The sequence below is a fragment of the Flavobacterium sp. ASV13 genome, from assembly GCF_000745775.1.
Classification (GTDB): Bacteria; Bacteroidota; Bacteroidia; order Flavobacteriales; family Flavobacteriaceae; genus Flavobacterium.
The window spans coordinates 461,371-519,041 of sequence record NZ_JQJY01000002.1 but is presented as its reverse complement, the minus strand read 5'-3'; the positions used below and the strand labels follow the sequence as shown (position 1 = coordinate 519,041).

Below are 57,671 nucleotides of genomic sequence, written 5' to 3'. Positions count from 1 at the left end.
AAAATTGAATGTTTTGTAAATGCCGTCGCCAACCCATTCGTAGGTAAAAGTTAAGCCAGTAATAGCGAGAATAAGTACAATCAGCGAAATATAAAACCCTGAAGTATTGTGCCAGTCGTAATTTACGCGGCGCCATCTTGCATTCCATTTAATGGTGAAACTTCTTTTGATGTCGCTTTTTCGTTTTGGCCACCATTGAATTATTCCTGAAATTAATAATAGAATAAAAATAATGGTTGCTCCTCCAATAATATGTTTTCCTATATAATCTGGCAAAAGCAAATACAAGTGAATATATTCGACAATAATGAAAAAATCAGTTTTAGGATTTTCGGTTTTTAAATATTGGCCAGTGTAGGGATTAAAATAAAGATATAAGTTCTCTGTATCTGAATAGGTGTAAACAATAGCCGAACGGTTTTTTCCGTAATAGGCAACCATGCTTGTTTTATTCTTAGGAACAATTTCGTTTGCTTTTTCTTTTAAAACAGAAGGTGGAAGGAAAGGTTTGTTTTGAGGTTCAACCAAACGCCATTCTTTGCGAGTAATATCTTTTATTTCATCATGAAAACAGAAAATACAACCCGTAATGCAAACTATAAAAACAATAAGCCCGGAAATTAATCCGAGCCATTTATGTAGAAAACGTATTTTCGTTTTAAATCCCATTTTTTGATTAAAAGCGTAAAATTATACCCAAAATCAATAGAGGACAAATTATTTGAGCTAATTTTTATGATACGACTTTTTTAGGCTTTAAATGATAGGCTACATATAGTGAAATTGAAGCCAGGAAAATCCAGAAAACATCGATAAAGAAAATCTGAACTTTGTTACGCATGAATGAAGTCCAAAACCAATCTCCAGAAACAATTCCGTTCGTAATTGGAATTAAGAATCCTAAAATGCTTCCTGAAATCAGGCAGAATTTATTGGTAAAAGAATCGTTCTTTTTGATGATGAAAAAGATGGTAAGCAATAACCATCCGCCAAAATAAAGTGTAAATAAATTAGATTGGCTTAATGGATAAAATATTTTGCTTCCAATAAAAGCCAAAGCTGTAATTGGATACATACTCAAACAAATTGCCAGATAAATTCGGACAACTGCTGCATTGAAACGTCTTTTCTTTTCTGGAAGATTATTTTTTTGTCTTGCAACCAACCAAATCATCACTCCCGAAATAATTACAAAGCAAGTTATAATTCCTAAAATAAAGCTGATAATTTTTAACGCATAACCGCCATAATCGCCAAAGTGAATTCGGTACAAAACATTTTTCACTATGTCAAGATAGCTTGTTTGTGCTATAGGATCTTTTCTAGCGATTATTTTTCCGTCAGAAACACGATAATCAATTTTTCCTATTCCTGTAAATTTTTTATGATTCAGCATTTCACCTTCAACCAAAACATGCATATTAACATCGCCATAATTTTGGATATATACGCGTGTAACTTCAAAATCGGTCCAATTGCTTTTTGCTTTTGCTACCAGCTGATTTATGTTAAATGGATTTGCTAATTTCTTTTTTTCAAACTTATAATCAGTGTCTGTATATTCCAGTTCTTTATATAATTTATTTTGATCGCCATTATATAAAACCTTTACAGCTGGAGCAACAATTAAGAGTTTAATCATGAAAAATGCCCCCGTTACAGCATAAACAAACTGAAAAGGCAGACCAATCATTCCTAAAGCTGTATGCGCATCTGTCCACAGTGTTTTTAATTTTTCTTTTGGACGGAAAATATAAAAGTTCGATACAATTTTTTTCCAATGCAATAAAACTCCCGTTATAATGGCAAACAGGAAAAATAAAGCCGTAAATCCAGAAAGATAATATCCGGCCGGATAAGGGATTTGAGCCAGAAAATGCAGACGATACAATAATTCTCCCAAAGAATAAGCTTCTTCATAAGTATAGGATTTATAGCTTTTGTTGTCCAGATAAAAGAAATCTCCAAGACGTTGTTTTTTTGGAGCCAATGAGTCTTTTGTTCCTTCAAGTGAAACAGCAACTCGATTTTCTAATGAAGGTTTAGAAATAGTAATATTTCTTGCGTGCAAAACATATTTTTTGTCAAGATGCTGCAGGGCGTTGTTGTAGTCTAACTGAATTTCTTTTGTTTGTGCTGTAGATTCACTTCTTTCCCAATTGACAATTTCATCTCTAAAAAAAGAAAAAGATCCAGCGAAGAAAATTACAAATAGCACTACGCTGATTACAATTCCGCTGACAGTATGTGTATGAAAATAGATATTATAATGACGGTTGTTCATAGATTAATGCGCCGTTTGATTATAGGTTTGACCCAAGTAGATAAAAAGACAAAAAAGAAGACTTAAAAGAATATAAATGAGCCAGATTTTCCAGCCATTTTTGGCTAAAAAAGCAATTACCATTAATGCTACCCAAAGAATGAATCCGCTGAAAGCCATTGTAATCAATACATCTGCACGATTGAACCAAGTAGCTAAAGCCAGATGAAAAGTGACAGATACAAAGTAACCTCCTAAAATCGCCGCTGTAATTTTGAGAAAACGAGGCAAAAAAGCCGGAGTTAAATATTTTGGATTTGCTGGCATGTAATTAAGGTTTAGTTGTAGTAAAATTCCAAAATCGCAACAAACAGCAATATTGCTAAAAGCGCTTTACTGTTTACTTTTTTTAATGGAGTCAGAATAATGATTAGGCTTCCAACGGTCATCAACTGAATAAAAAACATCAAAGTGCCACAACACAGTGACTTTGCAAAAAGCCACATTGCATAAGCAGTCGCCAATAAAAATAAGCCGGTGATTTTAGTTTGTTTTGGATTTCGCTTCATCCATTTTTCAAAGCCTAAATCATATGATAAAACAGCTCTTTTTGAAGTGTAATAAAGTGTGTAAAAAGCTAAAAAAACGATAAGGCTGGCTAGTGTTATCATGATTAATAGAATTTAAAACACCTTTCTGGTTTAGCAGAAAGGTGTTTTTTATTAATTAGAATCTATAAGAGAAACTTGCTGCTACGCTTCTCATGTTTCTTGGGTGGATTGTAGACCATCCGTCATAAGTATCAACGTTAGCGATATTGTCAAGTTTTAGAGTCAAAACATATTTTTCTGTTCCGTAGAAAATAGAAGAATTTAAAACAGTGTAAGATGGAATTGTAAATTGACCAACAACATTTCTGTTCATGATTAAGTTTTTGTCAGCATAATTTCCTCCAAAACCTAAACCAAAACCGTTTAAGTCTCCTTTTGGAAATTTATAGCTAGCCCAAAAGTTTACTAAGTTTCTTGGTCCAGAGCTTTCAGGTCTATGTCCTACAAAAGATGGATCTCCAGCATTTAAGACAGCATCAACATAGCTGTATCCTGCAACAATGTTTAAGCCATCAATAGGATTTGCAATGAATTCAGCTTCGAAACCTTTGTTTCTTTGTGCTCCATCTTGAAACGCTGTTTGAGTTGTTGCAGTGTAAACGATATAAACCTGATCTTTTACCTGGATATCATAGTAGCTGAACGTAGCGTAAAGTTTGTCTTTAAAGATGTTTAATTTAGTTCCAACTTCAAATTGATTAGCATGTTCTGGTTTAAAGGTTCTTGGACGTCTGCTTCCATCAGATAAAATTTCTGTTACAGGAGCAGAGTTTGCAAAACCATCCATGTAGTTTGCAAAAATCGATACTTTGTCGATAATTGGTTGGTAAACTAATCCGAATTTAGGAGAAAATGCAGTTTGGTTAAAATCATCATCTTTAGTTGATACATCACCAGCAGTCATAAAACGGTCAACACGTAAACTTGCCATTGCAGATAAAGCAGGAGTAAAGTTGATCACATCAGAAAAATAAGCGCTGTAAACTTCTTGTTTTGTTTTAGCATTTGTCATAGTGGCATCAGCTAAAAGCGCATCAGATCCAGCTTTTGTTAATTTTCCGCTATCACCGTTTGTAACATATTTAGCAGGATCAGTAATTCCGAAAAATTCTTCGTTTACTGTTTTTGTGTCAAGGTTTCCAATGTAAATACCTCCATTTGAAACATAACTTGAACCGTTATCAATACCGCCTCTGTTGAAGTAGTCAAGACCAGCAACAATTCTGTTTCTCATACTTCCGATTACGAAATCACCAATGAAGTTTTGTTGAATATCAGTTGTAAGCGTAGTAGAGTTTTGGTAGTTCATATAACGACCTAAAACAATTCCTTCTGTAATTCCTGGATAGTATTGAGTTCCTTCATATAAGTAAGAGTAATAGCCGTCTGATTTTGATGAACCTCTAGATACAACAGTTTGTGATGTCCATTGATCATTGAATTTATACATCATTTGCCCTTGAAGGTTATATGATGGAGTTTTGATTGCCAATTCGTTGCTAGTGTAAGAACGTTTGTTGTCGTAACCTAATTCGTCGATATTGTGAACTCTAAGTGGCGCACCTCTGTCTAAAAACAACATAGTTGGGTTAGTTGCTTCATTGCTCATGAATTCTGTATTAATGAAAAACGAAAGTTTGTCATTTACTTGGTAAGATAATGATGGAGCAAAGAAAAATGATTTTCTGAATCCGGCATCTTGAAAACTGTTTTCAGTATGGTAAGCTGTGTTTAAACGGAAGTTTATTTTGTGTTCTTCATCTAATGGCGTGTTAACATCTACAGTAACTCTGTTTAAGCCGTAGCTTCCAGCAGTATAGTTTACTTCGCCACCAAAGTGATCGTAAGGTTTTTTAGTAGTCATGTTGATTAAACCTCCGTAAGAGATTAAACTACTTCCAAATAAAGTTCCTGATGGTCCTTTAATAACTTCAATTTTGTCAATGTTTGCTGGATCTAAACTTCCGTTTGTTAATCCTGGCAATCCGTTGATCATTGTTGGCTGAACAGCAAATCCTCTTAAAGAGAAATATCCTGCACCATCGCCACCACGTCCAGTTGAAGCCCAAAGCGGTGTCAATCCTGGCGCATTTTTAAGTGCATCATCAATATTTGTAACAACTTGCTCTTTTAAAAGTTCGCTTGTAATTGTAGTGTAAACTTGTGGATTTTCAAGATTTTTAAGTGGTAATCTTGATACCTGCTGTGTTTCTTTACGAGCTAAAGGATTTTTTTTGTTTCCTCCGTTGATTACAATTTCATCTAATTGCTCTGAATTTGAAGTGATTGTGAAATTCTCTATAATTTCATCTCCACTATTAAGAGTAATGCTTTTTTCTTTAGAGGTGAAACCTACAGCAGAAACGCGCAGAACATAATTACCTGGCTTAACGTTTTTGATTTCGTAGTTACCACTACTGTCTGTGTTGGTCCCAATTTTTGTACCTTTTAATACTATCGAAACATTATCTGCAGCTTGATTATTTGCTAAACTGATTTGACCTTTAATAGTTGCTTTTTGTTGCGCCCAAATTGATGTGCCTGAAAGCAAAACAAAACACAAAGTCAAAAGTGAAATTGTAAATTTATATTTCATTTTATTTTATTTTATTTAGAATTGATTTTAATAGCGCAAATTTATGTCTTGATCGCCAACCATACAAGCTATTTTTATTTATTCTAAATAAATTATTTTTTGAGTATTAATTTTTTGAATTATTCAAAAAATTAACATCTTAAGCCAATCTTAAGCTAATATTAAGCAAAAAAAAGCCTGTTCTAATGAAAGAACAGGCTTTTATATTGTCTAAAATTACTTAAAATTACAACTCTAAAGCACGTTTAGCGTCTCCATTCATCAATAATTCTAATGGGTTTTCTAAAGCTTCTTTAACAGCAACCAAGAAACCAACAGACTCACGTCCGTCAATAATTCTGTGATCGTAAGAAAGTGCAACGTACATCATTGGGTGAATTTCAACTTTTCCGTTTACAGCAATCGGACGCTCAATAATATTGTGCATTCCTAAGATACCTGATTGAGGAGGGTTAATGATTGGAGTAGATAACATACTTCCGAAAACACCACCGTTAGTGATTGTGAAAGTTCCTCCAGTCATATCGTCAACTGTAATTTGACCATCACGAGCTCTTAAAGCTAATCTTTTGATTTCAGCTTCAATTCCACGGAAAGTTAATAATTCAGCATTACGAACAACAGGAACCATTAATCCTTTTGGTCCAGAAACTGCGATTGAGATATCAGCAAAGTCATAAGCAACTTTGTAGTCACCATCCATCATTGAGTTAACATCTGGATATAATTCTAAAGCTCTTGTAACCGCTTTTGTAAAGAATGACATGAAACCTAAACCTAAACCACCATGTTTTGCTTTGAAAGCATCTTTGTATTCATTACGAATTTGGTTGATTGGCGTCATGTTTACTTCGTTGAAAGTAGTAAGCATAGCTGTTTCGTTTTTAGCTGAAACTAATCTTTCTGCTACTTTACGACGTAACATAGATAATTTTGTACGCTCAGTTCCACGGCTTCCACCAGTTGGAGTTCCCATAGAAGGTACTGCGTTTACAGCATCATCTTTAGTAATTCTTCCCCCTTTTCCAGTTCCTGAAACTGTTGCTGGAGCAATATTTTTTTCATCTAATATTTTTCTTGCTGCAGGAGATGGAGTTCCAGCTGCATAACTTGGTGCTGCTGCCGGAGCCGGAGCTGCTTTTGGAGCCTCAGCTTTTACTTCTGCTTTCGGTGCCTCAGCTTTTGGAGCTTCTGCTGCTGGTGCAGCTGGAGCGCTTCCTGCTGGTTTTGCAGCATCTGTATCAATTAAACAAACTACAGCACCAACTGCTACTGTATCACCTTCTTCAGCTTTTAGTGTAATTACACCACTCATTTCAGCAGGTAACTCAAGAGTAGCTTTGTCTGAATCAACTTCAGCAATAGCCTGATCTTTCTCTACATAATCTCCGTCTTTTACTAACCAAGTTGCAATTTCAACTTCTTTTATTGATTCCCCTGGTGATGGGACTTTCATTTCTAAAATCATCTTTGTTTTTGTTTAAGGTTGTAGCGTTTAAAGTTTCATGTCAATGATAAACCTGAAACTTTAAACTTGAAACATTTTTTTTATCTGAATAAATTTTTATCGAATACCATTCTAATTGCATCTGCGTGACGGCGTTTTGCACGTGTGTAACTTCCAGATGCAGGTGCAGCATAAGCTTTTAATGAAGCTAATCTCCATTTAACAAGATCAAAGTTCATTAACATAAAGCTGTAAGCTCCCATGTTTTTAGGTTCTTCCTGAGCCCAAACATAATCATCAGCATTTGGATATTTTGCAATGATTTCTTTGATTTGCTCAACTGGGAAAGGGAATAATTGCTCAATACGAACAACAGCAACATCATTTCTTCCGTTGTTTTCTCTTTCAGCAACGATGTCATAATAGAATTTACCAGTAACAAAAACCAAAGTTTTTACTTTCTTTTTATCTACTGTATTATCGTCAATTGTTTCCTGGAAACTTCCGTTTGCTAATTCATCCACAGTTGATACACATCTTGGATCACGTAATAAACTTTTTGGAGAGAAAACCACTAAAGGTTTACGGAAATTCGTTTTCATTTGTCTTCTCAACAAGTGGAAGAAGTTTGCTGGCGTAGTACAGTCAGCAACATACATATTTTGTCTTGCACAAAGTTGTAAGTAACGTTCCATTCTTGCAGAAGAGTGTTCTGCACCTTGTCCTTCATATCCGTGAGGCAATAATAAAACAATACCATTTTGGTTGTTCCATTTGTCTTCACCACATGAAATATATTGGTCAATCATAATTTGAGCTCCGTTAGAGAAATCTCCAAATTGTGCTTCCCAAATCGTTAAGGCTTTCGGGTTTGCTAATGCATATCCGTAATCAAAACCTAAAACTCCGTATTCTGATAAAAGTGAATTGAATACGCCGAATTTTCCTTTTTTGTTTTCGATACCATTCAAAAGAATTACTTCTTCTTCAGAATCTTCAACTTTAACTACCGCGTGACGGTGAGAGAAAGTTCCTCTTTCAACATCCTGACCAGAAATACGAACATCAAATCCTTCTGTTAAAAGCGAACCGTAAGCAAGTGCTTCTGCAGTTCCCCAATCAAGGGTATTATTGTCGTATCCTGTTTTTCTATCCGTAACAATTTTGCTTATTTTACTGATGAATTTTTTATCAGATGGTAAAGTTGAAATTGTATTGATGATAGAATCCAATCCTTTTTTGTCGAAAGTAGTATCAACTTTTTGAAGCATTTGTGTGTCAGTTACCTGAACAAATCCTTCCCATTCGTTTTTCATGAATGGAGTAATAATTGTCAAATCTTTTTTACGAGAAGCTTCTAAGTTTTCCTCTAAAGCAGATTTGTATTCTTTTTCTAAAGCATTTACATAAGAAGCATCGATTACGCCGTCAGAAAGTAATTTCTCTGCGTAGATGTCTCTTGGGTTTTTATGTTTAGCGATGATTTTGTATAAAACTGGTTGCGTGAAACGAGGTTCGTCACCTTCGTTATGACCGTATTTTCTGTATCCTAATAAATCGATAAATACGTCACGTCCAAATTGCATTCTGTAGTCTAATGCAAAAGATACAGCGTGTACAACAGCTTCAGCATCATCAGCATTTACGTGTAATACTGGAGATAAAGTTACTTTAGCAACGTCTGTACAATAAGTTGATGAACGAGCGTCTAAGTAGTTTGTTGTAAAACCAACCTGGTTATTGATTACAATGTGGATTGTTCCTCCAGTTTTGTAACCGTCAAGCTGAGCCATCTGAATGATTTCATATAAAATACCCTGACCTGCGATTGCAGCATCTCCGTGAACGGCGATAGGTAATACTTTAGAGAAATCGTCAGCATAATATTTATCTTGTTTTGCTCTTGTGATTCCTTCAATTACAGCTCCAACCGTTTCTAAGTGAGAAGGGTTTGGTGCTAAATTGATGTTGATGCTTTTTCCTGATCTTGTTTTTTTGTCGGCAGTAAGACCTAAGTGGTATTTTACGTCACCGTCAAAATATTCCTGATCGTAATCTTTTCCGTCAAACTCACCAAAAATATCCTGAGTAGATTTTCCAAAGATGTTTGCCAAAACGTTCAAACGACCACGGTGTGCCATTCCCATTACGAATTGTTCAACACCTTTTTCAGCAGCTTGCTCGATTAAAGCATCTAGAGCCGGGATGATAGATTCTCCACCTTCTAATGAGAAACGTTTTTGTCCAACATATTTAGTATGAAGGAAATTCTCAAAAGAAACAGCTTCGTTTAATTTATTTAAGATTGTTTTCTTTTCTTCTGTAGAGAAATTAGGCTGATTCGTATTTACAGCTAATTTGTCCTGAATCCATTTTACAACGCCAGGATTCCTGATGTACATATACTCAATACCGATATGCTGACAGTAAATAGTTTTTAGACGATTTACGATATCTTGCAAAGATGAAGGTACCATTCCGATTGTCTGCGCAGCATCAAAAACAGTTGAAAGGTCAGCTGCTGATAATCCGAAGTTCTCGATATCTAAAGTTGGAGAAGATTGTCTGCGGTCGCGAACAGGGTTTGTTTTAGTGAACAAATGCCCACGTGTACGGTATCCGTCAATTAATTTAAGAACGTTAAATTCTTTCTTTAGTTTTTCAGAAATCTGACTGTAATCTGTGTTATCGCTAGTCACGTACTCAACGATCGTTTGCACTGGATTTTCGTCGTTATAAGTTGTCATTCCAAAGTCAAAACCTTGAAAAAAACTTCTCCAGCTAGGCTCAACGCTGTCTGGGTTAACTAAATATTGATCGTATAATTGTGCAAAAAACTCGGTATGCGCTGCATTTAAAAATGAAAACCTATCCATAATATTAGTGAATATACTTTTTGTTAAATAGAAACGCAAAAGTACAACAATCACATTTATTTAAATCTTTTTTTTACGTACTTTTACGTAAAAATTTGTTAAAATAAACGTTAACTATGAGTAAAAATCAAAATTCAATCGTTTTCAATTCTTTTTTTGTGATTTTGGCTGTATTATTTTTCAACGTTGGAAATGCACAACAAAATTATGTCATTGACAATAGCAATCATTTTTGGGATAAGGTTCAGTTTGGTGGCGGACTTGGATTGGGTTTTGGTTCAGGTTACACCAATATTTCGGTTATGCCGAGTGCTATTTACAACATCAATCCAATAGTTTCAGTAGGTGCAGGACTGCAGTTTGGCTATTTATATCAAAAAAACTATTATGAATCTTTTGTTTGGGGTGGAAGCGCGATTGTACTCGTAAACCCTATTCCGCAAGTTCAATTATCTGCCGAATTAGAACAGGTAAGGGTAGATACAGATTATGAACAATATTACAACCAGCCAAGTTATTCTGATGCTTATTGGAATACCGCCTTGTATCTCGGAGCAGGTTACAGAACCGGAAATGTGACAATTGGTGGACGTTATGATGTTTTATATAATCCGAATAAAAGCCTTTACGGATCTGGATTTATGCCTTTTGTGAGGGTGTATTTTTAAGTTGCTGAGGTACTGAGATGCTAAGATTCTAAGTTTTTAAATCCTGAAATTTGAAAATATATTTTTTTATACTAGCTGCAATTGTATTTTCGAGTTGTAATGACTCTAAAAGAGCAGAAGCTAATAATGAGAAGGTTGTAAAAAAAGAATTACGACCTTTTTTTGATTCCGATAAAATTGATCATTATTATTTGAATTTTTCGGAGGAAGATTTTACAAAAATTATGATGAAAGAGAAGAATACTCCAAAAGAACTTGAGTTTATAGACTTGTTCGTTCATCATTTTCCAGACACTATTCCAAATGAAAATTTTGAAAAAGTCTTATTATATCACAACTATAAAAAATCAAATTTATCGCTCAAACAACAAAAAGAGATTGAAAACGTGTTTAGCGAAAAAGATTCATTGCAAAATACTTTCGCTGCCTGCGCAGCAGAATATCGGGATATTTTTATTTTTAAGAAGAAGGAAAAGACGATAGGAATTGCAAAGATTTGTTTTACATGCGGTCGTACTCAAATTGTTGGAAGTCCATTGGATACAAGCGGATTTGGGCTTTGGACTGAATTTGATAAATTAAAAAAGATTGTTCATCCCAATGAGAAAAAATATTAGTGCCTTAGCATCTCAGGACCTTAGCGCCTTTATTTATAATAATTCCTAAACCAAACCTTCTGCCATTCTCTTTTTAAAATCAAAAAAGAAACTTGTTCAGCCAGAATTACTAAATCAGAGCCATCAAGTTGTTTGATTTCGTTTTCAGGAACGTCGATTATGTATAAGAGATTTAAATATTCAGCAAATTTGTACTGAATCATTCGGTAGATTTTTTCGTGAAGCTGAATTTTCAATTCTTCCGGCGAAATACTCAAAGGGAAATCGATTCCTTCATTGGCCAAATTAAAATCTTTGTTAATCTGCTCAATTAATTTCAAGTACAAAGATTCCTTTTGGGCTTCTTCAAATAATAATTCTGTGTTTAATGGCGAAACATACATAATTTTCAAAATTAGAAATGGCAATTTTCTGAGTCAATAACAATTTCAATGCGTTTATTTGTTGTTTTTGATTTCCAATAATCAACAATTTTAGTCAGCAAAATATCGCCTCCTGCATAGAAAAAAACAGCTCCCATCGGCGGATTTGATGTCGGAATTAATCCGAAGGTTTTGGGTGCCCATTTCCAGCATTTAAAGTAGGTTCCGGCCAATTCAATAAATATAACACAAAGGGCTATGAAATAATATAAATTTTGCCATTTTTTTCTTTTTAAAAGCAAAAAGAAAAATATCCCAAAAATAAGCGAAAAAATATCTTTTAGAAAGAATCCGACAGCTAAAAATAATGTAGTAAAAGCCGCTGTAAAGCATTTTCTAAATAAATTATCATTTTTAACGGCTAATTGTGTGTGAGCAAAAACATAGCCTGAAGCAAAAACTATAGCGTGTCCAAAAGGAACATATATTGGAATAAATGCGGTTCGGTAATCGTACATTTCGAGCAAAGTGCAGAAAATAAATTCACCCAGATAGGATAAAAATACCATTACAAACATTAGTTTTCTCAAATAAGCATCTGAAGACCAGAAGAAAAAACAAAAATATAATATGGATAAGACGTTTGTAATCTGACGTCCATCAAAATAATGTTCGGTAAAAGATACACTGTCAATTCCTAAAGCCAAAATGGTAAAAAAAGGAAAACAGATTGCAAAAAACAACTGCATTTTTGCATTGTAATTTTTATCATTAAAGAAAAGAACATTTATTAATTGATTCATAAAGTCTTGTATGTTTTAAACTTTACGTCCCATTAAGTTTTCGCCAAATGACCTCAGGATATTTTTCTTTTCAGCATTAATATCCATTTTTTCTAAAGTCTCAAAAGCCTTAAAAGTGTACATTTCTATCGCATCTTGCGTTGCTTTTGAAGCGCCAGATTCGTTAAAAATGGCTTTTGCAGTTTCGATTTTTTCTGAATTTTCATCCAATTGCAAACGGAATAATTTTTCTAATTCGGTTGCTTTTTCAGGAGTTGAAAATTCTAAGGCTTTTAAATATAAATAGGTTTTTTTATTCTCAATAATATCGCCGCCAACTTGTTTTCCAAAAGTTTCAGGATCTCCAAAAGCATCTAAATAATCATCCTGCAATTGGAAAGCTAATCCTAAATTCAATCCGAAATCATAAATCAAATCGCCTTCTTTTTCTGAAGTTTTAGCCACAATTGCGCCCATTTTCATTGCTGCAGCAACTAAAACGGCTGTTTTATATTCAATCATTTTTAGATATTCCGGAATAGTAACATCTGTTCTTTCTTCAAAATCAACATCCCATTGCTGGCCTTCGCAGACTTCAAGCGCGGTTTTGCTGAATAATTTTGCCAAGTCTCTAAAAACTGCTGGCTCATATTGTTCAAAATACTGATAAGCCAGAATTAGCATGGCATCTCCAGACAAAATTCCGGTGTTGATATTCCATTTTTCATGAACGGTTTCTTCTCCTCTTCGCAGGGGAGCGTCATCCATAATATCGTCATGAACAAGTGAAAAATTATGAAAAACTTCAACCGCCATTGCAGCCGGAAGCGCTGTTGTATAATCGGCATCAAAAACTTCTGCAGCCATTAAGGTAAGCACCGGACGCATTCTTTTTCCGCCAAGTCCTAAAATATATTCAATAGGCTCATAAAGATTTTTAGGTTCTTTTTGTATGCTTTGTTTTTTTAGATAACTAATAAAAAAATCTTGGTACTGACTTATATCGTGCATAAAATGAAATTCTGATTTATGAGGCTCAAAGATACAATTCAATTATGAATTATTGCTTTGTAAATACGAAATGCTAAGAAAGATTTAATGATTGCTTTTAAAGGGGTATAAAATGTTTCCTTAAAATAATTATAAAAAAACTTGGAAACTTTTTTGGTATTCAGAGTTTCCTGTATATATTTGCATTCGAATTTGGAAACTAAGAACACTAAAAAAGTTTCCTGAAGATTTTGAGTAATTTATAAACTCAATTAAATCAGATAATTATGAAAACAACATGGACTTTAGATTCTACACAATCAGATGTTTTAATTAAAATGAGACATTCTATAATTGCTTATTTAGGAGGAACTACAAATAAATTTGGAGGTTATGTGAATATTGAAGATAATGAGATTGAAGATGCGTCAGTAGAATTTTCATTTGATATTAATAACAAAAATGAAAGCTTTCAGCAAATTGACACCAACTTGCAGCTTCAGGATTTTTTTGATGTAGATGAACATCCGATTATCAGTTTTAAGTCGACTTCTTTTCAAAAAGTAAATAATAATATTAATTTTTTCAAAGGTGATTTAACGATAAAAGATGTGACCAAAGTTGTAGAACTTGATGCAGAATTTATTGGTGTTAATAATTACAATGGCGAGAAAAAAGTTGCTTTTGAAATTAAAGGAGATATCAAGCGTCAGGATTTTGGATTGGATTACAATTCATTTAATCATAACGGAGGATTAGCGCTTGGAAGAGATATTAAACTTATTGCCAATTTAGAATTCAGCATATAAATCTTACATAATGAATAAATTAATGTAAAATTATTACAAATATAATGGAAACTATTTTTCTGATTTTAGTTTCCTAAGTATATTTGTAATGCAACTTGAAAGTTAAAATGAAAGAGAAAATTATATCAAAAGCTAGTGAGCTGTTTTTGAAACTCGGTTTTAAAAGCGTGACCATGGATGATATTGCCGGAGAAATGTGTATTTCAAAAAAAACGATTTACAAATATTTCTGCAATAAAGAAGTTTTAATTGAGGAGAGCACTTCGATGGTTCATAAGCAGGTACACGAAATCATGGATACCATTATTGCTAAGAATTATAATGCTATTCATGAAAATTTTGAGATTAGAGAAATGTTTCGTGACATGTTTAAAAATAGTATTGATACTTCGCCAATTTATCAGCTTAAAAAACATTATCCAGAGATTTACCAAAATATTCTTTCTATTGAAATAGATCAGTGCACTCAGTGTTTTAGAGATAATATCGATAAAGGAATTCGTGAAGGATTATATCGTGCAGATCTGAATATCGATATTTATGTGAAATTTTACTACACTTTGATCTTTCATATTAATGAAACTACAGTTTCAGAAAGAGAAGCTCAAAAAATAGAGTTGGAAGCTTTGGAATATCATACCAGAGCTATGGCAACAGAAAAAGGAATACAGGAATTGGAAAAACAACTTAAAAAAATCACTGCTTAATCGCCAATATATATAATTTATGAAAAAAATAATTGTAATACTACTGTGCACTCTTGGCTTGTCTGCCAATGCACAAGTCACATTAACCTTGAAAGACGCGCTTGTTTATGCGCTTCAGAATAAAGCTGATGCTAAAAAGGCAAAATTAGAGGTTGAAAATAGTGAGTACAAAATTCAGGAAATACGTTCTAGAGCGTTACCTCAGATTTCTGCAAACGGAAACTTAACTCATAATCCGATAATTCAGACAACCGTTATTGATGGAGCTGGTTTTGGTCAGCCGGGAACTACGATTCAGGCAGCATTTGGCCAAAAATGGACTTCAAACGCAGGACTTTCATTAACTCAGGCGATATTTGATCAATCTGTTTTTACAGGTTTAAGAGCAGCAAAATCTACTCGTGAATTTTATCAAATCAATGATCAATTGACAGAAGAACAAGTTATTGAAAGAGTAGCAAATAACTACTATTCTGTATATGTACAACGTGAAAGATTAAAATTACTAGACAGTACTTATTTTAATACTACAAAAGTTCATGATGTTGTAAAAGGGCAATTTGATAATGGTTTAGCTAAGAAAATAGATTTAGACCGTATTATCGTAAAATTATCAAACATTGATACAGATCGTCAGCAGGTTAAAAATCAAATTGAATTACAGGAAAATGCTTTGAAGTTTTATATGGGTATGCCAATTGAAACTCAAATTATTATCCCAAAAGAAGAATTTGAAGCTGTTCCAGCATCTTTAACTGAAGTTCCAAATGTAGAAAACAGAACAGAATACCTGCTTTTGAAAAAACAAGAAGAGCTTTTAGTATTCAATAAAAAAGCTGTCGAAGCTGGATATTATCCAACACTTTCGTTAACTGCTGGTTACAATTATATTGGTCAAGGTCCACAATTCCCTTGGTTTGCAAAACCTTCAGATGGTGTGTATTGGTCAGATTATGCTGCTATTGGATTAAATTTACACGTACCAATTTTTACAGGATTTGGAACTCGTGCTAAAGTAAGACAAGCCGATATAGAAATTAGATCACTTCAGGAAGATATCAAAGACACTAAACTTTCTCTTGATCTGGATTATAGAAATGCAATGGCGCAAATCGATAACAACATGGTAACCATCCAAAACCAACAAGAAAATATGCGTTTGGCTCGTGAAATTTTGAGCAATACAAAAAACAATTATCTGCAAGGTTTAGCATCTTTAACCGATTTATTGGATGCTGAAAATGCACATCAGGAAGCTCAAAATAATTACACAAGAGCTGTTTTAAATTATAAAATTGCCGAAGTGGCATTAATCAAATCAAAAGGCGAACTAAAAACTCTTATTAAATAACTAATTACAATGAAGAAAACTATTATAACAATCGTAATCATAATCGCAGCTTTGGGTGTGATTGGATATGTTTTAAATAACAATAAGAAAGAAAATAAGGCGAAAACAGATATCGTAGCGGAGAAAAATGCTGCAGTTTCAGTTAAGGTTACTCCAGTTAAAACTGAAGTTGTTTCATTAGACTTCGTTGCTAACGGAAACTTTGCTCCAACTCAGGAATTGACTTTCTCTGCTGAAAAATCTGGAAAAGTAATTAGTGTTTTGGCTAAAGAAGGAGATTACGTAAGAGTAGGTCAGACTTTATTGACAATGAGAGGTGATATCATTAATGTAAATGCGCAACAAGCTCAGGCAGTTTATAATAATGCAAAATCTGATTATGCGAGATATGAAAATGCTTTTAAAACTGGTGGTGTTACAAAACAACAATTAGATCAGGCAAAATTGGCTTTGACAAATGCTCAGTCAAACTTAACTCAGGCAAATATTAATGTTGGTGATACAAAAGTAAAAGCACCAATCAACGGATTTATCAATAAAAAATATATTGAGCCAGGTTCTATCTTAACAGGAATGCCTGCAACTGCATTATTTGATATTGTAAATACTGCAAAATTAAAATTGACAGTTACGGTAAACGAAAATCAAGTAGCAAGCTTGAAATTAGGAGATAATATCAACGTAACAGCAAGTGTTTATCCTGATAAAACTTTCCCAGGAAAAATCACTTTTATCGCTGCAAAAGCTGATGCAAGTTTGAACTTTCCAGTTGAAATTGAAATTACAAATAATTCAAACAACGACTTAAAAGCAGGTATGTACGGAACAGCAAATTTTGCATCTAAACAGCAAAAACAAAGCTTAACAGTCGTTCCTAGAAATGCATTTGTTGGAAGTGTAAGTAGTAACGAAATTTTTGTAGCTGAAAACGGTGTTGCAAAATTGAAAAAAGTTGTTGCTGGAAGAATCTTAGGAGATCAAGTAGAAATTTTAAGCGGATTATCTGACGGAGAAAAGGTAATTACTACAGGTCAAATTAACTTACAAGACGGTAATACAGTAGAAATTATTAAATAATTATTGGCTTTAAGCCCTAAGTAATAAGTTTTAAGCCCTAAAAAAGCCTAAAGCCTATAACTTATAGCCTATAGCATAAAGCAACAAATATGAAATTAGCCGAAATATCCATAAAACGTCCGTCGTTAGTAATTGTATTGTTTACAATTCTGACTCTTGGTGGATTGTTCAGTTACAGCCAATTAGGCTACGAGCTGATCCCAAAATTTGAACAAAACGTTATTACAATTTCTACTATTTATCCTGGAGCTTCTCCAAGTGAGGTAGAAAATACCGTAACTAAAAAAATAGAAGATGCGATTGCGTCTTTGGAGAACGTAAAAAAGATTGACTCAAAGTCGTATGAAAGTTTGTCGATCGTTTCGATTACATTAACATCAAATGCAAAAGTCGATTTCTCTTTGAATGATGCACAGCGAAAAATCAACGCGATTATTAGTGATTTGCCAGATGACGTTAAAACGCCGGCATTGACCAAATTCTCGCTGAGTGATTTACCAATCATGACGCTTGGTGCCAACGGAAAAATGGACGAAGCTGCCTTTTATGACTTAATTGACAAAAAAGTAGCACCTATTTTATCTCGTGTACAAGGTGTGGCGCAGGTAAACATTATTGGTGGTTCTGAGCGTGAAATTCAGGTAAACCTTGATGCTGTAAAAATGCAGGGTTACGGACTTTCTATTCCGCAAGTACAGCAAAATATTTTGACTTCAAACTTAGATTTCCCAACTGGAAATATCCAGACTCGTAATCAAAAAATATTAATTCGTTTAGCGGGTAAATATAAAAGTGTTGAAGAATTAAGAAACTTAGTGGTTTCTTCTCAAAACGGAATTCAGATTCGTTTAAGTGATATTGCCGATGTTCAGGATACACAGAAAATTGCTGAAAAAATATCACGTGTAGACCAAAAAAGTGCAATCGTACTGCAAATCATCAAACAATCAGATGCAAACGCGGTGGCAGTAAGTGAACAATTACTAAAAACAATTGCAACTCTTGAAAAAGATTATAAAGTAAATCAACTTAAATTAGAAGTAGCAAAAGACAGTACAATCTTTACCCTTGAAGCAGCAGATTCTGTTGTTCACGATTTATTGATTGCGGTAATTCTGGTAGCATTTGTAATGTTGTTTTTCCTTCACAGTATTAGAAACTCATTGATTGTAATGGTTTCGATTCCTGCATCGTTAATTGCAACTTTCATCGGAATTTATTTAATGGGATATACTTTGAACTTAATGAGTTTACTTGGTTTATCTCTTGTTGTAGGTATTCTTGTGGATGACGCGATTGTGGTACTGGAGAATATTTACAGGCACATGGAAATGGGTAAAAGCCGAATCCGTGCGTCGTATGATGGAACAGCTGAGATCGGTGGAACCGTAACTTCGATTACATTAGTAATTGTTGTAGTATTCTTGCCTATTGCGATGAGTTCTGGATTGGTTTCTAATATTATTACGCAGTTCTGTGTTACGGTAATTATCTCAACGATGTTATCATTGTTGGCTTCATTTACTATTATTCCTTGGTTGTCTTCTCGTTTCGGGAAATTAGAGCATATTGAAGGAAAGAATTTATTTGGAAGAATCATTCTTGGTTTCGAAAGCTATTTAACACGTTTCACTGACTGGGTTTCTCATTTATTGACTTGGTGTTTAGATCACTATATTAAAACTTTTGTTGTTGTAATTGTACTATTCTTTGCTTCAACCATTGGATTAATGGGCGGAGGTTTCATTGGAGGAGAGTTCTTTGCTTCTTCTGATAGTGGAGAGTTCTTGGTACAAATCGAAATGCCAAAAGATGCTTCGTTAGAACAAACGAACTTCATGACACAAAAAGCAGAAGCTTTCTTAAAAGCACAAGAATATGTTCACAGCCAAATTACAACTGTTGGACAAACTTCTGAAGGTTTTGGAGCATCTCAAGCGACAGCATACAAAGCAGAGATCGACGTAAAAATGATCGAGCAAAAAGATCGTACAGACGATGCTAACGTTTACGCTGCAAAAATTAAACGTAAACTTGAAAAAGTATTAGTTGGAGCAAAAGTAAAAACGGTTCCGGTTGGTATCTTGGGTACTGCTGAAGATGCAACTTTAGGATTAATTGTAACTGGTCCTTCAACAGAAGCTGCTATGGCTTTTGCAAAACAAGCTGAAGCTGAGTTACGCACAATTCCTGGAACAACAGAGATTAAATTAACGGTTGAAGACGGAAACCCTGAAATCAACGTAAAAGTAGATCGTGATAAAATGGCTGCTTTAGGTTTGACATTACAAACTGTTGGTTTGACCATGCAGACAGCTTTTAGTGGTAACACTGACGGTAAATACAGAGCTGGAGAATACGAGTACGATATCAATATCAGATATAATGCTTTTGACAGAAAAAGTATTACTGACGTTAGTAATTTGATTTTCATCAATAATGCAGGTCAGCAAATTAAATTGTCTCAATTTGCAGATATTACTGAAGGTTCTGGACCTAGCCAGTTAGAGCGTAGAGATAAATCTGCATCTGTAACTGTAAAAGGACAAAACGTTGGGGTTCCATCGGGAACAATCGTTCAGCAATGGCAGGTTAAATTAGATAAATTGAAAAAACCAGCTGGAGTAAACTACATTTGGGGTGGTGATCAGGAGAACCAATCTGAAGGATTTGGTACTTTAGGAATCGCTTTATTAGCCGCTATTATTTTGGTTTACCTTGTAATGGTGAGTTTGTATGACAGTTTCGCGCATCCATTCGTAGTATTGTTTGCAATTCCGCTTTCGTTTATTGGGGCGATGTTAGCGCTGGCATTAACAAACAATTCATTAAATATCTTTACCATTTTAGGTATCATCATGTTGATTGGTCTGGTGTGTAAGAACGCGATCATGCTTGTCGATTATACCAACCAAAGAAGAGCTGCAGGAGAATCAATCAGAACGGCATTAATTCAGGCAAACCACGCTCGTTTGCGTCCGATCTTGATGACAACAATTGCGATGGTATTTGGTATGTTCCCAATTGCATTGGCAAAAGGAGCAGGAGCTGAGTGGAAAAACGGTTTAGCTTGGGTAATTATTGGAGGTTTGATTTCTTCTTTATTCCTAACCTTGATTGTAGTTCCTGTAATTTATAATATCATGGAGAAATTAATTCAGAAATTCTCTAAAGGAGAAAAAATCGATTACGAAGCTGAAATGGTGGCTGATTATACGCCAACTGAATTAAGCGAAGACGGTTTTAATCCGAAACATACGCATTAATAGATTTAATTTTTGATTTGTAAATCCCAGGTTCCTTAATTGGAATTTGGGATTTTTTTATTGTTAATTGAAAAATATGTTTATTTGCATGACCTTACTAAAATTATTATGCTACAAAAAGATAAATCTGCGGCGATTGGTTTCATTTTCATAACCATGTTAATTGACATTACCGGATGGGGAATTATTATTCCTGTGATTCCAAAATTAATTGAAGAATTGATTCACGGCGACATTAGTGAAGCGGCTAAAATTGGTGGATGGCTGACTTTTGCGTATGCAATAACACAGTTTGTGTTTGCGCCTGTCATTGGAAATTTAAGCGATAAATTCGGAAGAAGACCCATTATCCTGATTTCCCTTTTCGGATTTTCATTGGATTATATTTTATTGGCTTTTTCACCAACAATTCTATGGCTTTTTATTGGAAGAATAATTGCCGGAGTAACTGGAGCAAGTATTACAACAGCTTCTGCTTATATTGCCGATGTAAGTACAGCCGAAAACAGAGCTAAAAACTTTGGTTTAATTGGAGCGGCTTTCGGATTAGGATTTATTATCGGACCTGTTATTGGTGGTTTGTTAGGTCAATACGGATCGAGAGTTCCTTTTTATGCTGCAGCAGTTTTGTGTATGGTGAATTTCCTTTACGGATTTTTCATTTTGCCTGAATCTCTTAAAAAAGAAAACCGTAGACCTTTCGACTGGAAACGTGCGAATCCTGTTGGAGCAATTTTAGGTTTAAAAAAACATCCGGAATTAATTGGATTGATTTCAGCGATATTTCTTTTGTATGTTGGTTCGCATGCAGTTCAGAGCAATTGGAGTTTTTTCACGATTTACCAATTCAATTGGGATGAAAGAATGATCGGAATTTCTTTAGGAATAATAGGTCTCTTAGTTGGAGTTGTACAAGGCGGATTAATTCGCTTTATTAATCCAAAATTAGGGAACGAAAAAAGCATTTATATTGGTTTAGGATTATACACTATCGGAATGTTATTATTTGCTTTTGCAACAGAAAGCTGGATGATGTTTGTATTCCTGATTCCATATTGTCTTGGTGGAATTGCCGGACCTGCTTTGCAATCTGTAGTGGCAAGTAAAGTATCGCCAAGTGAACAAGGAGAAATTCAGGGAACATTGACAAGTTTAATGAGTGCGTCTTCAATCATTGGTCCGCCAATGATGGCTAATACATTTTACTTTTTTACTCATAGTGATGCTCCTTTTAAATTCGCTGGAGCGCCATTTATTTTAGGCGGTTTCTTAATGTTATTGAGTACTCTTGTTGCTTATTTTTCATTGAAAAAACATTCCGTTCCAAAAGCAGAAATTCATCCTCAGGAAATAGAATAAATAAAAAAGCCTTCATTGTTTAAAATGAAGGCTTTTTTATTGCTTTGAAAAATTATTTTTTAATGAATTTTACGGTCTTCTGTTTATTTTCAGATTTTACTTTTAAGATATAAACTCCGCTAGAAAGGTTTGATAAATCAATTTCCGAATGAAGATCATTGATTTTCTTAAATACAACAGATTTTCCAGAGACATCAATAATTTCTACATCATCAATAACTGAATTGTTTTCAATATTTAAAATATCAATTACCGGATTAGGATAAAATTGGAACGAAGTCAAATTAAAATCAGGTGCCGAAAGTGAACCATTTACTTTAGCTGTTACTGCAAGACGTTCTTTACTCTCAACTCCGTTTATGGTTTGCGAAGCATAATAAGTAGTTCCGTCGACCAAAACAGTTGTTAGAGGTAAAGGAGTTTCAGCTGTTGATTTGCTTGTTTTTCCACTTGAAGAATTTCCAGGAGTGCTATACCATTTAATGTTTTGACCTTCAACAACAAGATCTGCCAAAGTCGATCCTGGTTTGACATCAACAACTAGAGCTTCTTGTTTGTCTTCAGCTAAAGGAGCTGGTGGACTAATAACAAAATTTAGCATTACATAGCATCCATTTGCATCCTGAACAATCGCTGCATATTCTCCAGCTTCTAAATTTGTAAATGTATTATTAGATGAAAACACATTCAAATTAGGAGAAATTGCATATTGAAAATTACCTGTACCACCAGAAGCCGTAATTGTTGCAGTTTGATTCTCAACATTTAAATCTGCAATTATAGGTTGAGGCTGTTCTAATTGTACAGCCACAACTGCTGTACAATCATTATTATCTCTGACAGTTATAATATGAGTGCCTGCATTTACGACAAATGAGTTACTACTTTGAAACGGACCTCCATTTAATGAATAAACAAAAGGGGCACTACCTCCACTAGCATTTGCTGTTATTGTACCGTTTTGTGAACAAGTTACAGGTGATGTAATAGTTGCTATTAATTGAACAGGGGTTATAGGGTCTATAGTAGCAAAAAGCGAAGTAATATTATTTTGAGCATCACGTACTATTATATTATAGCTTCCAGGGATAGCGGTAGTAAACACATTCGAAGCCATATAAGTTGTACCATTATTAAATGAATAAGAATAAGGTGAAGTTCCTCCCGTTGCAGTTACGGTTATAACTCCATTAGTGTTACATGTCAATGGATTTACAATAGCAGTAGCAACAAGTGCTGGTGGTGATATAATGCTAATTCCTTGTTGTAAAAATGTACACCCTAAGGCATCTCTTACTTCCACAACATAAGATCCTGATGCTAAATTTGCAAAAATGTTAGCAGTTTGTGACGGAACTAATACTATTCCATTACTCTTTCTAAGAGAATAAGTATAAGGTTGAACTCCACCCGAAGCATTAACAGCAATTCTTCCGTCGCTATAATTTAAAGATGAAGGATTTACAACGCTGATTGATGCTGATAAACGAGCAGGTTGTAATATTGTTATGCTGGAAACAGTAGTACATCCTGCAGCATCTTTAGCAGTTACATTATATTGTCCTGGGGATAAATTATTAAAAACATTAGATGAAGAAAATACGGTTCCTAAAGAATAAGTATAAGGCGTAGTTCCTCCGCTTGCAGTTGCCGTTATTGTACCATCTTGAGATCCGTTGCAATTAATGTTCGTTTTAGTCAAATTGATTGCTAGTGGAACATATGTTTTTACCTTATAAGAAATCCAACTTGTATTACCAATAGCATCTTTTGCATAAAAAACATAATTAAGACCCGATTTCAAATTTGCAACACCATTGATTGTTGTATAGGTCTGACCTAGATTAAACGAATAAAGATAAGGCGCTACTCCTCCGGATGCGTTAATAGTTAAACTTTCTCCAGGATCTTCACAAGTAATAGGAGTAACATTGCTTATAGTTATGAAAATAGGTGCAGGAAGCACAATTGTAGCATCTACGCTAGCAGACTCGCAACCATTAGCATCTTTAGCAGTTATAGAATAAGTTCCTTCAGGTAATCCTACATAACCTACTGAAGCAGAATAGTCAAATATTAGTTGATTTGTAGTAGCATTTTTAACTTTATAAGTATAAGGAGCGATACCGTTACTTGAACTCATGGTTATTACTCCGTCAAGATGACCGTTAGACGTTTCGTATGTAACGGTAGCAGTTGTTTTTACAGGAGTATATGCTTTTACAATGAAATGTGTTTGCGCTTCATTTCCAATAGCATCTTTCAATAATATGGAGTAATTACCGGGGGTCAAATTAGTTCGTCCGGGATTGTTGCTGCTATAAGTATTACCACCATCATAAGAATAAAGATATGGAGCTACACCTCCTGAAGCGCTTACAGAGAATGAAGCATTTGCGATACAAGATATTGGCGTTTTAACAGCACTTAATAGTATTGGATTATCAAGTGTAATGTTTATATTACTTTTTGTTACCTGGCATCCATTTGCATCAACAACACTAATTGTGTACAAACCGGCAAGCATGCCACTATATCTTTTATAAGGTACATTTTTTCCATACTCAACTCCCGTAATTTGATTTTTTACAGAGTATAAATAAGGTGCAGTTCCTCCTGTAGCATCCAATTGTATTAATGCTCCAACTGCCCCATCATTATTTAGAGTTTTAATATCTGTGATTAATTCTAAAGCATTCGGTTCAGTTACTGTAGTGCTTTTAGTTACAATACAGCCATTAGCATCTCTGACAGAAAAAGTATAAGTTCCTGCTGTTAGAGAAGTAAAATTAGGGTTAGATGAATATGTTGTTCCATCTTTTGAATAGCTGTATGGAGACTTGCCTCCAGTAACACTTAAAGCAACAGATCCAGTATTAGAATTTTTACAATTTACATTTTTGATCGTTGAGTTAATTATTAAATTACTTGGTTGTAAAACATTTGTTGTAAGATTAGAAATACATTTTCGATCATCTTTAATTCTGATTAAATAAGTTCTAGCAGTAAGATTATTAAAAATATTACTGGTTTGATAATTAGTACCATCTAGTGAGTAAGTATATGGCGGAGCTCCTCCGTTTGCAAGAACTTTTATTGAGCCATTTGCAGCTCCAAAACAAGTTGCACTTGTAACTACTGTTGTGGCACTAAGATTATATGGTTTTAAGGTTATTACTGTAGAGGCAATACAATTGAGGTTATCTTTAACATTTATTGTATAAGTACCTGCTTGTTTATAGAAAAGAGGCACGCTTGCGGTATAAGGTTCATTGTTAATTGAATATAGGTATGGACTTTTTCCGCCTGTAACATCGACTCTGAAAGATCCATTGATGCAATCGACTTCTTTTGTAATAGTAGCTGTTGCAACAAGTGGTACAAGAGGATCAACAGTTATGTTTTGCACATTAGAAATACATCCATAATTGTCTTTTACAATTATTGAATAAACTCCTGCCACAGCATTAGAAAAAGTATTATTGCTGGAGTAAGTATTTCCATTATCAAAAGAATATAAATACGGACCTTGTCCTCCAGTTGCAGAAACAGTTATTATACCATTACTAAGACAATCTATTGATTTTGTGAGAACAGCACTAGCAGTTAGCGTAACAACAGGAAGTATTGTAACTGAATTTGAATAAGATAAATCATCTGCATCTTTTACTGTCACAATATAATTGCCGGGATTTAGAGTATTAAAAACATTATTTGTTTGATAAGGTTCGTTATTTATTGAATACGTATACGGAGCTTTTCCTCCAATTGCATTAACACTAATTGTACCATAAGGATTGCTGCATGTAACTTGGGTAATATCAATTGTTGCTGAAAGCGAAGGAATACTATTAATAATAGAAATAGCAGTTTGTGTAGCAATACAACCGTTGGCATCTTTTACCTGAATGTCATATGATCCAGATTTTAAACCGCTAAAAGTATATGAAGCTTGAAAAGAAACAGCTGGCACTCCGCTTGTATCTGTCAATGCGTAAACATATGGAGCAACTCCACCCATCGCAGTAATGATTATCTGACCATCATTATCACCAACAGTTGTTGAATTTTTAACGCTCACAGTTGGTGTTATAGGAGTAGGCTCAGTTATAACTACATAAGAAGAACTTAAACAGCCATTCGCATCTTTTACAGTTACATTATAATAACCAGCAACTAAATTTGTGAAAACATTTGTTGGAAAAAAAGGAGAATTGTCTAATGCGTAAAGAAAAGGTGCTTTTCCACCAGCTGCACTTACAATTATAGTTCCGTCAGTGCCCTGAGAACAGCTTACGTTAGTTTGAGTAAAAGCTAGTATTGGAAAACTTATAGGTGCAATAGTTATACTGTTTGTGGTAGTTACAGCACCATTAGCATCTTTTACAGTAATCGAATAAACTCCCTCAGTTAAATTGCTAAAAACATTAGCCGACTGAAAACTTACTCCATTTATAGAATAAGTATATGGAGCTGTTCCTCCGGCTGCACTAGCAACTATTACTGCATTGCTCATACAATCAAGTTCCTTAGTAATTGTTGCGACAGCATTTAATGGATTTGGATTTTCAATATTGACATTAAATGGGTTTGATTCGCATCCATTTGCATCTCTTAACAATATAGTATGAAGACCTGGAGTTAAATTTGAAAAAATATTTGAAGACTGAAAAACAGCCATATCTAAAGAATATAGATAGGGAGCAATTCCTCCTTGTCCGACAATAGTTATGTTTTGTTTGTCGACATTAATATTGGCAATTAATGGTGTTGGTTGTGTAATATCATATGCAAGTTCTGATTGACAGCCAAGTGCATCTTTTACTTTAATATTGTAAGTTCCAACACTTAAACCATAGAAGGTATTACTAGCAGAAAAAGTACCATTGTTTATAGAATATTGATAAGGTGCTTGTCCTCCAGTCGCACTGATTGTTAAGTTTGACGTACCACCATAACAAAATATTGAAGTACTTGTAGCTGTCACAGCAACCTGAGCAGATTGTTGTATTGTTGCCGATATAACAGGAGAAATACAATCCCCACTATCTTTTACAAGAATAGTATAGTTACCGGCTGGTAAATTAGTAAAAGTACTGTTTGCTTTATAGGTTACTCCTCCATCAATAGAATAGTAAAGCGGTATTTGGCCTCCACTTCCAGAAACGTCTATTGTGCCATTGTTTAGACAACTTGCAGAATTTGTTACTATAGCGCTGCCAGTTACCGGAACAAATGCTTTCAATCCCATAGAAAGATTATTGACAATAGTGTTCTGAGCATCTTTTACAGCTACAGGATAAGTTCCAGCAACTAGATCATTAAAAGTATCACTTGTTTGAAAAGTCTGCGCCCCATCTATTGAATATAAATAGGGAGTTTGTCCTCCGTAGCCAATAACACGAAGTGCACCATTACCTCTGCAGTCTACTTGTTTAACAATCATTGCTCCCGAACTTAAAGGTTGTTCTGCAGCCGCAAGTTTAACCGAAAGTGTAAAACTGCATCCTTGAGCGTCTTTTATTACTACTGGATATGTGCCATCAACAACATCCAAGAAAACATTACTTTCTTGAAAATTAATTCCATCTAAAGAATATTGATAAGGTGCCATACCACCATTAGTAGTCATTACTATATTTTGACCAAACGTACTTGAAGTAGCAGTTAAGGCAGTTGGTTCTGTAATTGTGTACGGAAGTATTTTTACACAACCTGCAGCGTCAGTAACTTTAATAGTGTAATTTCCAGATACAAGACCTGCAAATACATTGCTATTTGTGCTCGCTCCTCCATTTATAGCATATTGATAAGGAGCTTGTCCTGCTGACACATTAATTGTTAAAGAAGCTGTTCCTCCATAACATAATACAGGTGTATTAGTGGCTACAAAATCAACAGGAACAGGTGCAACAAGTGTTACTGTGTTTGAATATGAAATCGTATTTGTTGCATCTTTTACTGTTACAATATAATTTCCGGCAGGCAAATCATTGAAAATATTTGCTGTAGAATATGGGCCTCCGTTTAGAGAATAGGTATATGGAGCCTGACCTCCCGCTTGATAAGCAATTAATACACCATTACTCATGCAATCTATCATTTTTACAATTGTCAAATTTGAAGTTAATGCATAGTTTACAGTTGTGCTTACTAACGCTATGCAGCTATTAGCATCTCTTACTCTAATATTATAAGATCCAGGAGATACATTTGCGAAAAAACTAGCGGATTGAAAACTGATTCCATCTAAAGAATATTGATATGGCGCAGTACCGCCAGTAGCAGTAATAATAACATTTTGACGATCAACCAGAGCTGTTGCTACTAAAGTAGAAGGCTCAGTAATGGTATAATTAATTGAAGTTTTACACCCATATGCTGCATTATCTAAAACACTTATAGTATAAAAACCAGCAGGCATAATAGGATAATAATCTTGATTTGTAAACGGACTGCCATTTATAGAATAGGAATATGAACCGCTTCCACCAGAAGCATTTATTGATAGTGTTCCAGTGTCACCTTTACATAAAATTGGTTTATTTGAAGCACTAACATTTGTAGATGGAAACGTAGTCAGATTAAAATAATTGGAAGTAATAGTACCATTATTATCAATTCTTCCATAAATTTTTATTGTTCCTGCAGGTCCATGATAAGTTGCTGGATTAGCAATTGCATTTGTATTATTTAATGCATCAGCCTCACTTAAAAAATAAGTTACAGTGGTTTCGGCTGGATCCAGATTGCTTATAAAATCTGCTTTTAGTGTATTTAAATCAAAAGACTCGCTTGGACAAATCGTAATTGAAGTTACTTGAGCATAAAAAAAGTTGGAAAACAATAAAAGAAAACAAAGTAGAGTTTTTTTCATAGTATTAAATTTGTTAAAATGGCTCACCAAATATAATACAATAAATATTGTTAAAATTGCGGTTTCCCGTAAAGGCGTAAAAAATTTGAACCTAAAGTAAAACGCTTATTTTAAATACAAATAATGGTTAAAATAATCAATTATTGCTTTTCCTTCTAATAAAACATCAGCGCCAATAATGCCATGAACTGGTTTTGCCTTATGTGATTCCAATGCTTCATTTACATGCGAAAGATCAAAAATAACAATACTGAAATCTTTGCTTTTCCAACTTCCCAACTGCAATTTATTTTCAGATGATATTTGAGTTTTCATTCCCGTTCCGCCCGCGCCCGAAGCCTTGGTTTTTGATTTTTTTGCTGTTAATTCAAAACGTTCTATACTTTCAAAACCAACGCAGGAATTTGAAGCTCCGGTGTCTAAAATAAAATTTCCCGAAATGCCATTGATTTTGGCTTTTATGCCAAGATGCTGGGTTTTGGTAAGTTTGAATTTTATTTTCTTGTAATTCTCTTTTTTGAGGTATTCGTGAAGATTTTCCATTTTTTAGTCCGATTGAATATCAAAAATAAACCAATTACAGCCAATAAACTAACAATATAATAGATATAATTTACTGATTTTTCTTCTGCCGAAAGCGAACCGTAATACACAAAAGAACTCCAATAATAAGGTGATTTCTTGGCATTCGGAATTGATTTGTCGTTTAAATATTCCAGTTTTGCATTTGAATTGGCTTCAAAATAAGAAACATTATTTTTAATGTTTTTATAAAAGTCAGCCATAAAAACCGAAGTCGTAAAATCATTTACTTTCCATAAAGAAAACAATAAATTTTGCGCGCCGGCAAACTGAAAACCTCTTGCAACGCTCATTGCGCCTTCTGCTTTATATAGTTTTCCAATTCCGGTTTCGCAGGCGCTTAAAACCACTAAATCCGGATTAATGTGCAGATTATACAATTCAGAATACAAAATTTCCTGATCATAAAATTTGATGCTTGCCGGAGTTTCAATATCACCAGAAGAAGCGTGTGTACTCAAATGTAAAATAGAATAATTTGGAGCATTATTTTTGAAATTAGAAAATGTTGCATCCGAATTTTCTAAATATTTTCCTTTGAAATTGCTTCTGATTGCTTCTAATTCTTTCTTAGAATAACTCAATTCAAAAGCAGTTTTTTCGAAAACCGGAAAAACCCCTAAAACCGTTTTTTCTGATTTTGAAACGAGTTTTGAATTCAGATAAATATTCGCTGAAATATTGTAGGCAATCTTAAAATCATTCAGTAAATAATGCATTTTTGCAAAATTTGTTGTGTTGGATATTTGCGTAATCAAAGCTTCAAAAGGCATAAAATTCAAAATCCCATCTGGAACAATGATGAGGTTTTTATAGTTTACATTTGAAGGTAATTTTAATAAATCATAAGCGCTTTTTCCGTAATAATTATATCCGACAATGTCATTTGTAATGGCATCTGCAGTCCTGAAATAATCGATAAATTTTAAAATTCTTGGAATTGCATTATCAGTAACATCAAAATGATTTAAGCTTATTTGGTTATTTTGAACGGTGAAATAATAGAGATGTTCAGCACCCATAAAATAATAAACCATTGTTGCGTTGTCTTTTTCTAATTTTGAAAATAATGCCTTTAAATCTAAATTCTCTGGAATCGAATTTGGATTTTCAGATTGAATTTTCTTTAGCGAAAGCATCAATTCATTTTGCTTTTTTATTGCCGAATTAATAGTTGAAATGTTGGCCAAATTACCTTTTTGCTGTTCTTTTAAAATGGAATTATTAGCATTTTGAAATTCCTTTAAAAGCTGTTTTTCTTTTGCAGAAGCCATTTTAATATTTGAAAGATGGCTCTTCAAAATTCCCGATTTTGTTTTTTCTGCCAATTGAAATGCTTCTTCTAAATATTCAATTTTATTTTCTTTTTTAAACAATTGATCATAAATAAACAGACATTTTTCAGTTCGATTTCTGGCACGGATTTGTGAAATGATTTTAGAGTTTTCATAGACTAATCCGCTCATCAATAAGTTTTCAATATGAAAAGAAAGTTTATAACCTTCAAGTGCTTTTTTAAGTTGATTTTGATTTGCAAAGATTGACGCTTGCAAGTCCAAAATATCCATTAAAACGGTTTCGGCATATAATTCATTTTTAGCGGGAAGAATGTTTTTTGCAACATAATTCGGAACTAAGATTTTAAAAGCCTCAGCAGTTTGCTTGGTACTTTCGGCGTATTTTTTTTCATCAAAAAGCAATAATGCTTTTTCGTAATACAGTTTTGCAATTTTTCTTGGCTGCTGATTTGGGATTTCCAAAAAGAGTTCAGTTGCTTTTTCTAAATAAGAATCGGCGATTTTAAAACGATGTGTTTGCCGACATACATTTGCAAGATTTCGATAAGAATTCGACAAGTTCTCGATATGATTTTTGTCGTTTTCCAAATATGTAACGGCTAACTTAAATGTATTTTCAGCTTTCTTATAAAGCTCCTGTGTCATCAAATCTCCTTTAAAACCTAAGAGATAATTATTGCCTAAATTATTCAGCAAAATTCCTTTCTCTGAATTTGATAATTTCTCTGTTTTTAAAGTGTTTTCCAGAAGCTCAATGGCTTCAATGACTCTACCCGTATTTTGATAAACATTTGATAAATTTAAAATTGCTGCAAACTTTTGCCTTTGCGCATCGGGATAATTTTTAGAAGTATTTACAATAAAAAAATACTGTTTTATGGTGTTTTCGGCATTGTCATAATCGCCCAAAACGGTATATAAATTGCCAAGCGGTTTTAAACAGAATTCAATTATATCGTAATTTGAAAATTTGTTTTTTTGATAAACCTGCCAGGCTTTTTCGTAACTTGAAATGGCTTTTTGAGTTTGTCCAAATTGGTTTTCATAGTAGGCTTTATTGCAATTTAAAACAACAATTGCCAGTAATTCGTCTTTGGTTTTTGGTTTCGGATTTCTCCAAAAATCATTTTCTATATTTTCTAAATTTTGCAACGCTTTCGCGGAAGGATGAGCAACAAAAACATCAACAGCATTATATATTTTATCTTCCTGATTTTGCCCAAAAATAGTTAGGCTCAGGAAAAAGAAAATTAAGCTATATAAGCGATGTAAGTTCATATTAAAAGCTGTGTATCTCTGCAGTGTAATCTTAAAACTTCCAAATTCCGTAAAGCTGAATATAATTGAAATTTTGTTCAAAATTAATTACATAACGCGCACCTAAACTCGGACCAATTCTGGCAAAACCTGCTGTTAAATCAAACAATAATCCGGTTTTAAAATCGGTAAAAGAGTTTTTGATTGTGTTTGACGTTGTTTTGGAATCAATTAAAAAATTTCCTTTGTCACCTTCGTAAAGATCAACTTGTATATTCTGATTTTGCTCCGAAGAAACATTTACATTGAATTGAACTCCGGCTCCAATTCCAATGTAATTATTAATATTATACCGAATCAAAACAGGAATTTCCCAATTAATATTTTTGTTTTCTGTTGACGTTGTTGTTCGTTGTAATTGTCGTACTCCGTTGGGGTTTGTCAAAAATTCTTCTTCGACTTTAACTTCGCTATTGTACTGATTCAAAGCGTTCAACCATTCAGCCTGCCAGTAAAAACGATATGATTTAAACGGAGAAATTGTAGCTCCCACAAAATAACTTGTCGATTTATCCAAATCAGGATAAATATTGTAACCTGCTTTTGCGCCAATCGAAATTCCAGGCAAGAATCGGGTAGTGGCATAATTGGTAATTATGGGTTCGTTTTTATCAAAAATAATCGCGGTTCGGCTTTTGGTTTTTACTTTATGAAAATCTTCAGTAAACTTCATCGAATATTTTACAAAACCTTTTGTAGAATCTTTTTCCTGAACATTTTTCTGTTCGCTTCCCGGCAAATAAATGTTTTTGAAAGTGAAAATAATCTGTTTTTGTTTGATGATGGTGTCCAGACAGCTAACAGTTGGTTCTTCGCCTTTTGGGCAAATCGGACATTCAGGATACATGCTTTCAATCTGAAAAGTCTTTTTGTCGAACATATCCGGAACATCAGTTTCTAAACGAATTTTTCGTGCCGGACCTTCGCCATTATTCTGAAAACGGGTTTTAAAATTTACTCGTTTAAAACGTACCAATCTGTAATTTATAAAACTTCCGTTCGATCCCATTTTATTCGGATCGTGAGAAGTTACAATTTCCATTTCAAGGTTTTTAATTTTATGGTTTTTATAACTTCGATTCGGAACAAAAATTCCACGCATCGTAATCGTCGCGCTGGTATCCTTAATCATTTCCGGAGTAGTTTTAAATGTATAAAAAACATTGCGTGTTTCACCCGGATTAGCGTCATCAAATTCTAAAATCGAAACATTATGATACGTTTTATTGGCGTCTAATAAAGATGCGTCTAAATCTTCTTCAGTAGTTGTATCTCGATACTTTTTACGTTTGATTGTATTTTCGGCGGAAGCCAAATAATTTTTAGAATCATCAATATCGTCAACTGAAGCTACGAGATTTTCTTTTACTTCGCGCTCATTCGCATAAGTTCTAAAATCACTTAATTCGAAATTATTGTTTTTGAATTGTTTCTCATTATAAAACAAATACAGTTTTCCGTTTGCAACATAATTCTCCAGATTTTGATAACTTACTACAACTATCATTTCCTGATCTGGAATAGGATCACAATTCTTAATTATTGCAAAACCGTTTTGATCAGCAATTGACGCAATGTCTTTATAATTGGTGTCGTTAATATCATTTACAGCCACTTTTTTAGGACGCGTTGCCGGAGGTTTTCCATTGTCATAATTGTTGGTTACTGCAAGGCGTGTGGTGTAAGTTCCTTTGTTTTTATAGACATGTTTAGGTTCTGCTTCTTTACTGTAATGGCCGTCGCCGAGTTCCCACAAATAAGAATAACTGGGTTTTGGCGCACCCGCAATCGGAATTAAAGGCGGTGTTTCAGGCTTGAAATTTACAGCATTTCCGTTTTGGATAAAACCAATATTGGCTCGTCGGGTTATGGTGTCTTTTACTTTGGTTTGACCTATTGAGAGAATAGAGAAGAGAATAAAGAAAATAGACAGTTGTGGTTTCATAACTAGATAGTTTTGGGTCTTAAAATCTTCAGAATCAATTTTAAAACAGGATTAAATGTAAAAAAAAGTGATGAGCAAATCACCACTTTTTCTTAAAAAAGCATTTCTAAGTTATTGGATCGCATTAATTGCAGCTACCAATTGCGCTTCTGTACCGACTATTGTTTCGGCAAGAGTAAAAGTGTAAATATCGTTGGCAGCAACAGTTACAGCTTTGATCGCATATCGCCATTGACCATTGTCTTCGGTAACAAAAATCACGTGGCATTTTAGACCAATCGGGATTTGGCCATAATGTTCGCTGAATAATCCTGCAGCGGTATAAGTATCTAATTTTGCAAGTGCATTGTTTCCTTCGCCGTCATACGACAAATAAATTGCACTGTTGTTGTTGTCGTAACCTTCTGGAGCATCGGCAAGAATTGTCGTTTTTGGGCGTGGATCGCTATAAAAACGGTCAACGTTTGTCCATCCAAAGTTTCCAAAAGTTACATAATAATTGTTTCCTTCACCTTGAACGCCGCCTTTTCCGTTAGCTCCGTCAGCGCCGGCTTTTGCTTCTCTCCAGGCTAATTCTCCAGCATCGTTAATTACGCCGGTCCATAAAGTCATTGCATTGTCTAAGCCATCAGTTAATGTAGTCGGAACAATCATACTCATCGAACAAGAAGTCTGAAGTTCAACACCGCCCTGAGTTGCTTTGATGAAGAATTCTCCGCCAGAAATTAAAAGGTTTTTCTTTCCGTCAGCTGTAATTCCCATTGTTGGTTTGTTGGTAATCAACATGTTTCCTTTGTCAAAAAGCTCGATATATTCAATGTCGATTTGTCCTGTTACAGCATTTCCGTTTTTGGTTAAACAGTTTCCGTTGATGTTTAGTTTAACTCCTTTTGCCGAAGTTATTGTTATCATTCCGCTTCCGGCTGTTGCAGTAAATTTTTGTGTATTTCCCTTAACTCCTTTTTCGCTGATGCTTTTAAAAGCGGCCGAAGTTGGCGGTGTAATTTTAATATCATCTCCGTCACTGTTGTCGCAGCTTACGAAAGAGAAAGAGATTAACAATAAAAATAATAGACTGATAGTTTTAAATTTTGTGTTCATGATTTCTAGTTTTTAAAAATCTGTCTTGAGTGTTTCAAGTGGTTTTCAGATTTTGGTTGTTATTTACATTCTTATATCAATTTGGGTTTGATATTGTTACCCTTGTTTTCAAAATATTTTTTCAGGCTTATATAACACTATATCAATTCGGTTTAAAATTTGTTACCCCTGTTTTTTATTTAGGCCGATAAACATTTGTCTTCAAAAAGATTTCCATCTTCATCAACAGCCAGCAGAATGTTTTGCTTCCGCGAAAGCGAAACAATTAAATACAGCCAGACAATTGCCCAAAGTCCGAATGTGATACAGGTTAAAAAGAGATGAAAAGAATGTTTGATGGCTTTTTTTTCTTTGGATAAAACAACATACGGCAGTTTTTCATTATGTTCGACAACAACAAAACCGTTTCGTTTTTTGGCCGAAATCATTTCGTAAAACTGATCCAGACTTTTTTCTTTAGTAAATTGATACGTTTCCATTCCTTTTAATTTTTTTTAGTTTAAAAGAGTATTACAGGTTTATATCAATTTGATTTTGTAATTGTTACCCTGTATTTTGAAATTATTTGAGATTCTTTTTTAACTTTAACTAATCAAAAGTTTTTTTATGGAGAAAATTAAAATACATCATGACCAAATGTATATTGACGGACTTGCAGCAAATGATTCGGTGATTATTGAATCTATTTATAAAAAGTTCGTTCCTAAAGTGGTTTTTTTCGTTCTGAATAATTCAGGCGATAGAGATCAGGCACAGGATATTGTTCAGGAAGTCATGATATTGCTTTACAATCAGGCGAAAGCTGGCACTTTAAAATTAACATGCCCTTTTGATGCCTACTTTTTTCTGTTATGTAAAAGAAAGTGGCTTAACGAATTCAAAAAAATTTCGAACAAAGGGGTAACAATTCATGAAGATGTGGTATCTATAAATGAATCTGCACTTGAATTAATAGCTCAAACTGAGGAATTTGATGAAAAACAGCAACTTTTTGACACCATGTTTCAAAAATTAGGAGACAAATGCCAAGAACTGCTGAAGCTGAGTTTTTCTGTTAAATCAATGGAAGAAGTTGCCGAAAAGCTAAATGTAACTTACGGATATGTACGCAAAAAAAAATCGTTATGTATTGGTCAGTTAACACAGTGGATTCAGGAAGCAAAAAATTTTAATTCTCTAAAAAAATAATTAGTCATGAACGAAGAACGCTACATATTATTCGACCAATATCTGGAAGGCGAACTGACTATCGATCAAAAAAATGATTTTGAAAAACAATTGGCCGAAGACGCTCAATTTGCTTCGGAATTTGAAACTTTCAAATCAGTGCAGCTTCAATTGCAGAATAAATTTGGTTTTGAAGAAGAAAGAGAAGCATTCAAAGAAAATCTGAATCAGATTGCTGAAGAATATTTCAATAAAAAACCAAAAGTCATTGGTCTTAAACCTTGGTATCTTGCCGTTGCAGCTTCAGTTGCAGTTTTGTTCGGACTGTTCTTTTTTAATTACAATCAATATCCGGCTTTCGCCGATTATAATCATCCGGAACAAGCTTCTTTTGCTGAAAGAGGAAGCGAAGATGGTCCTTTAAAAAATGCTGAAAAAGAATTTAATGCTAAAAGATATTCATTAGCAATTCCGCATTTTGAAGAAGTTTTAGCAAAAGGAAAAACACCAGAAATTCAATTTTATTATGGCGTTTCTCTTTTAGAAGAAAGCCATTATTTAAAAGCCGAAGCCGTTTTTGATGAATTGAAAGCAGGAAATTCGGTATATAAAGAAAAAGCGACTTGGTATCTTGCACTATCAAAATTGAAACAGCGAGATTATGAAGGATGCAAAAAAATATTGCAGACCATTTCAGAGGATTATGAAGATTATGACGAAGTTCAATTGCTTTTGGATGAATTAGATTAATAAAAAAAAACTGCTTTTACGTAAAGCCGTAACCGAATTTGGAATTTTAGTTCTAAATTCGGTTTTCTTTTTTAAAGAAAGTTCCCAAAACAATCTAAATCTTAACCTGTTTAATTGATGCAAAAAATTACATTATTATTTCTTGTTTTATTTTCTCAAACCATTTTCAGCTCGGCAAAAATCACCGAAACTGAAAAATTGGTCGCAACCTGCAAAGTTTGGGGTTTCTTAAAATATTATCATCCAGAAGTTGCGGGAGGAAAAACGAATTGGGATAATCAGCTTTTAGAAAAACTTCCTAAAATAGAAAAAGCACAAACTAAAGAAGAGTTTTCATTGATTCTCGAAAACTGGATTGACGAACTTGGTCCGGTAAAAGAAATTGCACCAATTCCTGTTTCAAAAGACATTAAATTCTTTGATAAAAACTTCGATTTAAGTTGGATAAACAGCAATAAATTGTTTTCAAAAAAGCTTTCGAAGAAATTAAGATTTATAGAAGAAAATAGATTTCAAGGAGAACAATTCTACGTTTATGGTGGAGAACATGTTGGAAATGTTTATCTGCAAAATGAAAGCTATGAGCATCCAGATTTTACCAATAAGAATTCAAAACTGAGAATGATATTTATGTATTGGAATTTAGTAGAATATTTTTTTCCGAATAAATATTTAATGGATCAGAAATGGGATTTAACTTTAGAAAAAATAATACCTCTTGCGATTCAGTCTCAGAATTACAATGATTTTTATATGACAATGAGAAAATTAGTTTCTAAAATTGATGACAGTCATACAGAGTTTTATTTATATCCTTCGTCTTTATCAGTTAGTAAACAGAAGTTGTTTTTTCCTGCGAAAGGAAAAATTATTGAAGAGAAATTAGTCATTACAGAAATTTTGGGAGATAGTCTCGCTCAAGCAGATGATATAAAAATTGGGACAATAATTACTAAAATTAATGATAAAACAATTGGGGAGATTATAGCAGAAAACAGAGATTTGATTTGTGCATCAAATGAATCTTCATATTTAGATAAATTGGCTGAGAAGATTTTAAGTGGGTATTCAGAAACTGTGAAAGTTGAGTTTTTTAAAGATGACAATTACATAACTAAAACCATGACATGGTTTGATTATCATGAATCGCATCGAAATGAATTTAAAAAAGGCGCTCAGAAAAAGAAAGAAAAGTTTAATCTTTTGGATAATAATATTGGCTATGTTAACATGGGAGTCATTAAGCCGAGACATATTCCGACGATGATAGAAACCTTAAAAAACACAAAAGCAATTGTTTTTGATATGCGAAATTATCCAAACGGAACTTTTGGTGAAATATCACAATTTTTAAATTCTCAGGAAAAAGAATTTGCCATTTATACACGTCCGTATTATGAGTATCCAGGCAGATTTATTTGGGATGGAGAAACAAAAAGCGGTTCTGATAATAAAGATCATTATAAAGGAAAAGTAATTGTTTTGCTAAACGAGAAGTCAGTAAGCCAATCTGAATGGACAGCAATGTGTTTTCAAACAGCAGGAAATACTACAATTATTGGAAGTCAGACCGCCGGAGCAGATGGAAATGTGAGCCAATTTGATTTTAAAGGTTTTCATACCTTATTCTCAGGAATTGGAGTTTATTATCCTGATGGAAGAGAAACCCAAAGAATTGGAATTGTGCCTGATATTGAAGTAAAACCTACCATAAAAGGAATTCAGGAAGGAAAAGATGAGGTTTTAGACCGCGCTTTGGCATTTATTGAAACCGGAAAATAAACATTAATCGTAACCTAAATCACAATGCAAAAGATTACTCTGTTTTTTCTTGTTTTATTTTCTCAAACCATTTTCAGCGCAACAAAAATCACCGAAACGGAAAAGTTGGTAGCAACCTGCAAAGTTTGGGGATTCTTAAAATATTATCATCCAAAGGTTGCAAGCGGACAATTGGATTGGGACAAACAGCTTTTAGAGAAATTACCAAAAATTGAAAAAGCCGAAACAAAAGAAGATTTTTCACTAATTATAGAAAACTGGATCGATGAACTTGGCCCGATAAAAGAAGTTGCTCCAATTGTGGCTTCAAAAGAGGTCGATTATTTTGATAAAAATTTCGATTTAAGTTGGTTTAACAACAGTCAAGTATTTTCTAAAAAACTTTCGCAGAAATTAAAATTTATAGAACAAAATAGATTTCAAGGAGATCAATTTTATGTTTATGGTTCAGAACATGTTGGCAATGTTGGAATGCGAAATGAAAGTTTTGATCATCCCAATTTTACCGATAAGAATTCAAAACTTCGAATGGTATTTATGTTCTGGAATTTGGTAGAATATTTTTTTCCGTATAAATATCTGATGGATCAAAAATGGGATACAACTTTAGAAAATATAATTCCTCTTGCAATTCAAGCTGAAAATCAGGCTGATTTTTACAAGGTTATGAAAAAGTTGGCTTGTAAAACCGATGACAGTCACACAGAGGTTTATACTTATCCTTCAGCTTCTTCTACAGCAAATTCTAAACCTTCAAATTATTTTCCTGCTACTGGAAAGATAATCGATGAAAAACTGGTTGTGACAGAAATTTTAGCGGATAGTTTAGCACAAGCAGATGACATAAAAGTAGGCGATGTAATTACAAAAGTAAATGGCGAAACGGTAAAAGAGTTTATTGCAAAGTATAGAGATCTTACTAGTGCCTCGAACGAAGCTAAATTTTTAGATAAGATTGCTCCCGGAATGTTAGTAAGCAAATCAGATACTATTAAAGTGGAATTTTTGAAAAATGGAAAATATATCACTAAAACAATGATATGGCATGATTATCATGATTCACACCGAAATGAATTTAAAAAAGGAGCCAGAAAAAAGAAGGAAAAATTTAAGTTGTTAGATAACAATATCGGCTATGTTGATATGGGAATTTTAACTGGCAAAAATGTTCCTGATATGATTGAAAAGCTAAAAGATACTAAAGCTATTGTTTTCGATCTTCGAAATTATCCAAAAGGAACTATCGAAGATATTGCGAAATTTATAAGTCCTAAAGAAAATAAATTTGCGATTTATACCGTTCCAGATCTAAATTATCCGGGAAGATTTAAATGGAACAATGAAGGAACTTCATGCGGTATTGAAAACAAGGATCATTATAAGGGAAAAGTAATTGTTTTAGTCAACGAAGAAACCCAAAGTCACGCAGAATGGACTGCAATGGCTTTTCAAAGTATGGGTAATGCTACTATAATAGGAAGTCAAACTTCAGGCGCAGATGGAAATATTTCGGTATTTGATTTCAAAGGATTTCGCACATTGTTTTCAGGAATTGGCGTTTATTATCCAGACAAAGGAGAAACACAAAGAATAGGAATTGTACCTAATATTGAAATAAAACCAACTATAAAAGGAATTCAGGAAGGAAGAGATGAAGTTTTAGATCGCGCTTTGTTTTTTATCGAAGCGGGAGACTTGAAGACGGGAGCAACTACAAATCCAAAAGTAAATTTGAAGGAAATTCCGAGTCTAAAAAACTAAAAAAAATAGTATTGGGGGTAAAAGCTTTTGGCAAAGGTTAAAAACTTTTACAAAGGTTTTTCAATTTTGTCATCCTGAGTGAAGCAGAAGAACAAATAAGTAATTAGAAAAGATTTGGGGATCTTTTTTAGTGGACTTCTACTTCGCTCAGCTTGACAAAAATGTTAATAAAATCCGTTTTAATCAGCGCTTTTGCAAAAGCTAAACCCGTTAAATCCTTGTGTCATCCCACATGGAATTGCTATTCTTTTAATATTGTCGTAATTTTGACAGCTTTAAAAAATTAGACAATTGAATTCGACACTCATTATTACCGATACACATACACATTTATATTCAGAAGAATTTGATCAGGATCGTGACGCAATGATTCAGCGCGCCATAGATGCAGGAATTACACGTTTTTTTATTCCTGCAATCGATGCTGCTGCAACACAGTCTATGTACGATTTGGAGAAAAACTATCCAGAAAATATCTTTTTAATGATGGGACTTCATCCTACATATGTAAAAGACAATTATCTGGACGAATTGCAGCACGTTGAAACTGAATTATCAAAAAGAAAATTCTATGCCGTTGGTGAAATCGGAATTGATTTGTATTGGGATAAAACACATTTGAAAGAGCAGCAAATTGCTTTTAAAAGACAAATTCAGTTAGCAAAACAATACAAACTTCCTATTGTAATTCACTGTAGAGAAGCCTTCGACGAAATCTTTGATGTTCTTGAGGAAGAAAAATCTGATGATTTATTTGGGATTTTTCATTGTTTTTCCGGAACTTTAGAGCAAGCGGAACGCGCGATTTCTTACAATATGAAGTTGGGAATCGGTGGAGTTGTCACTTTTAAGAACGGAAAAATCGACCAGTTTTTAAGCCAAATTGATTTAAAACATATCGTATTAGAGACAGATTCGCCGTATTTAGCGCCAATTCCGTATAGAGGAAAACGAAATGAAAGTAGTTATTTAGTCAATGTTATTGCCAAATTAAGCGATATTTATGGAGTTTCTGCCGAAGAAATTGCAGTAATTACGACTCAAAATTCAAAAGACGTTTTTGGGATTTAACCCACGCCTTACAAAACTTTAATTTTTTTTTTGTTCTTTTGCCCACTTAAACCCAAATAAATAATGCAGAGATTTGATGCCATTCGACCGTTTTATGATTCCGAAATAAATGAAGCCCTTCATGATGTTGTAAATCATCCTATGATGAAAACCATGATGAACTTTACTTTTCCGGAAGTAGAAGATGAGGTTTGGAAGGATCAATTAAGAAAAACACATTCTATTCGTGATTTTCAATGCAATTTTATTTACAATACAATCCAAAAGGTTTTAGAAAAAAGCTCTGAAGGTTTAACGACTTCAGGTTTTGAAAAATTGGAACCAAATACTTCTTATCTATTTATCTCGAATCACAGAGATATTCTTTTGGATACTACTTTACTAAATGTTTGCTTGTTCGAACATGGTTTGGTAATGACCGCTTCGGCAATTGGAGATAATTTAGTAAAGAAAGCTTTCTTAGCAACTTTAGCAAAATTAAACAGAAACTTTTTAGTTTTAAGAGGATTAACGCCTCGTGAAATGTTGCAAAGTTCTAAATTGCTTTCGGAATATATGGGACAGTTATTGCTTCGCGAAAATCGTTCGGTTTGGATTGCTCAAAGAGAAGGAAGAACAAAAGACGGAAATGACGAAACCAATCCAGGTGTTTTGAAAATGATCGGAATGGGGTCTGATGAAGAAAACTTAATGGATTATTTTAAGAAATTAAAAATCGTTCCGGTTTCTATTTCTTATGAATATGATCCGACAGATGTTTTGAAAATGCCGCAATTAATGGCAGAAGCAAACAACGAAGTTTACGTAAAAGATAAAAATGAAGATTTCATGACCATTTTGAGTGGTATCATGGGAACTAAAAAAAGAATACATATTTCTGTTGGTGATGTTTTAGATACAGAAATCGATCAGATTGTGGTCGAGAATGACAATGCAAACAAGCAAGTTCAGGCTTTGGCGCAAACTATTGATGATGTTATTTTGAAAAACTATCAATTATGGCCAACTAATTTTATTGCTTACGATATTTTAAACGAAACAGACAAATTTGCTCACAAATACAAAGAGAACGAAAAACAGCTTTTTGAACGTCGTTTAGAAATGAGAATCGGAAGCGATAATCCTGTGACAAGACAAGGATTTTTAGCGATGTATGCGAATCCTGTTGTCAATAAATTAAAATACCAAGATGTCATCTAAAGCTAAAATACTATTGATTTATACCGGAGGAACCATCGGTATGAGCAAAGATTTTGAAACTGGAGCGCTAAAAGCATTCAATTTTGGTAAATTAATTCAGAAAATTCCAGAAATTAAACAATTGGATTGCGAAATCGAATCGATTTCATTCGAACATCCAATTGACTCTTCGAATATGAATCCTCAAATGTGGACAAAAATTGCCACAATGATTGAGGAAAATTATGCTTCTTTCGACGGTTTTGTTGTTCTTCATGGATCAGATACAATGTCGTATTCGGCTTCGGCATTGAGTTTTATGCTGGAGAATTTAGCCAAACCAGTTGTGTTTACAGGTTCGCAATTGCCAATTGGAGATTTGCGTACCGATGCAAAAGAAAACCTGATTACAGCAATTCAGATAGCATCTCTTTTAGAGAATGGAAAACCGGTTATCACAGAAGTGTGTTTGTATTTTGAATACAAATTATACCGAGGTAATCGAACGTCTAAAGTAAATGCAGAACATTTCAGAGCTTTTACAGCGCCAAATTATCCTGAATTGGTAGAATCTGGAGTGCATTTAAAATTAAACAAACATTTATTTCTTCCAGTAAATAAAGATGCAAAACTGATCGTTCATAAAAACTTAGACAATCATGTTGCCATCATCAAAATGTTCCCGGGAATGAGCGAAATCGTTTTGGCTTCAATTTTGTCAACTCAAGGTTTACGCGGAATTGTTTTGGAAACTTACGGTTCAGGGAATGCACCGACTGAAGATTGGTTTTTAAATTTAATTGAAAAAGCGATCAAATCTGGAATGCATATCGTAAACGTAACACAATGTTCAGGCGGAAGCGTGAATATGGGACAATACGAAACCAGTACAGCCTTGAAATCTTTAGGAGTAATTTCGGGGAAAGACATTACTACAGAAGCCGCAATTACAAAATTGATGTATTTGCTTGGACATAATATTCCACAAAACGAGTTTAAAGATATTTTTGAGACTGCGCTTCGCGGAGAAATTTCGTAGAAAAAAATTCTAATTAAAAATCCCAGATTCAAAATTTCGATTTTTAGAATCTGGGATTTTTTAATTTTAATCTTTAGAATTTCTGTAAGGAACCGGACAAGTTTCTAAATCTTCAGAAGTAGTGTGTTTTTTATAATACACATAAACAATCACCGAAACAATACATATTATTCCCTGAATAGCAACCGTATTTCTTGTTCCTATAATGTGAGAAACGTAACCGATAATTAAACTTCCCACAGGAATCATTCCCTGATAAGCCATTAAATAATAACTGATACTTCTGGAACGCATATTTACAGAACTCTGTGTCTGAACATAAATGTTTATAGATGAGGTTTGCGCCATCATTCCTACGCCGCTCAGAGCCATACAAATAAGCGCTATAGTCAAACTATTTGAGTAGGCAAGTATAATAATGCTAAAGCCTAATAATAAACTCGCTGCGATCATTATTTTGTTCATATTGTCGGCTTTTTTAAGGTTAGCCAAATATATTGCTGATACAATTGAACCGATTCCGGCAGCGCTTTCAAACCAACTGAAGGTTTGTGCATTTCCGCTAAAAATATCTTTCGCAAAAACTGGCATCAAAGTATTGAATGAAATAACGAACAAACTACTACACATTAGCATTAAAAGCATTCTTGCCATTTCGGTTTCTTTTTTTACATAATCTAAACCTTCAAGAAAATCATCAAGCATTTTAAATTTATCTTCAGCTTTGATGTGCGGTGTGATTCTCATCATTAAAAGAGAAACTAAAACCGGAATATAGCTCAGGAAATTTCCAATAAAACAAATGTCTTCACCATAATTGTGCAAAATAATTCCAGCAAGCGCAGGACCTGCAATTCGGGCAAAATTGTTCAAAGTTGAGTTTAATGCGACGGCGTTTGGCAAATCTTCTTTATCGTCGACGATATCTATCATCATAGTTTGTCTGCAGGTCATGTCGAATGCATTTATGATTCCCTGAAAAAGACTTAATGCCAAAATAAAATTGATGTTGTAGATTTTTAGATAAAGCAATAAAGCCAAAGCCCCAGCCTGAAGCATGGCTAATGACTGCAATAAAATCATGGCTTTGTGTCGGTCATATCTTCCGATAACACTTCCAGCCAATGGTGCAAGAAATAAAGACGGAATCATGCTTAAAAATGTAGCCAAACCTAATAAAAATACGGAACCGGTTATACTATAAACCATCCAGCTGACAGCAGTTTTCTGCAACCAGGTTCCGACAATTGAAACGGATTGTCCGTAAAAGAAGAGCTTGAAGTTTCTAGATTTTAATGCTTTAAACATGATTTGTAATATTTAATACAAAGGTCGGGATTATGATTACATTAGAAAAATTAATAATTTTACTGATAATAAGTATTTAAACTTATCAATATGGAATTATATCAACTTGAATATTTTATTAAAACGGCTGAAGTATTGCATTTTACAAAAGCAGCCGAATTGTGTTTTGTAACGCAATCTGGCCTTTCGCAACAAATTAAAAAACTGGAAGAAGAGCTTGGTTTGCCTTTGTTTAAGCGAATTGGCAAAAAAGTGCAGTTGACAGAAGCGGGTTCTGTTTTTTTGATTCACGCCAAAAAAGTAGTCGAAAATGTAGAAAACGGAAAACAAGCAATCGAAGATTTAAATGAAATGATTGGAGGTGAACTGCGAATAGGCGTTACGTATATTTTTGGTTTATTGATTCTTCCGGTTGTCAATGCATTTGCTAAAAAATATCAGAATCTGAAAATTGTTGTTGAATATGGAACAACTGAAGCTTTAGAACAAAAACTTCTTGATAACCAGCTAGACGTCGTTTTGGTTATTTCATCGCATGAAATTGAGCTACCCATTCAGAAAATCCCTTTGTTTACCTCTCATATGGTTTTGGCGGTTTCGAGAACACATGTTTTAGCCGTTTTAGATAAAATAGCTTTTAAAAAGATAGAAGAAATTCCGCTGGTTTTGCCCGGAAAAGGCTCGAATTCAAGAGAATTTGTTGAAGAATTATTTCAAAAATTCAACATGAAACCTAAAATCTCAATAGAGTTGCATTCGATACACGCATTATTACAAATGGTAGAAAACAGTGATTGGGCGACAATTGTTGCAGAAATGGCGCTAAAAGGCTGGGATCAGCTAAAGGCGATACAAATTACAGGAGTGGCGACCAAAAGAGAAGCTTTTATGCTGACAATAGGCGGTTATCAAAAAAAAGCCGTAAAGTTGTTTATGGAAGAATTTAGAAAAAGCATTTAAGTTGCAGATTTTGTTTTTAAAAACCATTTTTTTTTGTGTTCTTTGCAGACCAACAAAGAAAGGTGTCCGAGTGGTTGAAGGAGCTAGCCTGGAAAGCTAGTATATGGGTAACTGTATCGAGGGTTCGAATCCCTTCCTTTCTGCTGAATTTCAAGTTAAAACCTGTAGATTAATTTTTACAGGTTTTTTAATGTCTAAACCTTAACGTAAATTGTAAATGAAAAAAATCTTCTTACTGGTAATTTTAGGAGTAAATTTAAATTTAAGCGCACAAAATGCGACCGCTGAAAAATCGATTTTTGGAGTACAGACAGGTTTTATTGGTCTTTGGGCTAACAATGAAAGCCGACTTGTAAATAACTTTGTATTAAGAAGCGAAATTGGAATTGAGCATGATATTGCAGTAGGAGATCAGTATGATGGAGCAGGTTTTATTTTTCAACCTGTGCTGACTTTAGAGCCGAAGTTGTATTACAATTTGAGTAAAAGAAGACGTACTGGGAAAAATATATCAAAAAACAGCGGTAATTACGTATCATTAAAAACAAGTTATCACCCTGATTGGTTTGTGTTGAATTTGGATGATAATATCACAAAAACAGCTGATTTAGCCATTGTTCCAACGTGGGGATTCAGACGTGTGGTTGGTGAACATTTTACTTACGAAGGAGGAGCAGGTCTTGGTTACCGAATCGTTTTCCTAAAATCGAATTATTATAACGGATATGCAACAAATGCAGATGGTAATTCGACAAACAGAAATCAATACACACCTTATTTTCATATAAGATTAGGATATACTTTTTAAAATAAAAAACCTCTTGCGATTTTTGCAGGAGGTTTTTTTATAGTACCGGAATATAAATATCAAACTTGGCGCCATGGTTTAATTTGCCTGTTGCCGTAATGATTCCTTGATGGTTTTCTACAATCTTCTTTGCTATAGTAAGACCAATTCCAGTTCCCTTATATTCTGCTCTGCTATGAAGTTGCTGAAACATTTCGAAAACACGACTTTCAAATTGCTGTTCAAACCCGATACCATTATCGCTGATTGTTATATGACAGTAATCAGATGATGACGGAAGATTCTTTGTTTTTTGTTTGGTATAAATGCTTTCTATTGTAATACGAGGTATTTCTCCTTGTTTTGAAAACTTGAGAGAGTTACTTATCAAATTGCATATAAGTTGATGAAATTGTGATGGTATTATATAGGCACTGCAATTTCCGGATACTTTTACAATGGCTTTTTTTAGATCGATTTCTTCACTTAAATCTTCTATTACTTTATTTATAACTTCATTAATACTAACGTTTTCAAATTTCTTTTCGGTTACATTTGTGCGCGAGTACGTTAATAGATCATTTATAAGTCCTTGCATATGAGAGGCGGCCACTTCGATACGTTCTAAATAGAATTTCCCCTTTTCAGTTAAATTTTGGTGCTCATCTGTATTTATTCTGTCTGTAAAAACCTGGATTTTTCGTAAAGGCTCTTGTAAATGATGACTTGAAATGTAGGTAAAAGCTTCAAGTTCATTATTTGTCAATATTAATTCAGTTGCTCGTTTTTCTTTTTCTTTATTTTGAAAAGTAAGTTCGGCATTGGCAATAACCAATTCTGCGGCACGTTTTTCTTTTTCCTGATTTTGATAGGCCAGTTCAGTATTGGCAATAACAAGTTCGGCAGCGCGTTTTTCTTTTTCTTTGTTTTGGTATGCAAGTTCAGTGTTTGCTATAACTAATTCTGCGGCGCGATTCTCTTTCTCTTTATTTTGGTAAGCTAATTCGATATTAGCAATAATTAGTTCTGCGGCACGTTTTTTCCGCTCTTCTATTTGCTGGGAAAGTTTTTTATTGACGAACAATAATTCGTCATTATGATTTGCTTTATTTTTTTCTGGAAGAGCAAAACCATCAGTAGGAATATTTTTTTTTTCGCTCATGTTTTCTATTGCATTTACTCAAATATAACCTAACTAAATTTAAAGTGTTTGTTTTAAATGTTATAAGTGTATTTATAATAAAAAAACTAGCGTTATTACTGAAAACGGAAACTTATTTATTATTAAGTTTTTTCTTTCTTTTTATGATTGAGAATTTTATTTTTAAGTGCTGAAAAATTTAGTTGTTTTTGATTTTATTCTTTTGCAACTGGTTTCAGCCAGACTACATTTTGTTCTGATTTGTGATTTCGACCAATAATATCTTTGTACAATTCTGGTCTTCTAGCTTTTATATAGCGATTTCCTCCAGCCTGAATGCATTTTTCCGGAGTAAGTACAGCCGTTGCGAAAGAATCGTCAAAAGTTCTGCATTCGGCTAAAATATCTCCAAAAGGATCAATAATCATAGAGCAGCCGTTTTTTAATTGGTCATCGTCCATTCCTATAGGATTTGAAAATATCGCATAAACTGCATTGTCGTAAGCTCTTGCCGGAAGCCATTTCATTAACCAATCGCGGCCTTTCATTCCGTCAAATTCTAATCGTAAAGAAGTTGGATCTGTTTCGCGGTTTTCCCAAAGTTGAGGTGCAACAAAACCAGCGCCAGGTCGGGTAGAAGGAGTACACATGGTTACGTGAGGCATAAAAATAATATCGGCTCCTAAAAGTTTTGTAGCACGTACATTTTCTATGATATTATTATCGTAACAAATTAGAATGCCACATTTCCAGCCTTCAATTTCAAAAATACAATAACGATCTCCAGGCGTTAAATACGGATTTATAAAAGGGTGTAATTTTCGGTATTTGGCAACTAAACCATTTTTATCCACACAAACATAAGCTTTGAATAGATTGTCATTTTTATCTTTTTCGAAGAGCCCGGCTAATATTACAATGTTATTATTTTTAGCAATTTCGACCAATTTTAGAATGCTTTCTCCACTCGGAATTAGTTCTGCCAAGTCCAACATTTGATCTTTTGATAAATTTCTTGCAAATGTATATCCGGTTATAGAACATTCATGAAATGAAATCACATCGCAGCCTTCCTGAGATGCCTTTTGAGAAAGTTTTTCTATTACAGATAAATTATAGTTTTTGTCACCGCTTTTGTTTTCGAATTGGGCTGTGGCTATTTTTAGATTTTTCATATTGCATGCTATTAATTTCAGTCAAAAATAGCATCGGCAATATTTTAAAAATTGTACAAAACCGACATTTTAGAATGTTATACGGAAAATCTTTTTATAAGGTTATTGGTTAATTTTCCGGTGTATAAGTATTCTTTCGGAGTTATTCCGGTATGTTTTTTAAATTCTTTTATTAAATGTGATTGATCTGAAAATCCGGCATCGTAACAAATTGTTGTTAGATTAGTATTGTCAGGTTTGTCTTTTAATAATTTTAGGAAGTGATGCAGTCTTACAACATTACCAAATTTCTTTGGATTTAATCCGATGCATTCTTTGAATTTTCTTTCAAGATGTCTTCCAGTATAACCTGTGTATTGAACCAATTGGTTTATAGAAAAATGACCTTTATTTGCGATGATAAAATTTAATGAATTATCTATTATAAACTGATTTAAAATCGGTTTTGCAGTAATCATTGATGTAAAAAAATGATTTAAAAGTTCAATTCGCAATTGATTGTTTTGTTGAGATAATTTTTCCTGAAGTACAGTAATTTTTTGGTCAAATACATCTTCAACAGGAATAATAGCATCGTGAAATTCATTGGCAGGAATTCCTAATAATTGATGGATTCCGTTGGGTTGAAAGACAACAATGATTAACGTTATTTCATTCTCAGAATAAAGATCTTTAAAACCATTTAGCTGTCCGTATAAAAAAGAAGTTGGTAGATAATCTTTTGCATTAAATTTATTAATTCCAGAAATCAGCTTGCTTTTTACGGAGAATACAAGGCCGGTATTACCATCAGAAAATAAACGAAATTTTTGCACAGCAGTTTCTGTATTATCTAAAAACAGATAATGTTTGATGTAAGGCGATAACTCTTTTGGAGGTGAAACTTGCATGAATTTAATCTATTCTAAGGCTAATCTGTTTTTGCTAAAGTAGGTATATTTTTCTTGAAAAAACAAAAAAATCTAGTCTAGCCCCGATAGAAGCGGTATCCTTTTATGGTCTCGTTTCTTTAACGAGACCATAAAAGATATAGCGGATAGCGGGACTAAACGTGTTTTGAAAACTGATTTTTCTGCTCCTAAAGATATAAATGCTAATCCTGCAAAACCATTTTGACTTTCGGCAGCATTCGCTCTACAAACATTTTATAAGCTTGTTCTGAAGGATGAAGACCATCTGAAGCCACTAAGCTTGGATTGTTAAGACCTTGTCTTGTAATATCAGTAATTGAAATAAATGCAACATTTTTTGTGATACAATAACGCTCCGCAAAAGAATTATAATTATTTAATTCGTTTGAAATTTTCATTCGGTTCTCATCCGTATAATTCTTCGTAAAGGGCGTATAGGCGTAATCTGGAATTGAAAGAACAATTACATTTTTATTGTCGCCTTTTGCAAGCGCTATTGCTTTGTTGAGTAATTGCGGAAATTCTTTTTCATAAACCGAGAAATCCTGATGTTGATATTGATTATTTACACCGATTAAAAGTGTAACCAAATCATAATTGGAATCGGGATTTTGAGTGTTTATTGCCGAAATTAAATCACTTGTTGACCAACCGGTTTGAGCAATAATTTTTAATGAAAAAGCAGTTTCGGGATAAATTGTTTGTAATTTGGTTTTGAGCTGTTCAGGATATCGGCAAGTTTCACAAACGCTTTGGCCAATAGTATAACTGTCCCCTAAAGCAAGATACTTTATAGATGATGAAATTGGCGTAGTTGGAACTTCTGTCGTTGGCGGAGTTGTTGCCGGCGGAACAGTGGTATTCTCTGAATCTGATTGATCAGCGCTGCAACTCACAAATATCGAGAAGATGACAATAACTATTTGTTTGAAATGCAGTTTCATAATTTGGATAAATTAGGTTTGTAAACATCTTAAACAAATAGTTACGTTAAATATTTGAATTCGGTTTTAGACCATTTCAGCTTTTAAAAGAATTTCTTCCTCAATGGCATTCCAAAGTCCGATTCGTTTTTCTAAGGCTAAAATGGAAACTTCTTCGACTTCTTTCCATTTTTGAGCATCGTCTTCGCACAATTCTGTAATCATTTGCATTGCCATTGGTCCGTGTTCGTCGGCATCAAGTTCAATATGTCTTTCGAAATAATAAAGCAATTTTGCTAAATCAACTTCTGGAAGATTTTTTTGAAAGTTTTTCAGGATTTCAGTAAACATACTCGGAATCAAATCTTCTCTTCCAAAAGTAAATGCTGCAGCGATTTGGTGTGGTTTTCCTTCTTCAATTACTCTAAAAGTAAAGTCTAAGAAAGCTTTTACATCAGGATGAAGCGAACTTTGTTTGATAGCAACAAAAATATTGTGAAGCGAATGTACTTCGGCTAAAAATTTATTGATTCCGGTTGTATCAGAGCCACAGTCTTCCATTGCTTCAAGATACATTTCGTAATGGCTTTGTCTTCTTCCGTCAATCGTTAAATCGGTTTCTTCTGCAAGAACAATTTCGTTGATTAAATATCTTGTTTCAGGGTTTTTAGTGGCGAACCAAGGTGTTGTTGTGCACGTAAGTTTGGCTTGTAAAGCTTTTAGCAATGACATAAAATCCCAAACAGCAAAAACATGATTTTCTAAAAAACTGTGCAAGTCATCAATATTTTGAATTTTGCCGTATAAAGAGTGGTTTAAAAGCTGGTCTTTTTGAGGTTGAATGCTATTGTTTATAGTTTCAATATTCATTTATGTAAATTTTGCTGCAAAGATAAAAAGCTTCTCGATTAAGAGAAGCTTTTTAAATTGATTTTGTATATACTTTAATAATTGTTTATGATTTAAATGCTGGAATTCCAGTTACATCCATTCCGGTAATCAATAAATGTATGTCGTGAGTTCCTTCGTAAGTGATTACGCTTTCAAGGTTCATCATGTGACGCATAATTGAATATTCACCTGTAATTCCCATTCCGCCTAGCATTTGTCTTGCTTCACGTGCGATTTCAATTGCCATATTAACATTATTACGTTTTGCCATTGAAATTTGAGCCGTTGTTGCTTTTCCTTCGTTTCTCAAAACACCTAAACGCCAAGTTAATAACTGTGCTTTTGTGATTTCGGTAATCATTTCGGCCAATTTTTTCTGTTGTAATTGTGTTCCTCCAATTGGTTTTCCAAACTGGATTCTTTCTTTAGCATAGCGTAAAGCTGTATCATAACAATCCATTGCTGCACCGATTGCTCCCCACGCAATTCCGTAACGAGCTGAATCTAAACAGCCAAGCGGTGCGCCTAATCCAGATTTATTTGGTAAAAGATTCTCTTTTGGAACTTTTACATTATCAAAAATTAATTCTCCCGTAGATGATGCACGAAGCGACCATTTGTTATGCGTTTCAGGAGTTGTAAAACCTTCCATACCGCGTTCAACAATTAAACCGTGAATTCTTCCTTCTTCATTTTTTGCCCAAACCACAGCAATATCTGCAAATGGAGCATTTGAAATCCACATTTTGGCACCATTTAAAAGATAATGATCTCCCATATCTTTAAAATTGGTAATCATACTTCCAGGATCAGAACCATGATCTGGCTCAGTTAAACCAAAACATCCCATGAATTCTCCGGTTGCCAGTTTTGGCAAATATTTCATGCGTTGTTCTTCGTTTCCGTATTTCCAAATTGGATACATTACTAAAGATGATTGTACTGATGAGGTTGATCGAACTCCAGAATCACCTCTTTCGATTTCCTGCATAATCAAACCGTATGAAATTTGGTCTAAACCAGCACCGCCATATTCAACTGGAATATAAGGCCCGAAACCTCCAATTTCTCCAAGTCCTTTAATAATCTGTTTTGGAAATTCTGCTCTTTGTGCATACTCCTCAATAATAGGAGAAACTTCTCTTTTAACCCACGCGCGTGCCGACTCACGAACTAGTTTATGTTCGTCAGTTAACAAATCGTCAAGGTTGTAGTAATCTGGTGCTTGAAATAAATCTGGTTTCATTTTTGATATGTTTTACAAAAACAAATTTACGCAATAAAAATATAACAAAACAAAGCTAAATTGTTATATTTTTTTAATTTTGTTGTAAAATTAACAAGACTATGGCAAATAAATTTTAGTATATTGAAAATATATGCGTTATTTTTGGAATCCAAAAACAAATTAATGAGGCTAATCATCTCTTTTTTATTTTTTCTTGTTCTTAATACGAGTTTTGCCCAACAAACTCAAATTAGCGAACAGGAATACTTAGTCCTACAAGACAAAATTCGATTCAGTTTTAATGACAATGTCGATCGAGGTCTTGCATATACTAGAGAATTGATGAAATCAAACGATAATAAGCACCTGGCATTTGCTAATGGTGCAGCTTGTTATTTGTACCAAATGAAGGGCAATATTCCTAAGTCTGACGAAAGTTATAAAAAAGCATTTCAGTATTTAGACAAAATGCCTGAATCTCCAGAAAAAACCAAACTCACAGCTTATCTTTATAATTTTCGAGGATTGACCGAATGGAAAAGAGGCAATTTAAGTGCTGCAATTGAAAATTATCAAAAAGGTATCAAGTTCTCTATTAAAGTTGAAGACGTTATTCAAATTGTTAAATTCAAAAGCAATATTGCAATTGTTAATGAACAGGTTGGAAATTATCAATTATCTATTAAAAATTTAAGGCAAAACAACGATTTCATTGATAAAAATGAAAGGGTTTACGCAAGGGATCAGTTTCAAAATAGTAAAAGCAACATTAATTTGGATTTAGGTGGCTCTTACGAGGGCTATTTTATGAAAAATCAAGATAAAAAGTATTTGCTTGACTCGGCTGAGTATTTTTATAAAAAAGCCGTTACTTATTCTCAAAATTTCACTAGTAATAAAATTGCCGCTAAAATGAGTTTAGGGAATATTTACCTAATGAAAAGTGACAATAAAAATGCTGAAAAAATCTATTATGATATTTTGTTTTTAGCAAAGCAAAATAATTCGGAAAGCTTTTATCATACTGCTAATTATAATTTAGGAGACTTGTATTTTTATATGGGAAAATACGAGAAGGCTTTAGTTTGCTTAAAAAAAGTAGATTCTATTTCGTTGAAAAATAACACTTTGGATGAAAGTTTTTTGAAATCAAATTACCTTCAGGCTAAGATCTACAGCGCACTCAACAAACCAGAAGAAGCTTATAAACATTCTAAAATTTACTTGAATGCTTATGAAAAATCTCAGACAAAATTTAGAGACGAAGCTCAAGAAGTAAATTATAAATTAGGTGTAGAAGATTTGAGCGCGGAAATGCTTACTATTCAGGAAAAATATAAATACGATGTTTTAATAAGTAAAGCACTAAAAGTGTTTTATGTACTTCTTGTTTTAGGAATTGTATTTTTTCTGATAAAAAACATTCGAGACAAGAATAAGGCACATAAAAAAATGAATGCTTTAATTGAGGAGTTTAAAGCTAATTTGGAGAAAAAAGAAAATCCTCCAATTTTAGTAGAAGCTACTGAAAACTTAGAGACTGAGGAAATTCAGCTTAAAAAGGAAAATGCTAATTTAAGTATCGACGAAGCCAAGGAAAATAAAATTGTCGAAAAATTATTGGCACTTGAAAATAAACTCGAATATCTTAATGCCGATTTTACGTTGCCTTATGTGGCTAAGAAAATCAAAACCAATACAACTTATTTGTCCTATGTAGTGAATAAACGATTTGGTAAATCATTTGGAGAATATTCAAATGAGCTTAAAATTAATTATGTAATCAATGAAATGATTACCAATCATATGTACCGCAAATATTCTACACAAGCTATTGCCGAAAGTGTTGGTTTTAAAAATGCAGTTTCATTTGCAAAATCATTCCGTAAACGAACAGGCGTTTCTCCAGCTCAGTTTGCAAGTAATATTTAGAAATACTATTTTGCTGGAAAAAAATAATTAATGTTATTTCCTGATTCTAAAAAAAAATACAGCTAAACTGGATATTTTAGTTTAGCTGTAAATATTTTATTTCGTTATAAAAAATGGTTTTATCCATTTCCTGTTGATCCTTTTCCCGGTTCGTTTTTGACATCTGTTTCACCATCTCCTCCGCGAACGGCTTTTTGTTGATTTGAAGATAATTTTAAAGTTTCAAAATCTTCAATTTTCATTTTTGTATTCTTCATGATATTTTTAATTTTTAAGTATAAATTGATTTTTAAAAAGTATTATCCGTTTCCTCCTTTTCCATCTTTTCCTGGTTCATGTGGAGGGTAATCTTCACCATCACCGCCGTGAACTAATTTTTGCTCATTTTTTGATAATTTTTCGGCTTCAAAATCTTCGAATTTTAATGTCTTATTTGCCATGATTTTACTTATTAGGATTATTGATATTCAAAGCTAGATAAAAAGGAAAACGCTTTGTCGAGATTTGGGTTTTGACAATTTTAGAACAAAAAAAATCGTTGTAAATATTTGATTTTCAATAAATTATAAGTTTATCTATGACTGGTATAATTTATAAATTGTATGTAGTATAATTGATAAAATGTCTACCAAAGGTCACTTTTTCTCGATAAAAACCACAATATTTGTACTGTAATTATGATTTAAAGCAATCGAAAACGATGTTAAAACTAGTCCAAAAATTTCTACAAATAAATAGATACTCAGACATCAAAAATGAGTTCAAGGATTTGTTTTTGTCTCATCCTAATTATCCAAGTTTATTTGCGATAACAGATTCGTTAGATTTATTATCGATAGAAAATGCAGCCATCAGAGTTCCGAAAGAACAAATAGTAGATTTGCCTTCAAATTTTTTAGCTTATTTTAAAGAAGAACTTGCATTAGTAGAAAAGGCTAAAAATTATGTTCGTATAACTACAATTAAAAAAGGAGCACAAAAAATAGCGTATGAAAAATTCCTTTTAGACTGGAATGGAGTAATTGTAGCTATTGAACCTAATAATGTTATAGCAAGAGATAGTTTAAAAGTAGAATTGAGCTGGTTGAAGTATTGTCTTCCGTTCGTATTCGTAATCGGATTGTCGTTGTTCTATAATTCATATGATGCTTTTAGCGTGTTTTTCCTAACAACATCAACATTAGGATTTATTGTGAGTGTTTTTATTGCACAGGAAAAATTGGGCTTTAAAAACGGCATTATATCAAAATTTTGCAGTTTAAGTTCAAATTCATCCTGCAACTCTGTAATTAATTCTAGTGAAGGAACAGAAAACAAGGTATTTAATTTCTCTGATTTGCCACTAATGTTCTTTACATCAAGTTTAATAGCAATATTAATTCAGCCTTTAAATTCAGCGATTTTCGTTGGTTTTTTAAGCTTGCTTGCAATACCAATTATAGTATCGTCTATTTGGATTCAAAAATTTGAACTTCAAAAATGGTGCGTAATGTGTTTAGTAGTTTCATTTTTGATTTTTATGCAGAGTTTTATCTGGTTTTCATCAGATTTATTCACTTTGAGTTTCAGTTTCGAAAGTATTTTTCCATTTGTTTTCTCTTTGGCACTCCTTATACCAATCTGGTTGGCAGTGAAACCAATGATTAAAAATGTTTTAAATAGCGAAAATTCACTAAAAGAACTGAAAAAATTCAAAAGAAATTATTCGCTATTAAACTTCCTGGCTAAAAAAGTGCCTTATCCAGATGGATTGGAAGAGCTAAGAGGTTTGAATTTTGGAAGCCGAAGCGCGGCAATCAAATTATCAATAATCATAAGTCCAAGTTGCGGACATTGTCATAAAACATTTCACGAAGCATTTGATCTAGTTTTAAGATTTCCAGATAAAATTTATCTGAATGTATTGTTCAATATTAATCCGGAAAACACTGAAAATCCATATAAAATAATTGTCGAAAGAATTTTGACAATCAACAGAGCAACACCTGGAAAAACAGTTGAAGCGATTTCAGATTGGCATATTAAAAAAATGAGTCTTAAAAAATGGCTTAAAAAATGGCATGTTGAACCTGTCAGCATTTTAATAAGTCAAGAAATCAACAAACAGTACGAGTGGTGTTCTAAAAATAATTTTAATTATACCCCAGTCAAAATTGTAAACGAAAAATTGTTTCCAAACGAATATGAACTGAGCGAACTAAAATACTTCTTGAACGATTTTGCTGAAGAAGTTGAAGTTTTGGAAAAAATAGCTTAGCGGCACCCATAAATTCCTGCGCAGGGATAGACATAAGCTTCAAGTGTCTTAAAATGATTGAAGGCCTATAATCAAGAAACAAAAACCACAAATGATGTTAGAAAAATTTTTAAAAAAAGAGGGTACTAAAAAATTATCGAAAGAGGAACAAAAAAATATTGCAGGCGGAACCTACCCTGAAGTTGGAATGTGTTGGGATGCTGTGAGAGGATATTATAAATGCCCATGAAAATAAACAGTGCGGAGAAGTTTAAAAGCTTCTCTGCATTTCACAAGAATGAAAGAATAAAAATAAGTTGTTGTTTTGAATAAATGTAGGAAAACTAAAAATTGAAGATTATGCTAAAGAATATTTTAAATCTAGAAGGAACACAGGAAATAACTGCCAGTGAACAAAAATTGATTCTTGGCAATTATGCAAAAGAGAATGTGTCTAAGTGTAACGCATGGGATTATGTGTCAGCAATGTCATATGAAGACTGTACAGACTATTTTGCGTTAGAAATGA

Annotated in this window: 46 protein-coding genes, 1 tRNA gene and 1 pseudogene (2 of these 48 only partly in view); 23 read left to right on the top strand and 25 right to left on the bottom strand. The window is 33.5% G+C overall.

The genetic code is table 11. From position 1 onward, the window contains the following. The 7 genes from GQ47_RS06000 to GQ47_RS05970 form a co-directional block, all read right to left on the bottom strand. Positions 1–669, bottom strand: partial view of a PepSY-associated TM helix domain-containing protein gene (locus GQ47_RS06000; protein ID WP_035646205.1) — the 5' portion only. Its footprint begins 441 nt before the window's first position; the window shows 669 of its 1,110 coding nt (coding positions 1–669); its start codon is at positions 667–669; the stop codon falls past the left edge of the window. A gap of 64 nt (positions 670–733) precedes the next feature. Continuing rightward, positions 734–2,284, bottom strand: coding sequence for a PepSY-associated TM helix domain-containing protein (locus tag GQ47_RS05995; protein ID WP_035646201.1), 1,551 nt, complete (start codon positions 2,282–2,284; stop codon positions 734–736). Positions 2,285–2,287: 3 nt separating this feature from the next. Further along, on the bottom strand, positions 2,288–2,590 hold the full coding sequence (locus GQ47_RS05990; protein ID WP_035646198.1) for a hypothetical protein: 303 nt from the start codon (positions 2,588–2,590) through the stop codon (positions 2,288–2,290). A gap of 11 nt (positions 2,591–2,601) precedes the next feature. Then, positions 2,602–2,934 (bottom strand): hypothetical protein, encoded by a 333-nt coding sequence (locus GQ47_RS05985; RefSeq protein ID WP_035646195.1) that lies wholly within the window; start codon positions 2,932–2,934, stop codon positions 2,602–2,604. Positions 2,935–2,989: 55 nt separating this feature from the next. Continuing rightward, entirely contained in the window at positions 2,990–5,470 is a 2,481-nt protein-coding gene (locus tag GQ47_RS05980; RefSeq protein ID WP_035646193.1) for a TonB-dependent receptor, read from the bottom strand. Positions 5,471–5,696: 226 nt separating this feature from the next. Continuing rightward, positions 5,697–6,938 carry a 2-oxoglutarate dehydrogenase complex dihydrolipoyllysine-residue succinyltransferase gene (gene odhB / locus GQ47_RS05975; protein ID WP_035646192.1) on the bottom strand — a complete coding sequence of 414 codons (1,242 nt, stop codon included), beginning with the start codon at positions 6,936–6,938 and terminating at the stop codon, positions 5,697–5,699. A gap of 80 nt (positions 6,939–7,018) precedes the next feature. Continuing rightward, a complete protein-coding gene (locus GQ47_RS05970; RefSeq protein ID WP_035646191.1) occupies positions 7,019–9,793 on the bottom strand; it encodes a 2-oxoglutarate dehydrogenase E1 component in 2,775 nt (924 codons plus the stop codon). A gap of 116 nt (positions 9,794–9,909) precedes the next feature. Between GQ47_RS05970 and GQ47_RS05965 the strand changes: the two genes are divergently transcribed. Both GQ47_RS05965 and GQ47_RS05960 read left to right on the top strand, forming a co-directional pair. Continuing rightward, positions 9,910–10,461, top strand: coding sequence for a hypothetical protein (locus GQ47_RS05965; RefSeq protein WP_035646188.1), 552 nt, complete (start codon positions 9,910–9,912; stop codon positions 10,459–10,461). 50 nt (positions 10,462–10,511) lie between these two features. Continuing rightward, entirely contained in the window at positions 10,512–11,078 is a 567-nt protein-coding gene (locus GQ47_RS05960; RefSeq protein WP_035646185.1) for a hypothetical protein, read from the top strand. A gap of 29 nt (positions 11,079–11,107) precedes the next feature. On the opposite strand, the gene GQ47_RS05955 is transcribed toward GQ47_RS05960, so the two are convergent. The 3 genes from GQ47_RS05955 to GQ47_RS05945 are packed head-to-tail and all read right to left on the bottom strand — an operon-like array spanning position 11,108 to position 13,233. Further along, positions 11,108–11,461, bottom strand: a complete 354-nt coding sequence (locus tag GQ47_RS05955; protein ID WP_035646182.1) for a hypothetical protein — start codon at positions 11,459–11,461, stop codon at positions 11,108–11,110. A gap of 11 nt (positions 11,462–11,472) precedes the next feature. Then, a complete protein-coding gene (locus GQ47_RS05950; protein ID WP_035646180.1) occupies positions 11,473–12,243 on the bottom strand; it encodes a hypothetical protein in 771 nt (256 codons plus the stop codon). Between the two features lie 15 nt (positions 12,244–12,258). After that, complete coding sequence (locus tag GQ47_RS05945; RefSeq protein ID WP_035646178.1) at positions 12,259–13,233, bottom strand: polyprenyl synthetase family protein; 975 nt, start codon at positions 13,231–13,233, stop codon at positions 12,259–12,261. 266 nt (positions 13,234–13,499) lie between these two features. On the opposite strand from GQ47_RS05945, the gene GQ47_RS05940 reads away from it, so the two are divergent. The 6 genes from GQ47_RS05940 (at position 13,500) to GQ47_RS05915 (ending at position 21,781) form a co-directional block, all read left to right on the top strand. Beyond that, positions 13,500–14,021: a YceI family protein gene (locus GQ47_RS05940; RefSeq protein ID WP_035646176.1), complete on the top strand. Its 522-nt coding sequence runs from the start codon at positions 13,500–13,502 to the stop codon at positions 14,019–14,021. Between the two features lie 107 nt (positions 14,022–14,128). Beyond that, complete coding sequence (locus GQ47_RS05935; protein ID WP_035646174.1) at positions 14,129–14,728, top strand: TetR/AcrR family transcriptional regulator; 600 nt, start codon at positions 14,129–14,131, stop codon at positions 14,726–14,728. 19 nt (positions 14,729–14,747) lie between these two features. Continuing rightward, entirely contained in the window at positions 14,748–16,079 is a 1,332-nt protein-coding gene (locus GQ47_RS05930) for a TolC family protein (RefSeq protein ID WP_051951383.1), read from the top strand. Between the two features lie 9 nt (positions 16,080–16,088). Next, a complete protein-coding gene (locus tag GQ47_RS05925; protein WP_035646171.1) occupies positions 16,089–17,156 on the top strand; it encodes an efflux RND transporter periplasmic adaptor subunit in 1,068 nt (355 codons plus the stop codon). Positions 17,157–17,245: 89 nt separating this feature from the next. Continuing rightward, a complete protein-coding gene (locus tag GQ47_RS05920; protein ID WP_035646169.1) occupies positions 17,246–20,422 on the top strand; it encodes an efflux RND transporter permease subunit in 3,177 nt (1,058 codons plus the stop codon). A 108-nt stretch (positions 20,423–20,530) separates the two neighbouring features. Continuing rightward, a complete protein-coding gene (locus GQ47_RS05915; protein WP_035646857.1) occupies positions 20,531–21,781 on the top strand; it encodes a TCR/Tet family MFS transporter in 1,251 nt (416 codons plus the stop codon). A gap of 52 nt (positions 21,782–21,833) precedes the next feature. On the opposite strand, the gene GQ47_RS05910 is transcribed toward GQ47_RS05915, so the two are convergent. From GQ47_RS05910 to GQ47_RS05885, 6 genes are all read right to left on the bottom strand, one after another. Further along, on the bottom strand, positions 21,834–28,658 hold the full coding sequence (locus tag GQ47_RS05910; protein WP_035646167.1) for a T9SS type A sorting domain-containing protein: 6,825 nt from the start codon (positions 28,656–28,658) through the stop codon (positions 21,834–21,836). A 105-nt stretch (positions 28,659–28,763) separates the two neighbouring features. Next, positions 28,764–29,201 (bottom strand): retropepsin-like aspartic protease, encoded by a 438-nt coding sequence (locus GQ47_RS05905; protein WP_035646164.1) that lies wholly within the window; start codon positions 29,199–29,201, stop codon positions 28,764–28,766. Beyond that, positions 29,153–31,816 (bottom strand): CHAT domain-containing protein, encoded by a 2,664-nt coding sequence (locus tag GQ47_RS05900; protein WP_035646854.1) that lies wholly within the window; start codon positions 31,814–31,816, stop codon positions 29,153–29,155. Before GQ47_RS05900 ends, GQ47_RS05905 begins: the two co-directional genes overlap by 49 nt. A 31-nt stretch (positions 31,817–31,847) precedes the next feature. Then, positions 31,848–33,800 (bottom strand): PKD domain-containing protein, encoded by a 1,953-nt coding sequence (locus GQ47_RS05895; protein ID WP_035646161.1) that lies wholly within the window; start codon positions 33,798–33,800, stop codon positions 31,848–31,850. Between the two features lie 111 nt (positions 33,801–33,911). After that, complete coding sequence (locus GQ47_RS05890) at positions 33,912–34,901, bottom strand: hypothetical protein (RefSeq protein ID WP_035646158.1); 990 nt, start codon at positions 34,899–34,901, stop codon at positions 33,912–33,914. 179 nt (positions 34,902–35,080) lie between these two features. Continuing rightward, entirely contained in the window at positions 35,081–35,380 is a 300-nt protein-coding gene (locus GQ47_RS05885; RefSeq protein ID WP_035646156.1) for a hypothetical protein, read from the bottom strand. Between the two features lie 127 nt (positions 35,381–35,507). Between GQ47_RS05885 and GQ47_RS05880 the strand changes: the two genes are divergently transcribed. The 7 genes from GQ47_RS05880 (at position 35,508) to GQ47_RS05850 (ending at position 43,650) form a co-directional block, all read left to right on the top strand. Next, on the top strand, positions 35,508–36,089 hold the full coding sequence (locus GQ47_RS05880) for an RNA polymerase sigma factor (protein WP_035646154.1): 582 nt from the start codon (positions 35,508–35,510) through the stop codon (positions 36,087–36,089). Positions 36,090–36,095: 6 nt separating this feature from the next. Further along, positions 36,096–36,818: a hypothetical protein gene (locus GQ47_RS05875; RefSeq protein ID WP_035646152.1), complete on the top strand. Its 723-nt coding sequence runs from the start codon at positions 36,096–36,098 to the stop codon at positions 36,816–36,818. A gap of 117 nt (positions 36,819–36,935) precedes the next feature. Next, the gene (locus GQ47_RS05870) at positions 36,936–38,600 is read left to right on the top strand and encodes a S41 family peptidase (protein ID WP_035646150.1); all 1,665 of its coding nucleotides are present in this window, start codon (positions 36,936–36,938) and stop codon (positions 38,598–38,600) included. A gap of 24 nt (positions 38,601–38,624) precedes the next feature. Continuing rightward, entirely contained in the window at positions 38,625–40,361 is a 1,737-nt protein-coding gene (locus tag GQ47_RS05865; RefSeq protein WP_081909320.1) for a S41 family peptidase, read from the top strand. Positions 40,362–40,652: 291 nt separating this feature from the next. Continuing rightward, positions 40,653–41,432, top strand: a complete 780-nt coding sequence (locus tag GQ47_RS05860; protein ID WP_035646147.1) for a TatD family hydrolase — start codon at positions 40,653–40,655, stop codon at positions 41,430–41,432. 63 nt (positions 41,433–41,495) lie between these two features. Next, positions 41,496–42,632, top strand: coding sequence for a 1-acyl-sn-glycerol-3-phosphate acyltransferase (locus GQ47_RS05855; RefSeq protein WP_035646145.1), 1,137 nt, complete (start codon positions 41,496–41,498; stop codon positions 42,630–42,632). Then, complete coding sequence (locus GQ47_RS05850; protein WP_035646142.1) at positions 42,622–43,650, top strand: asparaginase; 1,029 nt, start codon at positions 42,622–42,624, stop codon at positions 43,648–43,650. The genes GQ47_RS05855 and GQ47_RS05850 overlap by 11 nt, the downstream gene beginning before the upstream one ends. 66 nt (positions 43,651–43,716) lie before the next feature. On the opposite strand, the gene GQ47_RS05845 is transcribed toward GQ47_RS05850, so the two are convergent. Continuing rightward, the gene (locus GQ47_RS05845; RefSeq protein WP_035646139.1) at positions 43,717–44,958 is read right to left on the bottom strand and encodes an MFS transporter; all 1,242 of its coding nucleotides are present in this window, start codon (positions 44,956–44,958) and stop codon (positions 43,717–43,719) included. Between the two features lie 90 nt (positions 44,959–45,048). Here GQ47_RS05845 and GQ47_RS05840 point away from each other — a divergent pair, with 90 nt between their 5' ends. The 3 genes from GQ47_RS05840 (at position 45,049) to GQ47_RS05830 (ending at position 46,726) form a co-directional block, all read left to right on the top strand. Beyond that, positions 45,049–45,918 (top strand): LysR substrate-binding domain-containing protein, encoded by an 870-nt coding sequence (locus GQ47_RS05840; RefSeq protein ID WP_035646137.1) that lies wholly within the window; start codon positions 45,049–45,051, stop codon positions 45,916–45,918. A 56-nt stretch (positions 45,919–45,974) separates the two neighbouring features. Further along, positions 45,975–46,061: transfer RNA gene (locus GQ47_RS05835), tRNA-Ser, on the top strand. Positions 46,062–46,135: 74 nt separating this feature from the next. Beyond that, a complete protein-coding gene (locus tag GQ47_RS05830) occupies positions 46,136–46,726 on the top strand; it encodes a hypothetical protein (RefSeq protein ID WP_035646135.1) in 591 nt (196 codons plus the stop codon). A gap of 37 nt (positions 46,727–46,763) precedes the next feature. On the opposite strand, the gene GQ47_RS05825 is transcribed toward GQ47_RS05830, so the two are convergent. From GQ47_RS05825 to GQ47_RS05800, 6 genes are all read right to left on the bottom strand, one after another. Then, positions 46,764–47,867: a sensor histidine kinase gene (locus tag GQ47_RS05825; protein ID WP_051951381.1), complete on the bottom strand. Its 1,104-nt coding sequence runs from the start codon at positions 47,865–47,867 to the stop codon at positions 46,764–46,766. Between the two features lie 194 nt (positions 47,868–48,061). Next, positions 48,062–49,021 (bottom strand): nitrilase family protein, encoded by a 960-nt coding sequence (locus tag GQ47_RS05820; protein WP_035646133.1) that lies wholly within the window; start codon positions 49,019–49,021, stop codon positions 48,062–48,064. A 77-nt stretch (positions 49,022–49,098) separates the two neighbouring features. Beyond that, entirely contained in the window at positions 49,099–49,911 is an 813-nt protein-coding gene (locus tag GQ47_RS05815; protein ID WP_035646131.1) for an AraC family transcriptional regulator, read from the bottom strand. A gap of 203 nt (positions 49,912–50,114) precedes the next feature. Continuing rightward, entirely contained in the window at positions 50,115–50,876 is a 762-nt protein-coding gene (locus GQ47_RS05810; protein ID WP_035646128.1) for an SGNH/GDSL hydrolase family protein, read from the bottom strand. 66 nt (positions 50,877–50,942) lie between these two features. Continuing rightward, entirely contained in the window at positions 50,943–51,725 is a 783-nt protein-coding gene (locus GQ47_RS05805) for a DUF3050 domain-containing protein (RefSeq protein WP_035646125.1), read from the bottom strand. 85 nt (positions 51,726–51,810) lie between these two features. Next, on the bottom strand, positions 51,811–52,992 hold the full coding sequence (locus tag GQ47_RS05800) for an acyl-CoA dehydrogenase family protein (protein WP_035646122.1): 1,182 nt from the start codon (positions 52,990–52,992) through the stop codon (positions 51,811–51,813). 165 nt (positions 52,993–53,157) lie between these two features. On the opposite strand from GQ47_RS05800, the pseudogene GQ47_RS23850 reads away from it, so the two are divergent. Together GQ47_RS23850 and GQ47_RS23845 are read left to right on the top strand one after the other, a co-directional pair. After that, positions 53,158–54,078, top strand: a pseudogene (locus GQ47_RS23850) (tetratricopeptide repeat protein); the annotation flags it as partial. A gap of 570 nt (positions 54,079–54,648) precedes the next feature. Beyond that, positions 54,649–54,906: a helix-turn-helix domain-containing protein gene (locus GQ47_RS23845; protein ID WP_371199621.1), complete on the top strand. Its 258-nt coding sequence runs from the start codon at positions 54,649–54,651 to the stop codon at positions 54,904–54,906. A 119-nt stretch (positions 54,907–55,025) separates the two neighbouring features. On the opposite strand, the gene GQ47_RS23420 is transcribed toward GQ47_RS23845, so the two are convergent. Together GQ47_RS23420 and GQ47_RS23415 are read right to left on the bottom strand one after the other, a co-directional pair. Then, on the bottom strand, positions 55,026–55,163 hold the full coding sequence (locus tag GQ47_RS23420; protein WP_152560996.1) for an rSAM-modified peptide: 138 nt from the start codon (positions 55,161–55,163) through the stop codon (positions 55,026–55,028). Between the two features lie 42 nt (positions 55,164–55,205). Next, complete coding sequence (locus tag GQ47_RS23415; protein WP_152560995.1) at positions 55,206–55,346, bottom strand: rSAM-modified peptide; 141 nt, start codon at positions 55,344–55,346, stop codon at positions 55,206–55,208. Between the two features lie 260 nt (positions 55,347–55,606). On the opposite strand from GQ47_RS23415, the gene GQ47_RS05790 reads away from it, so the two are divergent. From GQ47_RS05790 to GQ47_RS05785, 3 genes are all read left to right on the top strand, one after another. Further along, entirely contained in the window at positions 55,607–57,163 is a 1,557-nt protein-coding gene (locus GQ47_RS05790; protein WP_035646117.1) for a vitamin K epoxide reductase family protein, read from the top strand. 91 nt (positions 57,164–57,254) lie between these two features. Then, on the top strand, positions 57,255–57,392 hold the full coding sequence (locus GQ47_RS23585) for a hypothetical protein (RefSeq protein WP_193745209.1): 138 nt from the start codon (positions 57,255–57,257) through the stop codon (positions 57,390–57,392). A gap of 110 nt (positions 57,393–57,502) precedes the next feature. Next, a protein-coding gene (locus GQ47_RS05785) for a hypothetical protein (RefSeq protein WP_035646115.1) crosses the window boundary here: on the top strand, positions 57,503–57,671 show its 5' portion. Its footprint extends 29 nt past the window's final position; the window shows 169 of its 198 coding nt (coding positions 1–169); the start codon lies at positions 57,503–57,505; its stop codon lies off the right edge, out of view.

Excerpts from the sequence above, each read along its gene's own strand:
- GQ47_RS05995 (WP_035646201.1), bottom strand. The coding sequence starts at position 2,284 with ATGAACAACCGTCATTATAATATCTATTTTCATACACATACTGTCAGC.
- GQ47_RS05990 (WP_035646198.1), bottom strand. The coding sequence starts at position 2,590 with ATGCCAGCAAATCCAAAATATTTAACTCCGGCTTTTTTGCCTCGTTTT.
- GQ47_RS05985 (WP_035646195.1), bottom strand. The coding sequence starts at position 2,934 with ATGATAACACTAGCCAGCCTTATCGTTTTTTTAGCTTTTTACACACTT.
- GQ47_RS05980 (WP_035646193.1), bottom strand. The coding sequence starts at position 5,470 with ATGAAATATAAATTTACAATTTCACTTTTGACTTTGTGTTTTGTTTTG.
- odhB (WP_035646192.1), bottom strand. The coding sequence starts at position 6,938 with ATGATTTTAGAAATGAAAGTCCCATCACCAGGGGAATCAATAAAAGAA.
- GQ47_RS05970 (WP_035646191.1), bottom strand. The coding sequence starts at position 9,793 with ATGGATAGGTTTTCATTTTTAAATGCAGCGCATACCGAGTTTTTTGCA.
- GQ47_RS05965 (WP_035646188.1), top strand. The coding sequence starts at position 9,910 with ATGAGTAAAAATCAAAATTCAATCGTTTTCAATTCTTTTTTTGTGATT.
- GQ47_RS05955 (WP_035646182.1), bottom strand. The coding sequence starts at position 11,461 with ATGTATGTTTCGCCATTAAACACAGAATTATTATTTGAAGAAGCCCAA.
- GQ47_RS05950 (WP_035646180.1), bottom strand. The coding sequence starts at position 12,243 with ATGAATCAATTAATAAATGTTCTTTTCTTTAATGATAAAAATTACAAT.
- GQ47_RS05945 (WP_035646178.1), bottom strand. The coding sequence starts at position 13,233 with ATGCACGATATAAGTCAGTACCAAGATTTTTTTATTAGTTATCTAAAA.
- GQ47_RS05940 (WP_035646176.1), top strand. The coding sequence starts at position 13,500 with ATGAAAACAACATGGACTTTAGATTCTACACAATCAGATGTTTTAATT.
- GQ47_RS05935 (WP_035646174.1), top strand. The coding sequence starts at position 14,129 with ATGAAAGAGAAAATTATATCAAAAGCTAGTGAGCTGTTTTTGAAACTC.
- GQ47_RS05930 (WP_051951383.1), top strand. The coding sequence starts at position 14,748 with ATGAAAAAAATAATTGTAATACTACTGTGCACTCTTGGCTTGTCTGCC.
- GQ47_RS05925 (WP_035646171.1), top strand. The coding sequence starts at position 16,089 with ATGAAGAAAACTATTATAACAATCGTAATCATAATCGCAGCTTTGGGT.
- GQ47_RS05920 (WP_035646169.1), top strand. The coding sequence starts at position 17,246 with ATGAAATTAGCCGAAATATCCATAAAACGTCCGTCGTTAGTAATTGTA.
- GQ47_RS05915 (WP_035646857.1), top strand. The coding sequence starts at position 20,531 with ATGCTACAAAAAGATAAATCTGCGGCGATTGGTTTCATTTTCATAACC.
- GQ47_RS05910 (WP_035646167.1), bottom strand. The coding sequence starts at position 28,658 with ATGAAAAAAACTCTACTTTGTTTTCTTTTATTGTTTTCCAACTTTTTT.
- GQ47_RS05905 (WP_035646164.1), bottom strand. The coding sequence starts at position 29,201 with ATGGAAAATCTTCACGAATACCTCAAAAAAGAGAATTACAAGAAAATA.
- GQ47_RS05900 (WP_035646854.1), bottom strand. The coding sequence starts at position 31,816 with ATGAACTTACATCGCTTATATAGCTTAATTTTCTTTTTCCTGAGCCTA.
- GQ47_RS05895 (WP_035646161.1), bottom strand. The coding sequence starts at position 33,800 with ATGAAACCACAACTGTCTATTTTCTTTATTCTCTTCTCTATTCTCTCA.
- GQ47_RS05890 (WP_035646158.1), bottom strand. The coding sequence starts at position 34,901 with ATGAACACAAAATTTAAAACTATCAGTCTATTATTTTTATTGTTAATC.
- GQ47_RS05885 (WP_035646156.1), bottom strand. The coding sequence starts at position 35,380 with ATGGAAACGTATCAATTTACTAAAGAAAAAAGTCTGGATCAGTTTTAC.
- GQ47_RS05880 (WP_035646154.1), top strand. The coding sequence starts at position 35,508 with ATGGAGAAAATTAAAATACATCATGACCAAATGTATATTGACGGACTT.
- GQ47_RS05875 (WP_035646152.1), top strand. The coding sequence starts at position 36,096 with ATGAACGAAGAACGCTACATATTATTCGACCAATATCTGGAAGGCGAA.
- GQ47_RS05870 (WP_035646150.1), top strand. The coding sequence starts at position 36,936 with ATGCAAAAAATTACATTATTATTTCTTGTTTTATTTTCTCAAACCATT.
- GQ47_RS05865 (WP_081909320.1), top strand. The coding sequence starts at position 38,625 with ATGCAAAAGATTACTCTGTTTTTTCTTGTTTTATTTTCTCAAACCATT.
- GQ47_RS05855 (WP_035646145.1), top strand. The coding sequence starts at position 41,496 with ATGCAGAGATTTGATGCCATTCGACCGTTTTATGATTCCGAAATAAAT.
- GQ47_RS05850 (WP_035646142.1), top strand. The coding sequence starts at position 42,622 with ATGTCATCTAAAGCTAAAATACTATTGATTTATACCGGAGGAACCATC.
- GQ47_RS05845 (WP_035646139.1), bottom strand. The coding sequence starts at position 44,958 with ATGTTTAAAGCATTAAAATCTAGAAACTTCAAGCTCTTCTTTTACGGA.
- GQ47_RS05840 (WP_035646137.1), top strand. The coding sequence starts at position 45,049 with ATGGAATTATATCAACTTGAATATTTTATTAAAACGGCTGAAGTATTG.
- GQ47_RS05830 (WP_035646135.1), top strand. The coding sequence starts at position 46,136 with ATGAAAAAAATCTTCTTACTGGTAATTTTAGGAGTAAATTTAAATTTA.
- GQ47_RS05825 (WP_051951381.1), bottom strand. The coding sequence starts at position 47,867 with ATGAGCGAAAAAAAAAATATTCCTACTGATGGTTTTGCTCTTCCAGAA.
- GQ47_RS05820 (WP_035646133.1), bottom strand. The coding sequence starts at position 49,021 with ATGAAAAATCTAAAAATAGCCACAGCCCAATTCGAAAACAAAAGCGGT.
- GQ47_RS05815 (WP_035646131.1), bottom strand. The coding sequence starts at position 49,911 with ATGCAAGTTTCACCTCCAAAAGAGTTATCGCCTTACATCAAACATTAT.
- GQ47_RS05810 (WP_035646128.1), bottom strand. The coding sequence starts at position 50,876 with ATGAAACTGCATTTCAAACAAATAGTTATTGTCATCTTCTCGATATTT.
- GQ47_RS05805 (WP_035646125.1), bottom strand. The coding sequence starts at position 51,725 with ATGAATATTGAAACTATAAACAATAGCATTCAACCTCAAAAAGACCAG.
- GQ47_RS05800 (WP_035646122.1), bottom strand. The coding sequence starts at position 52,992 with ATGAAACCAGATTTATTTCAAGCACCAGATTACTACAACCTTGACGAT.
- GQ47_RS23420 (WP_152560996.1), bottom strand. The coding sequence starts at position 55,163 with ATGAAGAATACAAAAATGAAAATTGAAGATTTTGAAACTTTAAAATTA.
- GQ47_RS23415 (WP_152560995.1), bottom strand. The coding sequence starts at position 55,346 with ATGGCAAATAAGACATTAAAATTCGAAGATTTTGAAGCCGAAAAATTA.
- GQ47_RS05790 (WP_035646117.1), top strand. The coding sequence starts at position 55,607 with ATGTTAAAACTAGTCCAAAAATTTCTACAAATAAATAGATACTCAGAC.
- GQ47_RS23585 (WP_193745209.1), top strand. The coding sequence starts at position 57,255 with ATGATGTTAGAAAAATTTTTAAAAAAAGAGGGTACTAAAAAATTATCG.